The following is a 57,671-nucleotide window of genomic DNA, read 5'->3' on the forward strand; positions in this document are numbered from 1 at the left end:
TGGTCAGTCGACCCAGGTTGATCTCTTCAACCATCTGACGCATCTTGAGCTCATGCGCCTGAGTACGAAGCAAAAATAAGTGGTCCATCTGCTTAAAGTGATGGTAAACTTATTTTAGGACAAGACAGGCATCATCGTCCTGTTCTTAGTGGTCAGTTCGGCGTTGATCTTTTCGAAATACCAGCAAAACAGGCGGAACAGTCAGGCCATCGAACAAAAGAATGCCATCATCACGGAGAAAAACCAGATGCTGGAACACTTACTCGATGAGAAGGAATGGTTACTGAAAGAAGTCCATCACCGGGTAAAAAATAATCTGCATACGATATTCTGCCTGCTCGAAAGTCAGGGTTCGTTCCTGGGTAGTGATGCACTGAAGGCCCTAGAAACGAGCCAGCATCGGATTTACGCCATGTCATTGATCCACCAGAAGCTTTATCAATCCGACGACATTACCACCGTCGATATGAAGAACTATTTAGCGGAGTTCCTGCTCTTTCTGGCTGAGAGTTTTGACCACTCCGATCGAATCAGGATTGTACAGGAAATAGATTCGGTAAAGATGCCCAGTACGCAGGCAGTTCCTTTGGCCCTAATCATCAATGAAAGTGTAACGAATGCCTTTAAACATGCGTTTCCGGGAAACCTTAAGGGAGTTATACAGGTAAAACTTCACCAGTTGGGCAATAATCTGGTGCTTACGGTCGAGGACAATGGCATCGGCTGGAACGAGGGTGTCTATAACCCTCAAAACTCATTGGGTATTCAACTGATGAAAGGGTTAAGCGACGATTTAGGGGCACAGATTCATTTTGATAATCACGAGGGAACCAGTGTTTCTCTTGTCATGAAGCATAAAATTACGGATGATAAGAAAAGTGAGAATGCCTTATTCGCTTAGCTAGCTCGACTAAATTTTTATGATAAATTTTAAAGTCTATGCGAAGGAAAATAATTAAAAATTAGTAAATGTATTCCCTCATTTTATCGACGTTAACCTCTTCAATCTGTTGCGTCAATAGCCAAGCAATTAACTGGGTTTAAGACGAAACTGATATTGGCTTATTTTATAATCCAGTTCATTAGTTTTCGTTCATAAAAAGGCCAATTATTCTTATTAATTGAACTAGTCGTCGTAAGATATCAAACCCGTTCAAAAAAAGGTCCGAATAAATTCAGGACAAGACAAAGAGGCGAATAATAATTACCAGTTGTCCAAATAGGCCAATTATAGACGCCACTCGCCTATTCCCCTATACGTATGCCAAAATGCACGTACTAGGCAGCGTAGGATTGCACACCAAACTTAAATTTGCTACCTTTTCAATGAACATGGATTAATAGGGGCCAATAAAAACGGGTAAGTCTAAGGAACAAAAAACTATCCTAACGTGCGAAAATTGTCTATTCACGCCAGGCTTTTAGGCGATCGACAAAAATCCACCGCCTGACATACAGGCTGCGCAAGTGATGAACACGGTGATTCTTTGAGAAACGTATACGTTCCAATCGCCCTGTATGCGATGATCACCAACTCTTTTTTAGCCCAATGTAACCCCCGACGGCATTGGTGTATAGCCCGCCGTTATCTACCGACAATTTGGCGACAAGCCCTAGGTTATTTCAGCGCGAGAGTGGAATCTGGGCTGAGATCAACCCGAAAGTTGAGTCGGGTATACTGTGTTTACCGGTGGGTCCCTGAAAGTTCCGTAATTTTTACTGTAGGAGGTACGGACGACAATCGTCGCTTTTCGGTAAGACGCCTGTATCCCTACATACCACATGTTCACGCGATTATTGGGGAAAAATTGCTGAATTGGCAAGGCGAATTTCTGGTCATAATCCTGACCGGGAGCAATAAATGGGGTGCCTATTGTTCGGCCCAGATAGGACCATCCTTCCGTATACTGACTGTGGTTGTAATAATTGTCACCCCCCTGAAAGTGGCTTCCTGGAATAATAAACGTAGGGGCTGTTTGATCTTTCGTCGTCAGAAACTCTAGCGTCAGCCGATTGACGCGAAAAGTTGCCCGGTGTTCTGGATTAGGTGTATAACTGAGCCCCCAAAGTCCATCCGGCATATTTAAGAAGACAAGACCCGATACGTCCTCGTAGGCATGCTGATAATAGGTCATCAATTGATGACCTTTTGTGGTGAACTCAGCTCCGAAATCAATACTGCCCACACTATTACCGACCCGATAAGAGTCAAAATACGAGTAGCCTGTTACGGTACTCCAGTCTTTGGGGGTGTAGGAGAACACCACATATTTATAAAAACGCCAGTCGGATGGAAAATAGCCATTCGCATCGGCGATGTCAGGTCGTTGTTTCAGATAATTCGCATGACCCGCCCATTGGACCTGATGATTGACGCCTGCATAGACTTTAAAGGAGGAAGCTGGTTTACCCAGGCGCAGGTAAAGATACTTCTGATGGAGACGAGCGCCTTGAATCTCAGGCATGTCGAACCAGCCGTGGGCAAAGCCCGCATTGACTGACAGGAAGTCATTTGTGAAATGAAGCGGTGCATAGCCAATGGTGCCAATCTGTAGTTTCGGAATGGGAAGCGAATTTCCCGAAACCGCATAGAAGCCCGACGATAGGGTTGTGTCGCCAAAACCAATTACCCGTCGCCGACGCCCAATAAAAAGTTCAATAGCTTTGAACCTGACTTTACCATAGGCTTCCGGTACCAATACATTTAATTTATTCTTCTTGTCATAAGTAAGTACCGGATTCACCTTAAGTCCCCAGCTAAATTTTCGTAGGTGGCTAGAGTCTGGCCTGGCATATGATTTCCAGACGGCAGCCTGAAAAAGACCAGTTGGTGCCTGATTGGGAACAATACCATATTGGTTGGTCCGTAGCCAGAAGGGAGTGGCCGATTCGGAAGAGAAAAAGTTACCGACTTCTACTTCGCCTTGTAAATCAGAACGATGCTGACTGAAAGAACCGGTGTGAACGCCTAGCGTGAATAGGGCAGCGATAACAGAATGGCGTAATCCTGGCATGTGGTGAGAGGAGGAAATTGGCAAATAGGGGCAATTAACCGATTAATGAGTTGTGGCATAGAGCCAAAAACAAAAGATTTTTATGTGAACGGGTTGAACAAGTTTAAGCCTAGCACAAGTAGGAGCTGCATTCGCTGTATAGTATCTAGGGCTTATTTTAATAACTACACATAGAATTGCGCAAAAGAAATTTGATCTGGGCCGCCGAACGGTCCACTTTTGCTGATTGTCGGTAGTTTGCCAAAACGAAGGATTTGCATCCGATTTCCGCCTGTGCAAATAGAAATGTCGTACAAGCTGACATCCCGAAGCAGTTTAAAATCGTGGGAGTGAGTAAAATAGACCGTAACGGACTTATGTCGCGTTAATATTGTTCACAGGCGAGCACCAGACGTATGTGTTTTCAGACTTATTCAAAGCGCTTTTCGATCAGCCGGCAATAAACACCGTTGGGGGAAACTATAGTCTGTATCAGGATCTTTAAGCCAGTCAATGGGTTTCAGGATACCGACCACATTTAAAAATAATCCTAAGAGGATACCAAGCAGATAATCGCTCATGGTAGCCAAGTGATGGCGGTTGATGAGCGTAAAAAAAGAATAACTAATGGGGACAAACAATAGCCAGCTCGTGGCCATGCCTGCATTGTAAAAGGTTCTGCCTTTGATATTGAACACGAAGGTATGCGCCACCGTATTGCCTAGGGAGACCAGGATCGTGGCCATGCCTAACCAGACGGCTTTTTCGGCCAACCAGGCCGCCAGGAAATACGTCCCCCAGCCAACGAACGCATTGATGTATAGCGCCGTATTGGTATTTAATGGATACCGATCCGGCATTGGGCTTCGGTACATGACCTTATTGACCATGCCCGGAAACGTACCCACTAATCGATACTCCTCCACCTGATGCGCGAACAGACTCAGCAAACTAACCCACATAACCACCTGATACGTCGTCAGATGGACAAACTCTCTACAGACCCAAAGACTAGTCAGTAGACCAATACCAGCACCCAAATCAAACCAATGTTTCCGTAAAAAGTCCATGCTATTGTTTCCGACGAATGGTAAACGCTTTCGATTGACTTGCAGGTACTTGATCGCGTTGATTGTCTGCTGGTGCTGGGTTGAGAGGGGCGGGCAAGTAATAAACGGCGCCGAAAGCATCCGGGCAAGCTACTATCGTTCTGGCCGATCTGTCTGGGGACAAATCGTGTTGGGGGAGCAGAGATTTCAGAACCTCTACTCCCCCAGCATATTATCGACTTCGTTGGGTACGGGCCGCCCGGCTGTAACAGCCCGTTAATTGTGCAAGGCTAGGATAAAGGGCTGTGATGGTTACCATCTCCATTACGACGTTGCAATACCTTTATTTGTTTATGTAGCCTTTAAAGTCAAAGTTCCAGTCGTATGGCAAAAATGAATCATCTTTGTAGTGGAAGCCATGGACTTTTGGATCAGCCATATCATAATATGTGTACTGTATACCACCACTATTCACAAAAAATTCAGGTTTTTTCGCGTGAAGTTGTTTGTGAACTTCGTCGCGAAAGAAAAAAGCATCCTGGTTAATGATGTGGCCCACCGCATCGTCTTTAAATAATATTGCTGCAACTTCATCCGATATCTCCTTACCGTCGAATTCAAATACCCATCGATAATAATGGTAAAGGTCCGCCGTACCATAATAACCTCTTATGTAACTATTTCTGGACTCATTAATACTATAAAGCTTCGCTAGCGCTGTAGCATAAGCGGTACCATCATCTCCATAAGTACGAGCCTCCCAGGCGCCAAGACCATAACCAACCATTTGGCCCGCTTCTTTTATAATAGATTCCCAGAAAGATTTTTTAAACTTAATTTCTGCAGCAGTTAGAGCTTTTGAGTAATCACCAGGGAAGGCATCTTTTTTCCCCAGGTCATTGAGGCTGTAAGGCACCTGTTTGAAATGAATGACTTTTCCATCCTTGAATAATTCTCTTATTGCTTTGTAGTCATTGTCTGGGTTCGGCGTCAGATCAATTAGCTTATTATCAACTCTTTCAAATTGATCTTTCATATTTTCCAAAAAAGTACCAATTGTAGTTTCTACATTATGATCTACACCGCGCTTATCATTTTCCCACTTGTCTATTTCCTCATACGCGATTCCAATTGCCGCCCCAGCAAAGGGTATTTCTTCCAACGCTATCTCTAAGAGAGCCACCCCTATTTTAACAAAGACATCGATGAGAATATTCTGCCAATCAGTAGGAGGCTCTTTGCCACCTTTTATTTGGAGATACATATCAATTGCGTATTGCCTATTCCGACTGTAGAGTGTCTCATAAAAACTCTTCATATTAATTAGATTCTGTTTCGCATTTTTATACAGATCTAAGTCCTCCGAGCTACCCAGCCCTCCATCGGGCGGGATGCGGTGGTCAGTACAACTGGTCAGCATTGAGGGCGCTACAGCAATACTGGTGGCGGCAAGGGCGGCATCACGCAGCCATTTTCTTCTACTTAATTGGTTGAGGGTGTCTTGTAATTCCATGGCACTCTTTGGCTTAAACGAGGTGATAATTAATTTAAGAAGTGGTTAATCCATTGTTGTTAGCGAGGGCCTGCCGGGTAGCCTAAGGCCGCTCTGGCCGCCCAGGCTGCGTAGTACACCGCCTTAAAGCACTTTAGGTACGATTCATGGCCGTCCACGTGCCCTGTCTTGGGATCCACGCCCTGCGTCTTATCAATCACGCTGATGTAGGCAACGACCGATACATCCGTCAACGGATCATACGCCATAAGCGAGAGATAACCCGTTCGCTCCCCGTTGTGTCCGTAGCCCATGTTGGGAATCAGAATGCAGCCCAGCCGGTATTGATCATGAGACGAGTCGCCAATGTCGCTTTGCATCAATTTCACGGTCGATTCGGTCAGCACGTTCCGGCCTTTCATTAGCGAACGGACAAAGGCGTTGAGTGAAGCTGGCGATCCGTAGCCATTGCCCTCGGCCACCTGCGCACTCATGTTATAATCGCCATATAGTATCGTCTGTCCCGGAAGCCGTTCCATCCCTTCTATTCTGGGGAAGGGCAGCACCGTGTCGCTGGCTTTGACCGGAAAATGCAGGTCCAGGGGAACGCGGGTACCCGGGCCAACGATGTGATCGGTCAGGTAGTCCTGGTAGGTTTTGTTACTGTTGCTTTTGATGGAGTACACCCGAGCAATGATGTAGCCCAGCATAGTGTAGCCCGTGTTGCTATAGTGGAATTGGTTGTTGGGTGGATGATAAGCCAGTTGGTGGATAGTTAGCTGGCTTATCAATTCTTCCGCCGTAAACTGGTGCGTTGGGTCAGCCGCCTGCGTGTAGGCCGTGTAGGACTGCCCGCCGTAGCCCGGCACAGGGTCATTATCGACATCGTAAATGCCCGCCACGTGTTGCAGCAGTTTCTCAATGGTAATATTATTCTTGTAGGGAATATTCCAGGCTGGCGTATTAGGTACGTACGGTAGCTGCGTGCCTGGAATCAGGTCGGTTATTTTTGCCTTGTAGTCCAGCCAGCCGTCCTGGTCCATCTTCAGAATGGCCGTAGACGTGAAGGTTTTGGTGTTGCTGGCAAACCGGAAGTTGACGATCTGTGGTAAAGGCGTGTTACCCGGTGGCACCGACGAGGCAAAGAACGTTTCGGTGGGTGTTTGAATAAACACGTTCAGCGAAGGAATCAAGTTTTGCAGACTGTCTTCCATCGCCACGCGAACGCTGTCTACCGCCCGTTGAACCCGGCTTTGGTTATTGGAATCCGGCAATCGGTGATCGTCCAGGAGGGCCGTACAGGCAGACAGAGAAGCGGTGAGCAGCACGCTCAGGCCATACCGTAGCATAGTCCGGCAGCCGGTACCAATCGGTAACCGGCTAAACCGGGCCATGGTATTATTTAAGTAAAAAAGAGGAAAGGTTTTCATAGGGAGGAGGAAGAGGTACCACGAAAATTACCAGCGGCAGGTTCATGCCCGGCACTACTGATTGGCAAGCTGGCTGGCCTTTAGGGCGGTCTGCTGCACACCCAGGGCCACCTTCAGAAAATCGTCTCGGGTACCGTTTCTGAAGAACGTGGCCAGTCCCAGGACGGTCGTCTTTGTGGCTGGATTGTAGCGGGCCGTGGAGGCATAGCTGGCCTGGAATCCATCGTGGCCAAAACCCATGCCCTCATTGTAGGTTAGCCCTAGCCCGTACACCCCGTGGTCGGTATCCGCTACCAGCATTTCTTTCATCTTTTCGACGTATTCCTTCGAAATGCCCGCCTGGCCTGTCAGGAGCTTTTCAATCCATGTTGAAACGTCGGCGGGTGTGGATACGATATTTCCGTCAGCCACGAAGGGCGACATATTGGCATCCCAGGTGTCCAGGGGTTTCTGACCATCTTCATACATGTAAGAATACAGGAAGGGATCTTTCATCCGTTGGTCAGTTCCCAGGTAGACACCATAGGTATTGGTCAGGCCGAGGGGCTGAAAAAAAGTTTTCGTAATGTACTCCGTAAAAGGCATCTGCTTTTTCAGTTCCACAATTTTAGCCAATATGTGGTAGCCCGTATTCGAGTAGTGGAACGTCGCATCCGGCGCATTATGGGACAGCTTGTTTATGGCCGCCACACTAATCATTTCATCGAGCGTGAAGGTGTGAGTGGACTGATTGGGGAGATCCATTACGTACTGATGGTAGCGCATACCCGCGTAAGGCTGTTTGACGCTCTTGGGTATGTCGTTATTAGTTACATCGAATACACCCGCCCGGTGTTGGAGCAATTGCCGGATGGTGATCTGCTTTTTGTTGGGCACATCGTAGGCGGGTACATCCGGCAGATAGTTCGAAATCGGCGTGTCTAGATCGATAAGGCCTTCCTGATACAGGCGCATGGTGGCAGCCGCCGTGAAGGTTTTGGAAATGCTGGCAATGCGAAAATGGGAGTTTTCCTGGGCAGCCGGGTCAATGTTGCTGGAAACGACGTGCGTTCCGGCCGCGTTTGATGTCCGCAGTAAAAAGCCCCCTTTCTCGATTCCCCATTCTGTATTCCGCGCCTGATAAAAGCTGTCGGCGAGCTGTTGTAGTTTCGCCTGAGTATTAATCGGTGCCAGATGGTCCTGAACAGAACAGGTCTGTAGCGTGAAGCTAGCCAGGGCAAAGACCAACAAGCGACAAATAAGCGTAGTGAAATTCATAGTACGCATGAGTAAATAAGACTTAAAAAGGAGAGTAATAAACGGGCAGTATATCGTCTGTACGACGTTTCTACGGGAGCCGCATGCGGCCCCATATACGTCTACAAACGTACCGCCGGGCCGACAGACCGGGGTGGACTATTGTTCCGAAAAGGTGGATTCCCGTTCTGAAAAGGTGGATTCCCGTTCTGAAAAGGTGGACTATTGTTCAGCCCGGGCCGATTGGCGGTAAGTAGTGGGCGACTTACCGTATTTTTCCTGAAAAACACGGCTAAAGTACTTCGGGTCATTGAAGCCAACGGCGTAAGCTACCTCGGCAATGGTCAGGCTGCTAGTCGTTAGCAATGCCTGTGCCTTATTGAGCCGAAGTAGCCGGACATACAGGGAAATGGGCATTCCCGTCAGGGCGGTCAATTTCAGGTGGAGCGTTGTCCTGCTCATGCCCATCAACTGACAGATCTGGTCGATGGACAAGTCAGGATTCTCCAGTTGCTCCTCAATGCACGCCCGCAGTTTTTGAAGAAATTGGTCTTCGAGCGGCTCACCCGCTAAGTCGGCTGGTGAGCCGCTCGGGGTAATGCCAAGGGCCAGCTGTTTGTAGTAGTGCTGCAGGGTACGCCGGGACTGGAGCAGGTTTGCCAGTACCACCAGGAGTTCCTGCCGCTGAAACGGCTTCACCAGATAGGCATCCGCTCCGTACTGCAGGCCCGTAATGCGGTCGCCTGTGGCGGCCCGGGCCGTGAGCAGCACAATGGGGATGTGGCTGGTCCGTTCTTCCTGCTTCAGGGTGCGGCACAGGGTAAACCCGTCTTTCAGCGGCATCATTACATCGCTTAGAATCAGATCCGGCGTTTCGGCCAGGGCCCTATCAATACCTGTCTGTCCGTTCTCGGCCCGTATGAGGTCGTAAGTGGTACCAACGCAGTGGCGAATGTAGTTCACTACATCATCACTGTCTTCTACCAGCAGTAGTCTCGGTCGGTCTGGGGTGATCACCTGCTCCGTCTGATCGGGCTCTATCGGCTTAATGAGTTGGCCTTGGTTCATCTTAGCCGGCGAATAAGGGAGGGCCGCTTCGGTCAGCGTTGCCTGTCTTAGTAGGGGCAGGCTGACAATAAACTCGGTTCCCTGGCCCGGCTCACTCCGAACGGAAAGTCCTCCCTGCATCAGCACCACTAACTCCCGAACCAGCGCTAGGCCGATGCCGGTACTGCCGTAGCCATCGGGCTGATTGTCTAATTGGTAAAAGCGGTCAAAAATTCGGGGTAAGCTGGCCGGATCAATACCGGGGCCGGTATCACTGATGCTAATATGCACCCAAGGGTCGTTTTGTCCGGCCGGGGGCACTACCTCCTCATGGTACCCCCGAGACCCGAACGATTGCCAGCCATCACGCTCGGTCAACTGCACCCGGACACGCCCCCCGGCTGTTGTAAACTTCAGGGCATTCGCGAGCAGGTTGACCAGGATGTCCTGAAGTTTATCCTGATCAACGTCCACTGCACAGCTCTCTTCTTGCGTAAGAAAATGCAGCTGAATCTGATTCGCGCTGGCCAGCGAGTGGAACGACTCACATACGTACCGGGTAAAGGCGACCAAATTAACCTGGACAGGATGCAGATTCATTTGGCCGGCTCCGATTTTGGCCAGATCCAGAATTTGATTGATGAGCTTCAGCAGCCGTGTCCCATTGCGTTCAATCATACTACCCGACTGCTGTACCCACTGCGGGTCCATCTGATCATAGTTTTTCAGTTCGGTCGCCATGCCCAGGATAACCGTGAGCGGGGTGCGAAATTCGTGGGAGATGTTGGCAAAAAAATGGGTTTTAAGTTCATCCAGTTGGCGCAGGGCAGCCGCTTCTTGCTGTTCACGTTCCAGTTGTTGCCGCAGTTGCCGCCGACGCACCCGCGTCCGGATTATGTAGTAACTTAACCCGCCGACCAGGGAGAGGATGAATAGCCGAAAGGGATTTGTTTTCCAGAACGGTGGGATCACCACGACCGGCAGCGTTAATATATCGGAACTCCAGCTACCGTTGCTTAGCGTTCGGTTGACAAGCAACGTATACTGGTCTGCCGGTAACTGATAGCTGGCGGCCCCTTCGGCATTCTCGGTGACTCGCCACGATTTTTCGTAGCCGTCCAGTCGCCAGCGGTTGTAAATCGGCTGGCGACTGGCTAATGGGGCGAAGATGATGTTAAATCGGTCGTTTTCGGCCAGGGTGAGGGTCGGGTGGCCCAGGGAATCATACCGTAAGTTGCGGGTAGCCGACGCATTATTTTCCAACCGGATTCCGTTGATGTCCACGCTCAGAATAATCAACGAAGCGTCTATCTGCGCCTTCCGTAGATCATACTCGTAGAGCTTCCCGTTCGCGCTGACCCATAGTCGGTTGGCAGGGCTTACGTACACACTTTCAACATATTCAGTAGGCTCGGCCAGCACCACCCGCCGAATGGAATCAGTAGCGGTGTAACAAAACGTGCCGGTTCCCACCGTAAAATACAGATTATCCTGCTGATCGGGGAACATTTCAGGCGCATGAGCATGATTCAGCAGGTTGGTTGATCGTACGGCACTCAACCGAAGTCGCTGAACCGTGTTGGCGGTGGGCTTAAACAGGTTTACCTCATTGGTCATCCCAATCAGGATATGGCCATTTTTTTGGACGTGTACACCGTGTGTCGAATCGGTGCTCAGCGAGTTTTTATCCTGCGGGTTGGACCGCAGGTTGCGGAGCCGTGCCGTTAGCGGATTATAGATGAACAACCCGGATGCGGTGGTTGTAAAATACAGGATGCCCTGCCTGTCCTGGGTGATGCCCCGCACATCCAGCTGCCGATCAACCACGTGGGTAATGGCGCCCGTTTGGGGGTTATATTTCAGCAGACCATGATGTCTCAACCCGATCCATAGATTGGCCTGCTCGTCGGCGAACAGGTAATGGCTGCCGTACTTGACTAAATATTTCCGGACCAGTTTGCTCGTGTCGGGCAACCGAACGATGCACTGCCGGGCCACGTCAACGTAAGACAGGGAGGTGCCCGATTCCATTTTGAGCCACATTCGACCCTTGGAAACCGGCGTAATTTGGTAATAATAGTCTCCCTCTTTTCGAACAGGATCATGAAAAGATTGAAATTGCTGCCCATCGAAGCGGGCTACGCCATCTTCAGTAGCCAGCCACAGCCCACCCCGCCCATCCGCCTGCATCCCGTTTACGTTCAGGTTAACACCGGCTATATTACTGAACTGACGCACCAGGTGTGGTACTACCTGTTGACCATATCCTAAGTTTAGGCTTGCCAGCTTTACTAGATAGACGAGCAGGACGTACTTGTAAGCCGACATAAATTAGTAAGCAGATGTAATCAATAATAGGTTTAACAGTAATCAGCGGGTACTGACAACTTGGTAAAGGTAACGGAATCAAACGAATCGCTTTTTGTCGAACTGCTGGTTATGGGACAAAGTAATTAATTGCCCGACCTCAGCGGCCATCAGGTCAACTACTTTTTTTGTGTCGGTCTGATTGGGGAAGCTCTTTCGACACGACGAAATACGGGTGTCTAGTAAAAAAACGACACGTTATTTTTACTACTTTTCGTAGCTCATGGTCTACTTGGGTTAGTAATCGATCTTGGGTAAAATCCTTGGGGATAGTTTAACTGGCCATGCTCCTGAGTTGTAGCAAAATACAATACACTCGCTACTTACTGTGACGGATCAAATTCGTCTACGTTGGCGATCACTAACTTAGCCGGTGGGTGCCCCAACGATGATGTAATAGGACAAGTCGTCTATGCCGTGGGTTTTGAGGACCATACATATTTTAGTCGGGTATTTTCCGAAGAATACGGCGTTTCACCCGCTAAATTCCGTCTTTCGGTTCAATCCGAACAATAGTCCACCTTTTTGGAACAATTCTCCACCTGACTCCACCGCTCTTCCTGTAGACTTGCAAAGCCGTGTTTAGCCCCCTTTTTGTCCGCAATCAATCGGAGGTGTGATCGGTTTTTAACCAGTTGAAAACTGGTCAATTAAAAATTTAGTGATATGTTTCCCTCCTTTAAAGAACAGATTACCATTGGCGGTTTACAGTTGAATTTCTTAGTGGATGGCCAGGATACCGAGGGTAGTCTGGTTATGTTTGAAATGCTTATCCCGCCAAACGCTAAAGTACCAGCGCCACACTTTCATGTAGAAGTCGATGAAACGCTCTACGTCCTGGAAGGAAAGTTGACTATGCTGTACAATACAGAAACCCGCCAGTTAAATCCGGGTGATACGTTATTTATTAAGCGCGGCCTTACTCATGGATTTACCAATGCGCATACCCAAACGGCGCGCGTTCTATGTGCGTTATCTCCGGCCAGCATCGGCCCGGCTTACTTTCGCGAACTAGCAGCCGTGATTAATGCCGGCGGCCAGCCTGATCGGCATCAGATTTTGTCCATCATGAAGCAGTATGGTCTGGAGCCGATACAAGTTAACTGATCAATCCAGTTGATGGGATGACTATCCATTGATGGGTAAAGAGCGATAAGCGATTCGGGTTATACGATCCTGATTGTTTGCCCTGTATTTCGACCTATCAAAAGCAATTAACAATATCATTATCATGAGTCTGGAAGAAAACAAACAGTTTATGACTTCCTTTATTGAGGAAGTCATCAATCAGAAAAATTTGGCGGCAGCGGATAAACTGGTCGCCGAAGATTTTATTGAACAGCTGCCCTTTCCTGGTCAGGGGCCTGGCCGGGAAGGGTTGAAATTTGCCCTCAATTCCATGTTTATCGGATTTCCCGACATGAACTGGACGGTGCACGAGCAAATTGCCGAAGGGGATACGGTGGTTACTCGGTTTACCTGGACGGGCACCCACCAGGGTGAATTTATGGGCATACCGGCAACCCATAAACGAGTTGAGGTTTGGGGCGTGGTAATTGATGTGGTTAAAAACAACTTATTTTCCGAAAGCCGGATCATTATGGATACGATTGGCCTTTTGCAACAAGTGGGTGTGATGGGTTAGGCTGGGTTTTTCTTCGTAACCAATTGCCGCTACCAAAGCGGGCCACCGTAGCGCGACTATTTGCTAGCTGCACGGTGGCCCGCTTTGGTCGCGGCAATACTAGTGGAAATAAAGTGCAAAATAAGGCCTATCCTGTTTCGAGCTACACAATGAACCGCTTAGACAGACGTTTTGTATATGTTACGTTATTTCAGCCCCATCGGTCTTACCTATGGGGCTTTTTCGTAGTCTCTACTACTGACTGTTTCCAGTATGGAAGGCGTATCTGATCAACTCCTCCCTCAACCAGCTCCAGAAAAGCTGAGGTTTGATGCCGCTAATGACTTCCTGACGACCTGTGATCGGTTGTCGACTGGCTACGACAGCGGTTATTATGCGGAAAGGGACCAGATCGCCGGGCGGATAATTCACGGTCCCGCGACGGTGTACCGTGCCGTCGCCGTCATTTTCCTAAAGCAGTATAGATAGCCATCGCACGAATAGAGCGTTTGTTTAAGACGAGAATTTTCAAGTCGTGAAGGTTTATGTACCATTTTTTTAACGCACCATAGTTCAGGTTGAGTAGCGTTTCCCTTACTTCACGTGTATGTTTATTTGCGTACAGCCCTCCCCTACTCAACTGGCAGTTTTCGTCCAATAATATGGTAGCGAATGCTATTTAATGAATTCGTTATTTTGCTATCAATGAATGAGTTGTGTTACTATCAACTTCAGCTGGAAATTGTTCATTTATACCTCCGATTTAGATCGTGACCCGGTGCGCTGATTTTACTCTCTGGCAAACGTAATCAGTCGCAAAGGGCCCTACCTTTGTCCCTGTGAACAACGTGAGCAGGTAAGCTTAGTCAATTATGTTGGAGGATCGTAAGTGGGTGGTAATTGGTCTCTTTTGTAGCGTGGGCCTGCTGTATCTGGCTCGCTTGTTTTATATCCAGGTTTGGGATGATACCTATTCCCTGGGCGCTGCCAAGAACTCCATCAATCGAGTTTATGAGATTCCCTACCGGGGGAAAATCGTTGATCGGAACCAGAAACTACTGGTCGATAACGAAACGGTTTATGATCTCTACGTGACACCCAATAAAGTGACCATCGCCGATACCACGGCCTTCTGCCAGCTGATGAAGCTGACCAGACCCACCTTTGACAGCTTGATGGGCGCCGCTAAGCAGTACTCCAGGGTGAAACCCTCGCTTTTTCTGCGACGACTAGCCAAAAAGGACTTTGCCCATCTGCAGGACGCCCTGGTCGACTATGGGGGCTTTCAGGCCCAGATCAGTTCCGTTCGAACCTACCCGGGCCACACCCTGGCCAATGTGCTGGGCTATGTCAGCGAGATTACCCGGCAGAAGCTCGATGAGCAACCCAACCCCTACTATCGGCCGGGAAACGCTATTGGCCAGACCGGATTAGAGGCTTATTACGAAGAACAACTGCGGGGGCACCGGGGCGTTAAGTTTGTGATGCAGGATGTGCACGGGGTGCCCAAAGGCGCCTGGAAAAATGGCGCCTACGATACCCTGGCCGTAACGGGCCACAACCTGATCACCACCATTGATTCGGACTTGCAGCGATTTGCCGATAGCCTGATGAGCCATAAAGTGGGCGCCATTGTGGCCATCCAACCGGCGACCGGTGAGATACTCGTCTCCGTTTCGGCGCCTTCCTTCGATCCGGATTGGTTGGCGGCCCCCAACCTGGCGGCTCACTATGGGGCGTTGGCCAAGAACCCCTACAAACCCCTCTTTAACCGACCCATCATGGCTAGTTACCGACCGGGCTCCACTTTTAAACTGATCCAGGCCCTGGTGGCCCAACAGGACGGGAGCCTGTTGCCGGGTACCGTGTACGGTCATGCCGGTTCGCCCATGCGCTGTCACTGCCGGGGCGGCAACAGCTTGCGGGGCGCCATCGGGAATTCGTGTAACCCTTACTTCTATCAGGTGTTTCGCCGAATGCTTTATAACAACGCCGAAACCAATACCTTTAAAGCCTCGGCCGTCGGGCTGGCTAAATGGCACGAGCGGGTTGAAAAATTTGGCATTGGGCAAAGGCTGGGCGTTGATCTGCCCAGCGAGCGGCGGGGCAATCTGCCCGACGTGTCGTATTATGATAAGATGTATAAGGGAGCCAATCGCTGGAAGTTTTCGTACGTAGCCTCGTTAAGTATTGGGGAGGGGGAACTGCTGATCACGCCCTTGAAGCTGGCTAATCTCGCCGCTGCGATTGCCAATCGGGGCTGGTTTATCACCCCTCACTACCTCCGAGGTGTTGACCAGGTAGGTCACCAGCTGCCTGGCCAGTACCGGGTGCATCAGGCTACCGGCATTGATCGTCCCTACTACCTACCCGTTATTGACGGGATGCGTCGGGCCGTGGTGAGCGGCAGTGCCAAATCGGCCAATCTGGGGGGACTCGATATTTGTGGCAAAACGGGTACCTCCCAGAACGCCCGACACGGGGCCAAGTTCGACCACTCTATCTTTTTAGGCTTTGCGCCGATGAACCAGCCCACGATTGCCGTCGCGGTGTTTGTGGAAAACGCCGGTTGGGGGGGTGATGTGGCCTCGCCCATCGCCGCTTTGGTGATGGAGCGATATATCAAGGGGCATACGGCGTCAAAACGCTTAGCGGCCCGGCTCCAGGCCGCCCGGTATTTACCGCCTCTGGGCGGGGTGACGGCCTACAAAAAGCCGTTAGGGCTGCGCCAAGGCCCGGCTGCTGGTCAGCGAGGCGTAAGCGGTCGTTTCTGGCTTTCCCAAGGGATCATGTCTACTCCCCTCCTGCGCGATATTCCGTCTTGGGCGGGCACGGCACCGGCTGCGCCGCAGTAGTGATCTGCTGTCGTTTGGTTGTGCCTGGCTAAACCTCGCTGAACACTCCCTTTTAGGCCATCTTTTGCTGACGGGCCTACCGTTCAGAAAAGGTCGACTGTATGAAGGTGACGGGGTAGGACGGGCTTGACGAGTACGCCCCATACTGCCCCACGCCGAATCGTTCACGAGAACCTCCGATTTGGATCGTGACCCGATGCGCTGAGTTTACCCTCGGTCAACTGTAATCCGTATTATACGGTAAGTAGTTTAGTCGCCATCGATCACGAAGCGCCTGATGCGTTCGTTGTAGGTATCCAGGAGCGGGTCATCGACCTGCTCGGCCTGTTGCAAGTCGAGTAAGAGAAAGTCAGCCCGGTCCACTTCGTTGAGCATGCCTTCAAACTTCAGCTCCTGCTCGACCCAGGCCGAGGTCTTATCCAAGTTGACGGCCTGTTTGAGGACGGCTTTCACAATGGTTACGGTGCGCGGTTGACTTTGCGTAGTCAGTAGCAATCTTCTCAGGCTGGTGATGTAATCCTGGTCGGTCAATCCAGCCGCTGGTCGGTCAGCCCAGCTCCATTGGTGGGCTAGTTGCTGAATCAGCTCTTTGTAGGGGGCGGCCTCCAAGTCCTGGAGGCGAATACGGGGGTTCATGGCCTAAATTTACAGATTAGGGCCATATAACCGACGTTGACCGGACGCCTTTACCCCAGGAAAAACCCTTTATCAATCTCTACCCCTTCCCTTGACGCCGAAGGCTGGGTAGACCAATGGTCCCCCTGCCGGTCGTGAAGTCCTAAAAAAAGACTAAGTTCGCGGCCAATTCATCCCGAGTATACCGTCTGTTTGCGAGCTCAACGTCCCTTGATAACCCGCCCCCTGCGCATCGCTCTGCTCTGGCTGCTGACCTTCAGTCAGTGTCAGTCACCCGACGGCCCCGATGCGCCATCGACGATCCCGACCCGGGACGATAACCTGGCCCTGGGCCATCCCGATGGGGCCAGGCCAAGCCAGACCAGTCCCCAGGCCTACCTGATCCGTCGGTCAACCTACAGCTTGTCCTACAACCAAGCCACCGGTATTGCCAACTGGTGCAGCTGGCACTTGAGCAACACCTGGAAAGGATCGGCTACGCGCTACAGTGGCAACTTCATACCCGATCCGGACTTGCCCGCCAGCTGGTTTCAGGCGCGCCATACCGATTATACCAACTCGGGTTTTGACCGGGGGCACCTGTGCCCTTCGGATGATCGGGATGCGACCGCCGAGGAGAACCAGACGACGTTTCTGCTGACCAACATTGTTCCCCAGGCTCCGCAGCATAACCGTCTGTCGTGGAAAAATCTGGAAGACTACAGCCGGGGTTTGCTGGCCACGGGCCATGAACTCTACATCGTGGCCGGCACCTGGGGCCAGGGGGGCGAAGGGGATAAGGGGAAAACGACCAGCCTGGCCAATGGTCAGTTAACCGTGCCGGCGGCTCTGTGGAAAGTGATTGTTGTCTTGCCAGCGGGATCGGATGATGTGAACCGCATCAGTGCCCCGACCCGGGTGATTGCGGTGTGGATGCCCAACACCAATGCGGTCGGCGAGCAGGCCTGGTCAGCTTACCGGGTGAGTGTCGATGCGATCGAGCAGCAGACGGGCTATGACCTCTTATCGAAGGTGGGGGTCCGCGTGCAGGAGGTTATTGAATCTCGGGTTGATGGGGTGCCCCTGTAGGGCGGCCCTCGTTGACTGCTTCCGTACACGATCGCTAAGGAAGACCTGGCGGGTGGTAGCGCCTGCGTGCAGGCTAGCTTGGTAGAAGCCGCTCCGTGAAACGAGTACAAAGGAAAAATACAGGCTACGGAGTGGATTGAACCATCCATAAACCTGAGCGATCACGAAAAGGGTGATTTAACTTATTAAATTATTTGTGTAATCTCCCTACTCAGATCAGGTTATATAATGTGTGAAATTTATAAAAATCTTCCAATTAAACCTCCCTTGATTCTCGGATAAGACACGCGACTACCAAGATATTCCTAAAATAACAAACCGGAGTGGATGTAGAATCGCGCTCCGGTTTTCCGACTTCTTAGGGACTAATACTTTAAGCTCATGCCACCATCCATAACTAGTTCGGCGCCAGTGATAAACCGGGCGGAATCGCTGCTGAAATAAGCCACCAGTTTACCCACATCCTCCGCTTGGCCAAGTTTCTTAAGCGGGACGCGATCAATCATCCAATCATTCAACTGGAGTAATTGCTCATCACTGTAGCCGGCTTTTTTCATAATCTCGGTTTGGGTTGGTCCAGGACTGATGCTGTTTACCCGGATATGACGGGGAGCCAGTTCGACCGCAGCGATCCGCATGATAGAATTTAAAGCCGCCTTGCTGGAGGAATAAACCGATGAGTTGGCCCCATCCATGCTGGCCGTATTCGAGGCTAAAAAGACGACCGATGCTCCCTCATGGAGCAAGGGAATAAATTTGCTCAACGTGAAATAAGCCCCCTTAAAATTGACGCTCATGACCGTGTCAAACGCTTCTTCAGTTGCCTGTTCAATGCTGGCTCCCCCCACAATCCCGGCGTTGATAAACAGAATATCGAGTTTTCCGTAGGTACCCTTTACAAAAGCGGCCAGCTCGTCTATCGCGGCCAACTGACCTTGATCCGCTACATGACCCGTTACGCCTAATTCATTAGCAGCTAGCTCAACGGCCTCTTTTCGTCTGCCTGTAATAAGTACCTCGGCTCCCTGAGCCTTTAATTCCTTAGCTGCCGCATAGCCAATGCCACTATTGCCCCCCGTTACCAGCGCTATTTTTCCTGTTAGCGTATTCATACTCTTACCATTTAAGTTGATCGGAACAAAAGTATAGCGGAATTGGTATAACTTTGTTACCAGTATAACCAAGTATACCAGCGATGCAGGTTGATAAGCCAGTAAAAATAGTGAATGAGGGGCTAGCCAATCCCCGCAATCAGCGCCAGGAAGTACAGGCCTTACAGGATACGATTTATGTGATTGGGGGCAAATGGAAGCTGCCCATTATCAATTCGATTTGTAACGGCAACAGACGTTTCCGCGAAATCGAACGAAGTATTCCCGGCATTACCACCCGGATGCTGTCCCGGGAATTGAAAGAGATGGAAGCCAATGGGTTAATTCGCCGAACGGTGATTCCGACAACGCCGGTTGGGGTGGAATATACCTCGACAGACTATTGTCAATCATTTGGTAGTATTATTCTGGAGATGATCAACTGGGGTAAACAGCACCGGGAGCGGATGATGCATCAAGGGGCGTAAGCGGGCGAATTGTTAATTGCCCCTGTTTCGGCGAAGCGTCCTGCCGATTGGCCTCTAAAAATGGCCGCTTCTGGGGTAACAATGACTGAAGGCCAGGTTGATTCTGATACGGAGGCATGGGGGTAACTTTTTGAGCCACTGGGGAGAGGGACTCGTTTTTTAACTCTTTCCAGCAACCGCTCAGCATGGAAATGAAACCTTAACTGAATCGCCGAAAATTTTTAGGATTAACCACCGCCTTGATCGCTGTCAGCCACCTAGTTTCGCTACCGTTGGTCGAGGCACAACCCGCAGCCCCTATGGACAACCAAGCCCAAGTAGGCTCTGACGGAATTGATCCCATCAAACAGATTGACGCCGGAGCGCTGACTATTGGCTATGCGGACGTCGGCCCCGCCCAGGGTCAACCCGTTATTTTACTCCTGGCTGGCCCTATAGCCTGTATAGTTTTGCCGCTGTCGCCCCATTACTGATATCAAAAGGCAACCGAGTCATTATGTCTCACCTGCGCGATCACGGACCAACGCGTTTTCTGTCCGAAAAAACCCCTAGAAATGGCTAGCAGTCAGCTCAAGCCCAGGATATTATTGCGCTGATGGATGCACTGGGCATTCAAAAAGCCATCCTAGGTGGATTCGACTGGGGTGCCCGAACAGCCAATATCATGGCGGCTTTGTGGTTTGAACGCTGTAGCGCGCTGGTATCCGTAAAAGGATTAGCCCGCCTAGTATGATTCACCGTATTTTGTTCATGTATAGCTTATGAGCTAAGCAATCGAAATTTGTGTAGCTTGAAGCGGCTGGATGTGCTTCGCGAAATGCGGTGGAAAGGGCCGCTTTATATTCCTGTTAACCTCTTTAAGTTGATGCGTCAATAGCTAGCTAACGAATCTATTTTAAATTGTAACTTATGTTAGGTCATTTATATATACTAGTTCATTGGTGGTCGTTCACAAAAAGGGCAGTTATCAGTAGTAACTGAATTTTTTGTCACTAGCGATTAAAACCGTTAAGAAAAACGTCCGACATGAATCAGGACAAGACGCTCACTTTGGAATACGTATGCAATCATGATTCGTCACATGAGTTCTAAATAGATGTACGCTAAGACACCAAACGTTTCGATTCAAAAGCCTACAACACGAGGGGGCTATATATGATCAACCACTTTACGATTCATATCCCTACTACACATTATGTTTGAGCGGGAAACGGATTGGCTACCGGTAAAACTTACAATCACTGATGAGGCATAATTATAGTTGCTGCTATCACATACCTGTAACGTCTCGCTTGTCGGTTTATATTCAGTCCTTTTAGCGACCTGTGACCCTGCCTTTAAAGTTTATCCATTAGCCGATTCGCTACGGTCTCATCTGCCCATCCATTTCTTGAAGTCGGTGGCCCGTTCTCGACTCACTAATACTTCGCTCGATGGTACGGGGTGAAGCGTTAATTTGAGTTTATGATTGAAGTACGAATGAATCTGCTGAATCGCATTAACGCTCGTCAAAAATTGCCGGTTAGCCCGGAAAAACAGATCGGGATTAAGCATACCCTCTAACTCGTCGAGCTTGTAATCAATCGTAAACTTTTGGCCCTTAAACGTGCGAAACAAGGTAACCCCCTCTTCGGCTTGAAAATAAGCAATGTCGCTTACTTCGATTGGCAACCATTGCGTTAAGTACTTAACCAGAAACCGACGCCGGTATGCTGATGATTGGGTTTGCTGTCGCAACTGATGTACCAACGCATCGATGGCTACCACCTGAACAGGCGCTTGTGCTGACTGGCGGTTAAGCTGGTTATACTTTTGCAGACTGGCTGCCAGTTCAGGTTGTTTAATGGGTTTCAGCAAGTAATCTACACTGTTGACCTTAAAGGCTTTTATGGCGTATTCGTCGTAGGACGTAATGAAGATAACAGGAGCAGAAACACTCGTTTGCTCAAATATTTCAAAGCTCTGCCCATCGGCCAGCTCAATATCCATGAAGATAAGGTCAAGCTCGGGGTTGGTTTGCAGATAAGCCACTGCCGTTCCTACACTGGGAAGCGTATCAATCACCCGTAGTTGGGGGTCAATTTCGGCTAATAGCTTGGATAGTCGGAGGGCCGCTAACTCCTCATCTTCAACAATCAGGACGTTCATAGTATTTGGAAGCATACGAGCTCCTTAATTGAATCCTAAGGTAAATACCACCTATGCACCGTACCAAGCGAGTTTCCACTCAAACCGGAAAAACACGTCCTGAATTGACTATTTTAAACGATGATCTGATATGTAGCAACGTCTTTAGCTTAGGCCGGAATTAAAGGGAGGGCTACAACAAATTGTCCAGCTTCTTCGCGCACCGAAGGGTCAGGTTGGCCCAGCATTTTATACTTGGCCATGATATTGCCTAATCCCACCCCATTTGACAGTACGCCCTGTTTTTTCTGTTGAAGGTTATTCTGCACGTGCAGATTGGCCAATCCATCGGTACGAATCTCGACTGTCAAAGGTTTACTAGCCATGACGACGTTATGTTTAACCGCGTTTTCAACCAGTAGTTGAAGTGTTAGTGAGGGGAGTTGATAGCGCCTGAACTGCGGATCTATCTGGGTAACAAGCCGAAATCCGTTGCCATATCTGGTTTTGAGTAGGTGAGTATACGAATGAATGAACGCTAACTCCGTATCCAGATCGGTTAAGTCGTGTTCATTGGCCCGAAGTACGTAACGGTACACCGAACTTAGCTCCTCAGCAAAGGTTTCGGCCTGCTTAGGGTTTTCACCGATTAAGGCAATCAACGAGTTTAGGCTGTTGAACAAAAAATGCGGATTGACCTGCTGTTTCAACACATCCATTTGTTGCTGCATATGGAGCCGTTTTAGCTCAAATTCACGCTCTGTGCTTCTGCGGAGCTGGTTATAGGTAAAGATGGACTCGTGACACCCCGCCGAGGTAACATTAGTGACAAAGCCAATCATCAGCACCCAGGGGATTGTTTCAGGCTTATAGGGGTAGCCCAACTGGTCATACATCCAGTAAATGGTCAATAGCGTAGCCATCATAACCACGACATAGCCTAACATCGAATATAACAGCCGCTGGCCAAACTGGTCAGGCGCTCCGTAACAAAACCGCATGTATTTCATCCATAGGGTCAATGTCACAAAAACAAATACCCCACAAATATTACCGATCAATGTTGTGGGCACGAAAAGCGACTTTTCCTGGAAATATAGAGACCCGAATATGACATAGTTGGCGATATAGACAGCCGGGTAATTAAGTAAGTAAATCAGGATATCGTACCTGTCAAATCTAGCCCACTGTTTCATGGATCACAGAAAAATAAATGCCCTGTTGAAGTATGCGTTTGCTAAACTAGCCAGCACAGCCAAAGAAACTAAGCCGGAATTAGCGGCAAAGCAACCCTAAAGAGCCCGGCTTCTTCCCGTATCGTTGGCGGCGGCTGCCCCAGCATCTGGTATTTGGTCACGATATTGGTTAACCCCACGCCGTTAGAAAGGATACCCTGTTTTTTGCGCTGAAGATTATTGATCACATGCAGATTGGCCCCTTCATCCGTTCGGATCTCAACCGTTAACGGTTTTTTGCTCATCACCACATTGTGTTTAACCGCATTCTCGACCAGCAGCTGCAACGTCAGCGAGGGAATTTTATACGTATTATACTGAGGATTAATTTGGGTGACCAATCGAAAGGCGCTGCCATAACGAGTGTTAAGCAGGTGCGCGTAGGCGTGGATGAAATCTAGTTCCGAGTCAAGCTGGGTCAAATCCTGCTCATTAGCCCGAAGAATATACCGGTATACTACACTCAGTTCTTCCGCAAATCGCTCGGCCTGTTGTGGGTTTTCGCCAATCAGTGCAATCAGTGAGTTGAGACTGTTGAAGAGGAAGTGAGGATTAACCTGCGTTTTTAAGACGTTAAGCTGGTTTAATAGGGCCTGCTGCTTATACGTTTCGGTGGCTATGCTGTTTTCCCGCCATTTGGTGAGGGTATAGTAAAGCTCGTATATGCATAGGGAAATAATATTTGACCCCGCCCCAATCCAGAATATAATGATCTGACTGGTGGAAGAAGCCTCAAAATCGAAAAAGGGGATGAAGCGGTAAACAACATAAGAGGCAACCGAGGTAGCTATCGTCAGGACGAAGAAAACCGGAAACTCGAGCACCATTCGTAAAGGGGTTTGTGATAACTCGGGATACTGCTTCGTGATACGCTGAATGATAGCCGTTTGTAGCGCCAATAAGATCGTACAGACGGTGTAGGAATTCGCAGAAGCGATGAGGAATATCCGCCAATCGGAAAAGTATCGGTCGCCGAGCCAAACGTAGTTGCCTAGTGGAACCGTCCAGGATACCAGCCCCACCAGTATCCAAATACTCTGCGTCGGTAATCTAAAGAAGGATAGGAACCGACGGAAAACTAGTGACATACGATTGATCAGGGCTAACGGTAAGTGCTTTTATGATTGATGACGGCTACGAATATCTACAATTATTTAAAGCAACTTAATCAGGCCAATCATTTTAATAGAATGGTTAATTACGTGCGGTACGTACTTGAATTGTCTTATTGCTACGGTACGCTCCGGCTCCCAACGTGTAACGTATTCAACTCAATCGGTAGCGCCCTAAACAATTGGGACAAGCCGCTTTTTGCAAAATAGACTTGTTCTGCAAAAAGCGGCTTGTCCCAATCGTTTTTACTGTTTGCTACCCGATAATTTCAAGTGAATATCAATGTTGGGCTGAATATATCCTTCGTCGGGCAAGCTTGGATCACTGGCGTAATTTACACCCCACTTGGTACGGTCGACCTGAAGCATTGCGTCAACGGTTAGTTGGTTATTGGCCACCTGTATCTTAGCGGGAAAGTTCACCGCATTGGTTTTGCCCAGTATTGTCAGGCTGCCGTTCACCTGGTAGTTTGTCCCGTCGGCTCCTTCCTCACCTGAATACGGGGTAACACTCGTAATGGTATAGGTCATGTTCGGATGCAGGGCCATGTTAAAGAAATCAGCACTTTGCAGGTGGTGTACCAACTGCTCTTTGACCGCTTCGGTCGGCAGATTGAAGTTAACAATGGACGAGACGGGGATAGTAAACGAACCACTCGTTACTTTACCGTCCTGCACCATGAGCTGATCACTTTTTACCGTGATTGCTCCGTTGTTGAAATAACCGGTACGCAAACTGCCTTTCCATTCGGCGACTGACTTTGTCTCGTCCAGCTTGTAGGCATCAACCTCAGGATCGATTAGATCGTGTTTGCAGTTCCAAAGTAAGATTGATAGCGTAACGATACTGAATAGGGTTACTTTTTTCATATTGATGTAGGCAACTTTGCCGTTGATTAATAGTTATTAATAGTGAAAGTTTAATGCGTAAGCCCCTTATGGAGCTAGTGGGGTGTTGAATGGCACAACGTTGTTCACCGGTTGGCGTGATTTCAGACAGGCGAAAATAGCCTTCATATTGACCTCGTCCTGTTCGTATAGTTGGTCTAAGGCCTGGGCGGCACCAGCGGTAAGCTGGTGCCTAATCCTTTACGTCCTGACAAAAGTAGCGTGCACCAAATGCCCGGTATTGAAAAAAGGCGACAAGCGAAAAAAGGTCCGCAGATTTCTCTCTTTGCTTACCAGATGTTTAAGTAATGGCGCTGCAAATCAGCGGCAATTCCCTTTTTAATCGCCTGGCGTCCCAACCAATTCAGAAGCGGCTGTAGTAAAGACATCGTTCCAGTCAGACAGGTCCCGCTAATCATAACCGTGTATCCCAGCGCATAAAGGCTCTTGGGCATTCCCTGTCCGTTGGATTGTCCATCGCGGGCTAATCCATACGTAATCTGAAGCGTTTGCTCAAAACCGGGGCAACCCGGGGCGATCCGGCACTGAAAGCGGCACGATTGTTTACTTTGATTGAAGAACCGGTGTTTGCTAAGCGCTGGTGCGGTGGCCGACTCGCCGGGCTTAAGCCGGATGATCTGGTCCTCCAGCTGAATACTCAGTTCACCTTCCAGACAGATGAACTCCTCGGAGAAACTCTCGTGGTAATGCAGGGGATTTCCCCCTCCTGCCGATAAGCTTACTTCCACCAGCGTATGGCGGCCGTTGCTTTCGTGACTAGTCTCCAGAAAAACAACTTCGTCTTTCAGGATCGGATTAATGATGGTGCGAGATGCCGATCGCGCAGCAGCGGATTCCCTTTGAGGTTGCCTAATCATGTGTTAATAAAAATGTTGGTTTATGGCGCCAGAATTTGTGTGAGCTGATGCGAGAAGTAAGACACCTCAGTTTCAGAATTGGCGTTGGTGCCCCAAAGGTGCACCAGCTTAGGGGTTCTTCCCGAGCGCAATACAACTGAAGCGGTACTTAATCACTCTGAAGCAATCACAGTGGCACCTTAGATGCTATTTCCCTACTATACACTTGCGCATAAGCCTAAGTAGTACCAAGGTGGAGAAGCAAAAAGCCACTTGTATTAAGACAAATGCGCCTATTCAGGACGTCTGTGGGTTTCTTTATCTGGTTCGTGTCGGCTCAAATTCAGACAGGCCCGACTTCAGATTAAGGTCTAATTCGTACCACTTCAATGAGTCACAATCCCGCTTCAGATGGTAACGGCTTCGTCGCACGAACGAGCCCGCCCAACTTTGTGGCCATCCAGGGCAGAAAGCCGCTTCACGAAGCCAGCCCTCTCTCTGCCCGTTTGAAATGAAGTGTTATCAAGTCGATTTTTATTAAGTCAAGTGTACTCTCCTAAGACATGGGCTTTAGTCGCCTACACCACGCTGTCCTTACTGACCAGCACGATAAGCAGTTGTAAACATACGCCTACGCCAGGGGATGAGGTAGTTGAACTACCAACTCAAACGCCATCAACGGCCATCCCTGACGAATTTGTGGGCACCTGGTTTGCCAGCCACAATGAGGGGCCGCTCACCATCAATTGGGAGAAAGGCACCTTCCAGGGTGAGCAGGGTTTTCGCGAGTTCCGCACGATGGTCTTCACCCAAGCTGGCACGAACGCCTTGGAGTACACGAGCGAAGTAGTCAATCTCACTAATGGGGTACCTAACACATTTGGGGTATATCCGCCACGTAGAGGTTGTTAACTTCTGAATATTAAATCATTGTATAAAATTACCCCTTCTTGGGGCATGCGTTATCTGTCATTGAGATAGCCACTTATAAAAGGAGTTAAAATCGCCGTTGATGGCTGGTCTCAGCCGTATTTTTGCTCTTAAGGCTCAAAACAGCTTTAAAAGCATCAAAATTGTATGCTTTTCCACGCACCTAAACAGCAAAATTATTATCTGCTCTAAACGAACGTTAGAAGCATACACTTTTCAACAAGCTCCTAGTGTACAGCCTGTTAACTGCCTTTGGTGGCGGATACACCCTGAATGTGTCAGCTACCCCAGGAATGCCATTGTTCGAGTAAGAAATCGGCTAAGTCGGCACCAGCTACTCGTTCCTCCTCTGTGGCATTCTCTTCCAGATACGTCGAAACCGTGATCTGAAACCCTTGGGCCAGCAGGTCATTGGCCACCCGATTCCAGCGAGCAAAGGCGCTGCCATCTTTGGACAAATCAGGGAATAACTCAATGCGTCGGCCACGCAAGGGGGCCAAGCGGTCCGCATTCAAATACGACAAGGCCCCGACGGCCATCCAGAGAAAGCCGGGAAAATAAGGCGTACTGATGACGGCCGTTTTGGGCGCTTCCACAATCGCCACCGGCTGATCGGCATCGGCGGTTAAGAGTTGGGGCAAGCCGAACAGGCAAGGGGATTTTTGCACCTCATTCCGCTTATCCAGATAGGCCCGCAGCCAGTCGGGATAGGGCTGCTTCAACGCATCACAGCGTCGGGCATAGGAGGAATGGACCCAGGTGGTTCGACTGCGTTTTTCGCCCGCTTTGATGACATATTTGACGGTGTGAAACGTCTCGTCAAAGAGTTTGATCTGCCCGCCTCTGATGCGTTGCTGCTCATCAATATACCAGAACACACAGGCTCCGGGCCAACGTCCGGAGGTGCCAATGTGGAATCGCTTTAACAGGTCATGGGCCAGGGTAGGCCCAAAATGACGACTCAATAGGCGGGCAAACTGGTTGCGTTCATAGTGTCCCAGCGACTGGTTAAACACCTCCCGGGGAATCGTGCAAAGCTCACCCAGTTGACGGATTGGGGTACCATTGACGGGTTCACCGGGTCGCTGGGACGTCGCTGATTGGTCAAACAGAAAGTGAGCCACCCGTTCGGCCTGCTCGAGTCTGGCTCCTTCCTCCTGCATCAGCTGGGCTATGATGTCCTGTTTCAAGACGCCCGCGTGTTTCTGGCGGGCCGCTAGGGTAAACCAGGCTTTGGGGATCGGGCCAACACTGGTCTGGGCCTTCAGCTGCTCATGATACGACAAACCGGATGGGCCTTTGTGGTAGGGGTTCAGATGATAGCCACAATTACTTTCCCGATCGCAGCGGCCATAGATGTCGGGCAGAGGTTGGCCCGTTTGGGTGTCGACATAGCGACTCAACGTTTTGCGGTGTTTAGGCCCACAACTCGGACAGTCGGATTTGATGGCTTTTTTGGGCAGTTGATAACGAAACGTCTTGATCGGCATGCAGGTAAAATTAAAGCGTTGTGTTCAACTAAGTTTTCGATCGTCTTGGCCTTTTTGGCCCCTTAACCTGGCAGCGGCTCCTACCAGAAGGCCTGCCTATCCGCTACCATACCGTAGTCGGACCACTCAGGGGTTCCTTGGCTAAATGGGCCGCTTCGGCACTGAACCTTGGAGGAAATGCCAGGGCTAGGAAAGTGACACTAGGTAAACAGCCTGTCGTTGAACGGCGCACCCAGTCAGGAGTAGACAGCCGATGAGCATTACTAGTATCCAGTAGGATCTCCCTAATTTCTTCTCCATTGCTTTATCTTCAACAGGTACGCTTCGAATCCTACAAAGGACCAAATCTTAAGGCCGAAGCGACAACAAAATTGCTTGCTCGCTAAAATGGTGCGTAAAAGCATGAATTTATCGGCAACTTTCTACATTATAGGCGGTAAACCTCCTTTTATGGCGGCTAAACTGTAACCGTGCGATTTAGCTTCTAGAAGGCAGAGTAGCCACCAATCTATTCCTTCTTCCAATGGGTCTATCGGATAATGTGGTAACTTTTACCACATTATCCGATAATTAACTATATATCTGATTCACAATGGGTTATTAGGTGCTGAACTTGATTTAGAAGCTGCTGGCTAATCAATTTTATATCCGCATTCGGCATACCAAGGGCAGTGGCTAAGTGGATTACTTTTGTAATCTGACGATTAAGTTTGTCAGGTTTCTCCCCTTTATTGACCGACCTGAGCTGATTAGGAGATGAATTAGTTTTTACTGACTGTTGATTTAATACTGCCTGAAGTTGAATAGGTGTTTCAATTAGTGAGTCGAGTTGTAAGGCATCGCCTAACTGGATGATATCCTTTTTAGAAACCTTCGTATTGCGGGAGAGCACTTCCCGGCGCAAGGGCTCGGCCAATTTAGCTATTCCTTTAGCATAAGATGCATCCATTCGAATAGTCTTGGGACTCACATTGTACTGGTGGGCTAACTGATCTTCTGTACGCGTTGCCGACGGGATAAACTGATCAATATCATCATTTTCACTCAATGTTGATATTGAGCTAGACTGCCCTCCCTTTTTTGTTGCTGTTGTGGGACGTCCCGAAGTACGCTTGGTATTGAGATACTTTAATCCCCGCAGATAAGCCATTTGTTCAGGAGTCAGGTTTCGACGGCCCAATTGATTGTCAATCATCGATTCCCGGACGGCCTCCAACCCTGAAAACTCGCGGACTAGGAGTTTGAAGTCCACCGCATGCTGGCGGCAGATGCGAAGACGATTATGTCCATCGACTAAAACAAAAACAGGTTGATTACTGGCTGAACCATCAATTTGAGACTGAATCGTTTGCCAGATTTGAAGGGGTTCGCGGCATCCTTCCCGGACAATATTGGCTTCTAACTGAGTGAATTCCTCTGATGATAGGGGGGGGATAAGTGCTTCAAGTTCGGGTATAATTGTAATTGATCGCTTGATATCCTCTTGAAACACCAGCGACCCACTCTCTTTTCGAATCAAAGGTCGAGCCGCTGAATCGTTGAATTGTTTTTTCATGTGTTGGCGGTCTTAAAGCGATTGGCTAGCTAAGAATTCAATGGCCAGCTGATTATAATCTTGTGCACCGGTGGATCCCCCCTGGTACTGAAAGATATCCTGCTGGGCATACTGGGATTCTTTAAGGGCTGCATTTAATCGAATCTCCGTATTAAACACTCCAAAGGTGGCCAGATCCTGACGAACCGTTTTAATTAAGTCTTTGTGTAGGATTAGGCGTCGGTCAACTCGGGTTAGCAATATGCCATCAATGACCAGCTTTTCATTAAAAAATTGACGGATTTCTTCAATTAATTCGAAGAGATTATTAACTCCTTTCACCGATGATGTTTCAGGTTCGAGCACTACTAGCGCTGATGACGAAGCAATCAGTGCCGAATTGGTGAAGATGTTGAGCGCGGGTGGGCAGTCGATAAATATAAAATCATATTGGTCCAGAATCGGGGCCAGTGCCGTTCTGAGACGCATGGAGCCGCTTGGTGAGTGGGTAAGATCCCTTTCGTATTTGGCTAAGTCAAGATTGCTAGGTATTAGATCAAAGGTCTCCGCAATGGTCACTATCGGCAAGGCATGATGATGTACTAGTGATTCATAAAGTTGCTGTTCAGGATTATCAATGCCCAAACTCTGCGAGAGATTACCTTGTGAGTCAATGTCAATTACTAAAACCCGATGCCCTAGTAGCGAAAGTGCCCGACCCAAGTTGATGGTGGTGGTCGTTTTACCGACACCTCCTTTATGATTGACTACAGAGACAACCCGTGCTTTTTTGGTTCGTTGCGGATGTAGCTTTAGTCCATAGGCCATTAGCACAGGCTCCAGCAAAGATAAATGTCGGTCATTAAGTCGTCTTGTTCCGGCAATCGCTTTAGCCAATGTACTGGCAGGTAACCCTGCTTCCTTTTCAATTGTAGAAAGAGAAAGAGCAGCTTTTTTATTTAAAAACTCTATCACATGCTCGTTTGTGATCATAAGAGACACGTTTTTTTTGCCCTAAAAATAAGACAAAATGTTCTTCCTGCTTCCAATATGCCCTAAAATTTAGGCAAATAAGTAATATTCATGACTCCATACAAGATTACTCCAGGTCAATGTATATTCATCAACACGTTTGAGCCTATTACTTTTTCCGAAATCCTGGTTTCTCCTTTAATATATTAATGGGGTCTTATACCCCGGATAAGCTATTTTCTCGTAAGTACAAGGTAGTAATGCCTTGTCTTAGTTGAATGGGAAAGGTCTTCAACTCCCGGTCAATTAATTTATGATCATGGGGGACGGACTCATTAATATAGTCGGGATCAATAAAAATGATGTTGAGCCGTTCATGCACCTGATGGCCTACTCGCTCGGTGTGCTTGAGTAAGTGTTCGCTGGAGGTGGTGGTTTTCAGGGTGGCCAGGTCATCGAAATAGCGGTAGGTGCAGTACCAGTAATAATATTTATGGTGGTAGTTGGAGAAGCATGCCTGGTAAGCATCGGGTTGCTCCCGGATGGTACGCAGCAGTTCATCGGTTTGTTTAAGCTCTTTGAGTTGGCCCACGCTAAGCTGCTCCATTAAAGATCTATTCAATAGCTCGTCCCGGTAGTTTTTGATGTGCTGGATGACATCGCCGTGAGTGACCGATCGTTCAATAGAATATTTGTGTTTGAAAAAGAAGGAAAGGGAAATGGCGGGCTTGTCATAGTTGACCAATTTAAGGTTCTTCAGGGGTTTACCGGGTCGATGGTAAGCTTGGTATTGTTTCATAAATTGCATGGGGATGAAGTAGTATTCCAGGTGAGGATCGGCAGGTGGTGGATTACTAATCTGATTGATACCCGGGGTCAGGGTAACGGCCTGGGTTCTAAGTACGGTACGCAGGGCAGCCAGGGGCGCTTCGTCGTCGCGTTTGAGGGGTTTGCGGGGCATAAATTAGAGATGGTTTATTTACTTTTATAGTAAATATATGACAATAATTCATCCTGTTTCTTTTGTTTAGATCTTTGTTGCTTTTGTTTTTTCTGTCAGATGCTGATCTGAATAGCATACTACTTGCCGGGGCTCAGTTAAACCGAGCAAAGCTCTCTTGTCGGAGCTGATTTTAGGGGTGCCCAGCTTAAAAATGCTTCATTTGCCTATGCCGATCTGACTAATTTTACGTTTACCAACTCATCCCTTGTTTTATTGACTGATTTTATCGGTGCTATCATGAAAAATAGCCTTTAGGCCATAGCCACGTACTTGATCGATTATTTTTGCACTGCAACCCGGCAAAATGATGTCCAAAATTTTTGGCACCAAATACCCGATTCATAATACGCCAAACACTTTTGCGGTGTAGGCCCCTATATTTGAAATCTTCTTACTGGCATTCTGAACCTGGATCTCGTAGAGCTTTCTATTAATTAGCTCAGGCTCATAATTACTCAGTATGTACTCAATTTGATCAGTCCGCAATTTAAAATGAGTCAATAATTTCTCATGCAGTTCCGACACTGTCGGACTTACCTCAATAGGAACTGTAGTTTTTACTTTGATGAGCCAACGTAACTGGGCAATTCGTTTACCCTCTCGTTGCGGAAAAAATTCAACATATAAATCGGACTCCTGATTTATGTCCTTGACAGCCGGTACTAACACTCGTTTGTTGAAATCGCGCCAGTCTTCATACTGCTCGATTTCGGTCACCGGATCATAAAGTCGAAGCCGGGTTTTCAATTCCAAAATGGTGATTTTCATAATCCCCGCCTTTTTCCAGGACGAGAGCATTTCATAGATACGTTTAGAATATTTACCCGGTAGATTCATGGCAGGCTCCTTACCAAACGTGGTGAACCGTCCTTTCTCAAGATTGAACAGAAAAGGACGCAGATCGGGATCGATCTTAAAGCTCATTGTTCCTTTTCCATAGTCATACAGTACCGATGAAAAGGGTGCAACCTGGAGTAGCTTACCCCCTACTGGGATATTCATAATCTTCTGCATCATGCCCTCTGTGGCCAGCTGTAAACTTTTATATGGGTTAACAGTATCGGTAATTGTCATAATTTCCTTAACTCGTACAACATACCGTTGGTCGTCTGGGTCATCCTTTTTAATTTGCGACTGAACCATATACAGAATGTTCTTTTGCAACGCGCTCATATCGTAATACGCGTTTGTCAACGCATTAGCCTGAAACAGAATTTCTGTTTTAGCATCTAGCTTAAGTAGCGAAAGTTGATTACTAGGCATCTGTTTCTTCATAGCGGTCCTGCTAAGTTTATCCACAAATATAAACAAATGTGGTCACGTCCACAAATCACTAGTAATTTGTCCACTCTTTAAAGTACTTCACGAATAATATGTCCACTTGAAAGGTCAAATGTGAATAACTTCTGTCCACAGTTTACGAGTTTTCTGTCCACAAATGACGAGTTTTCTGTCCACATGGAGCCACAAAAGCATTAGTCAGCTAATTGACAATGAGTGAATTATAAACACCCGTAAATATCAAAGAATAAAATATAAAATGATTCACAAGTTATTTTGAAGGTACGGTTTTAGAAAGCTGTAAAGTTAAAATTAGTCCAAAAATTAGATAAAACGAAGAAAGAACTGGAGAAAAACAATTTCATAGAAAATGACGGTACAGTCGGCACTAGTTTTTTGTCCACATTAACAGGGTAATCGTCTGAATTATAGAGGCTTATAAGATTATAAATAAACAATCCATTAGTTTTTCGATCTAATTCCAGATCGTGTAAGTTGCTAATTGACAGACTAATTAACATACCCTGCTATTAAATTAAAATACTTGATTGATAACTACGTGGACATACACTAGTTTTTTGTCCACATCAAATAACATAACTAATTGATTACTAATTTATTTGATTAAGACATATGGGGCTTACGACTATATCGTTATCAGAAAAGTTGCCAACCTACCACATTGACCTCTTTAAAATCTATAGGCGGCCATGTTCCTATTGCTTATTGCCCTTATGATCGGTTGAAAGGCAGATTTCTGAGTAAACATTCCCAATATCCCATCCCATTATAACAACCTGACCTTAAGAGAACTGTAAACAATAAACTTGGTAGGGACATATATGCCCTAGCAACGATAGAAATAACATCAACTTTGGAAACCAAACTACCTTCATTTTATCGAATGTAGTACCGCAAGCACCCTTACTAAACAATAAAAGCTGGTGGCTTTTATGAGGGGTGGACTCCGTACTATCAATAGGAAATGAGTGTTCATCTTAAGTGGAAGCTATAAAAAAATCAGATCAGGCGATAAATAAGATATAACCGCACAAATTGATGATCCCCTAAGCATTCCTAGGACCTTACGGAAGGTAATCTAAATACTTCCTGCACATCCAGACAATGTAAGTAAGATCAGCGCTCAGACACGAGTTATTACAATTTGAATACCCATCCGTCACTTTGCAATCTACGATGTATCACTAACTCATGCTTTGGTTGAAAATGATACCTTGATTTGCGAGATGGCAATTTGAGACTAAGCCTGGACTGCATTAACGTAACTGGCTGAAGTTTGGCAATGGTCGCTAAAAATGGGCGTTTGAAGAGATGGTTTCTTAATAGTTATTCTGAGCCTAATATTGGCATAACCAAACAAAGAGGTGTCTGGCCTCTGTCGGTAAATTTCCGACCACTTCGGCGGCTGAGGCCCGGCCGGGGACGGTCACCACGGACGATATGATGCAGCGCGACCGTATGTGTCCGAAAAATTAATTGGGTGTCTTAATGGAGGTAAGGTGTATCGAAATAATCATCTCACAGAAAAGCCTTGTCCGTTGAATATGGAGTGACTCAAACTCGCTGAGAAGCGAACTGCTGTAATCGCCTGATTTAAAATACCGACGTTTTCGCGAACGATTTCTAGGGTTAGATAATAGTAACACAACTTAGTCATTGATAGTAAGTTAACGAGTTCATTAAAAGCATTCGTTATCCGCAACGGTACGGTCCGCCGCAGGCCCGGCATTTGTTGGGAGAAAATGGCCGGTTGAGTAGGAGGGGAGCCAGTCCGAATATCATTATGGGTAGCGTAAAATAGGATCAGGCAACCCATTCAGAAGCCATACGAGTGGGTTTCGAGCTATTTAATCTCTACATGAAATAAATCGTTAATGTGCTTCGATAGTCACTTGATTTCAACTACTTGAAGAGGTGTCGTGGTAACATTCCATTATATATCAGGCTAGAATCGCTTTATCATATTCGTAAATTCATTTGCTTGTTCCTCTCTGTTATGCGCAATCTATTATTTTTTCTATTGCAGCTATGGGTTCTCTCCGCAACTTGTCAGCCCTCAACTCCTCAAAAAGTCGCGTCTGGCCATCTACCCGTTATTATAGCTGATACAAAAGGGGCAATGCATCTGGTGTACGGCCAAGACTCAACCATCTTTTACGCTATGGCCAAAAGCCAAACGGCATCCTTTAACGCGCCAAGTAAGGTAGCGACCCTTCCCAATTTAGTGGCCGGGGCCAAGCGTGGCCCACAACTGGCTATCACGGATCAGTTTATTGTGATAACCGCCGTTAACCGGCAAGGTGATATTTATGCGTACTCACTCAACCGAGCTACAAATCAGTGGTCTCCAGCCATACAGGTTAATGATGTACCCGAGATCGCCAAAGAAGGCTTTCAAGCCATCGCTGGTAGTGGCAATGGCTTGTTCCATGCCGCCTGGCTTGACCTGCGTGACGATAAGAAGAATAAAATTGTCGGAGCCTCTTCCCGGGATGGGGGGCGCACCTGGTCCAAAAATCAGGTTATCTATAGATCGCCTGATGGCACCGTTTGCGAGTGCTGTAAGGTTTCACTTGCCGCTAAAAATAATGATGTATATGTACAGTTCCGCAATTGGCTGGGCGGTTCACGTGACTTACATCTGATTCACTCGACGGATGGTGGCAAGACCTACGCTCCTGCCCAAAAACTGGGTACGGGCACCTGGAAATTAACGGCTTGTCCGATGGATGGGGGCGCGGTCGTTCTTTCAGCAGCAGGTCAGCCCATTACTGCCTGGCGACGTGAAGATAACTTATATACATGTTTACCCGGTGAGCCAGAGCAATCAATTACCACGGGTCGTAACATAACCTTAGCTGCTGGAACAGCACAACCCGTATTAGCTTGGGATGAGGGAGGCATCATTTGGGTCAAATCAGCGGCTAATCCAACACTCCAGGTTGGTAAAGGTCAGATGCCCAGTATTGCCGTTGCGGGTCAAACCGTAATGTGCGTCTGGGAGTCAGAGGGGCAGGTGATGATGGCTACAACTACTTTACACGCTAAGCCGTAAGCATGAACTGGCAAGCTCCACTAGGTTTTAACCCGATGGAGCTTGTTCGCTTTACGATTTATTAAGCCGCCATTGCGTGGGCACCCTGAGCCATTTTACGGCATTGCTCAGCGCATTTCCGACAAGCTTCGGCGCACTGTCGGCAATGATCCATGTGGTCAGCATGTTTTCCGCACTCGGTAGCACAGGCTTCACAAAGGTGGGCGCAAAGCTGACAGACATCAGCTGCATGGGGACTACCACTGGCCATGAAGGTGACGGCCATATAACAAATCCTGGCGCAATCGCGATCGAGTCGAATGCAGTTGACCATCATTTTTACATCCACTTCGCCTAAACAGGCGTCGGCGCAGGCATCACAGCTTACGGCGCAGTCCTGGCAGGCGTCGATACATTCCTGAAAATGTTGGGGGGCTAAGGCAGTTTCCATACAAACAGACGTTTTGGTTATCAGTTAGAGTAACTGATTCAACGTCGATAGGTTGAGTGGATTAATCCCGTTCGCTAAGGATACGGTTCACTTCTATAAATTTTGTAAAGGCTACACGGAATCCTGTAAATCATCTGTTTAGAAAAGCAATTACCTTTGTTTCGGTAATCGTGTATTCAATGCCAAAATCCCTACATACCCGTCTATTTTGCTGCTGGCTGGCCCTTCTGGTTTTGGTAAGCAGCATGGGCTTTGGTATGGTGGAACACTGGTGTCAGATGCGCGGCCACTCGAAGACCCTGCTGGCAGTTCAGAGAAATTGTCCCAAACACTGTCTGGCTGACGAACCATCAGTTCCGGCAACGGGCGAACCGGTCGTTAAAAGGGTACCCTGCTGTAAGACAACGCTCAGCTATGAACACCTCGATGTGAGCAGCTTCGTGGCCGACTATCACCCGCATCAGGCTCCCCAGCCAGCAGATTTTCTACCCAATCCCCAATTTCAGCTTCTGCTGGCGGCTCTGCTGCCCTTCTCTTCGGCTGAACCCATTTCTTCGTTTGCCGACACCCCACTCCATCGAACGGGTCGGTTTCGTCTGACCTCCCTCTGTACCTGGCTTATTTGAGCCAACGATTCATGTCGCTACTCGCTGGCGGACGGATTTGAACGTCCCGGTCAGCGGTTTTTTTGTGCGACTCTGTTAAGCGGGGTTCCCTGCTCATGCGACCAGCGGCTATACCGGCCGAGGTGCTCCTTATGTTTTGATCCTGTCTAAGCTGAGCGGTTTCTATGCTAAGGAACCTAGCCTTCGGTCAGCTGTCAGACATCATTTTCACAACCTATCTTTTCCAATGAACAACCAAACTCCCGGACGGGCGCTGGCTATAGCGGCCTTATTGATGCTGGGCTTATCAGCCTGCAACATGCACGACATGTCGTCCATGCAACCCGAACTAAACATTAATTACCCCGCTGCCTACGTCGTCAATGCTGAGGGGAACAGCCTGTCAGTTATTGATCTGGCTGGTCAGCAGGTGAAAGAAACGATCTCCTTTGGCGAAGCCTCAGGCGGCCACAGTACGATGTCAATGACCGACATGATCATGTGGCCACATCACATCTACCTATCCCCCGATGGCAGCAAACTCGGCGTTGGGGTACCGGGTATGGACCTCAGCGCCGGTCATGCGGGTGGCACATCAGGCATGACCGGTCGGGTGCTGGTGGTAGACCCTAAAACGGGCGCGACGACGGTCAACCAGCAAACACCGGTGATGAACCATAACGCCGTGTTTTCGCCCGACGGCTCCGAAATATGGACCTCCCAGATGGATGATGCCGGCAAGGTATTGGTGTATAATGCAGCTACGATGGCATTGAAGAATACCCTCGCGGTAGGCATGGAACCAGCCGAAGTAACGATGTCGGCAAACGGTCAATACGCATTCGTGGCCAATGGCATGAGCAATACGGTCACGGTCATCAAGGTCGCCGACAAGTCGGTTACCAAGACGATTCCGGTTGGCGATGACCCGGTTGGCGCGTGGCCCGGAGCCGATGGCAGGATGTATGTAGATAATGAAAAAGGCCAAAGCATCAGCGTGATCGACGTAGCGACCTTAACCGTTGTGGAAACGATTAAGCTGGGTTTCACGCCTGGCTACGCAGCGTACCATGCCACCCGTAACGAACTCTGGGTCAGCCAGGCCGGAACAGGTAATAAGGTCTCTATTTTCGAGCGTATGAATGGTAGCTGGATGAAGATGAGTGAAGTTCAGACGGGCCTCGACGCGCACGCCATTGCCTTCACCAAAGATGGCGCAACCGCTTACGTCACCAATCAGGGGGCGGCTACGGTATCCGTGGTGGACGTTGCTAAACGCAGCAAAATCAAAGACATCTCGGTGGGTAAAAAGCCCAACGGCATTGTCCTCAAATACTAAACCCATTCGCGCCATGATCGCACTGACCAAAACAATTGCTACGCTTATCCTATTGACAGGTATGTTTACGCAAGCGACCCTTGCACAACTGAGCTTACCAGAACCCTCCCCATCAGCAACGGTCAAACAAAAGGTTGGCTTTACAGACCTGACCATCGACTATTCGCGCCCGGCAGTGAAGGGCCGAACCGTTTTTGGCAAGCTGGTCCCCTATGGCGAGTTGTGGCGCACCGGCGCGTCGGATGCCACCATCCTGACCATTACCGATCCGATGACCGTAGCCGGTAAACTCCTACCTGCTGGCAAATATTCGCTCTTCACCATCCCAACCCGCACCGAATGGACGGTAATCCTGAACTCGTATACGGAAGGGCATGGCACGGCGGGGTACGAAGCGAAGAACGATGTGCTGCGGTTTACGGTCAAACCTGATTCATCCGTGCGGTTTTATGAGTCGTTCACCATCGAGGTGCAGGATTTGGTAAAGAATCAGGCCAATCTGTACCTGACATGGGCCAATACGTCGGTGCATTTTCCGCTCGTGAGCAACGCTGACGAGCGCATTACGGCGGACATCCTAAAACGCACGGCAGCCGCTACCGATGAGGAGTCGGGCGTATTTTACCAGTCGGCCCTGTATTATTTCGACACAAACAAGGATGCCAAACAGGCCTTGACGTGGGCCACCAAAGCGGCTACCGGCAAACCGGCGTTCAATTACCTGCATCTGCAAGCCAAGTTGCTGGCGAAAACAGGCGATTACAAAGCGGCCATTGCTGCTGCCCGGAAGTCAGCAGAATTATCCGCCGAGAAGAAGTTTACCGAGTACGTTACACTCAATAATCAGCTCATTGCTGAGTGGGAAAAGAAATTGTAAACCATGAAACCGGCTACTGCTTCGTACAAACCCGCCTTGCGCTGGAACGGCTTAACCCGGTATTATGACCGGCTAATGGCGCTAACCATGCAGGAAGAACACTTTCGGACGCTACTGCTTGAACCAATTCAGGACAGCAAGCCCAGGTACATCCTTGACGTGGGGTGTGGCACGGGTACACAGGCCATGTTATTGCATCGGCAGTTTCCTAGAGCTAGTGTGTTTGGGTTGGATGGTGATGAAACGGTTCTGGCTATTGCCCGGCAAAAACAGGCGGTGATGGGCTGGCCTCTCACGCTGGATCGAGGCCTGTCAACAGCAATGCCCTATCCCGACGGTAGCATGGACATCGTTACCTGTAGTCTTCTGCTGCACCATCTGTCTGATGCGGATAAACGGCAATCGATTTTGGAGATGCATCGGGTATTGTCACCGGGAGGTGTATTAATGCTGGCGGATTGGGGCAAGCCGGCCAATGAATTTATGAGGTTGTTGTTTTACGGTCTTCAGTTCTTTGACGGGTTCGATACAACCAGAGCTAACGTAGAGGGACGACTACCGAATAGGCTCTACAGTGGGGGTTTTCGTCAGATTACTCAGACCAGTCAAGTCAACACGCTTTTTGGAACACTGGCTTTGCACTACGCAGTAAAGCCAGCCTAATTGCTTAAACAACGAATAGTATGAAAACCAAACAAACCGTAATGCTGATGCTGGCCTTGTTCATGGCCCTGCCTTCACTCTTGTTCGCCCAATCGGCCAACTACAAACAGCCAATGACTATTTCTGCCACTGGACAGATTAAAGATGGGGCGGGCAAAGCCGTTGGCACCATTTCAAAAGACCGGATGATTATGGATGCTACCGGTAAAAAAATTGCCTTCGTAGATGGTCAAGGCAACCTTGTGGATGCGAAAACGGGCAAGAAAATGGGAAGAATAGGCAAAGATGGCAAAACATACATGGATGCCAACGGCGATTTGATGTTCACCATTAAGGACAATGCCGACAATACATGCGACATTTTCGACGCCAAAGGTACTAAAATCGGCAATGTGCACGACAGCTATAAAGGGTCGGCCTGTGCGCTGCATTGCTTTCAGGCCGGGCATACGCACATGAAGTAAGCCAGGCAAGTTCCTCCGGTTGGCATCCCAATACCCGTTGATGTAGGCTACCCATTTATCACCTGAAACAATGAAGCAAATTCGGACACTATGGTTGATTTCCGCTCTTCTGTTACTGATTCAACCCGGTTTTGGACATGGTGGAAAACACAAGAAGAAAGCCGCAACCGACTCAACCCGTCGCGATTCGAGCATGAGCCATCATCAGTCGATGAATCATGCAGGTATGGTTGCCGATAGTATGCACATGGATGAGGTTCAGGCGATGGCACCTATGCCTGCTCCACTGGACGCTTATCCGACGTATCACCCGATGATCGTCCACGTGCCTATCAGTATGCTACTGCTGGCCGCGTTGTTACAGCTGGTAGTTTTACTAAAACCATCGGGGCCGCTCAATTGGATAACGCTGCTGGTCGCTGCCGTTGGAACGGTGGGGGCGTATGTAGCGGGCACGTATGTGCACCCGCATACGGACGGCTTGAGCGATGCGGCACAACTAGCTTTAGAAACCCACGAAACCTACGCAGATTATACGATCTGGCTGGGGCTGGCGGGAACGTTACTTAAAGGCATAACGCTCTGGCGACCCCTGAAGTGGCTGGAAGGCGTAGCGGCCCTTGCTTTGGTCGGGGCGGGCATTGCTGTCGGATTGGCCGGCCATCAGGGGGGCGCGTTGACGTACCTCTACGGTATTGGCCCACGGGGGGCATACCTCGAACAGCATGAGGGGGAACCCGCCGATGGCAACCGGCACGAACATAAACAGTCACAGAAAGTCGAATAAGCTGGTATGAATCGAACCTGGCATCTGCGCATTCGTAAAACCCACCGGTATCTGGGGCTGTTCATCGGCATTCAGTTCCTGCTGTGGACACTGGGCGGACTGTATTTCAGTTGGTCAAACCTCGACGATATTCACGGTGACCATCTGAAACGGGCCACGACGGGATTTCCCGTCTCCCAATCGCTGGTTTCGCCTTCCGTTCCCATGAACGCGTTACAGCAGATGGGCATGACTTCCGTTCTGACGGTGACCCTGATCGAGGTACTCAACCGGCCTTTCTACCAGCTAAGCTATCTGATGCAGCATGGAAACGGTCATGTCATGACTCACACCCAACTGGCAGACGCGAAGACCGGTCAATTGCGGGGTGAGCTAACGCAAACCGAGGCTACTGCCCTGGCCCGGCAACGATTTAGTGGCCCCTCCGACGTTGAGCGGGTTGAGTACCTGACAACGACCAGCGGGCACCACGAGTACCGTGAAAAGCCGCTGCCCGCCTATGCCATTACGTTCCGGCAACCGGCTCACGCGACGGTATATGTTGCGGCACAACTGGGTACGGTGCAAACCGTGCGAACCGACCCCTGGCGCATTTTTGATATGCTCTGGATGCTCCACACGATGGATTACGAAGGGCGTGACGACATTAATAATGGTCTGCTTCGGGCCTTCTCTATACTCGGATTGCTGACAATCTCGTCGGGGTTTGCGCTGTATTTCGTTTCGTCTCCCCAGTTAAGGCGGAAGCCGAAACAAGGACGAAAATCGTTACCAACCACCTTGTAATCAATCAAATACTTTACCAAGTAAATTCTAGATAACCAATGAAAACGATTCGATTAACCATGGCCGTCCTGGGCCTGTCATTAGTCTCACTGGCTGCTTCTGCCCAAACGACGACACCGGCACTCACCGCTTATTACAGGGTGAAAGATGCCCTCGTCGCGACCGATGCCGGGAAAGCCAAAACGGGTGCAACCACGTTGGTCGATGCGCTGGGGAAGGTCGATGCTGCCAAGCTATCCGTTACCGATAAGAAAGCCTTGGTGACGGCGAAAAGTAAAGCCGCTGCCATTAGCAAGTCGACGGATGTAAACGCACAACGGGAGCAGTTCGAGGCCCTCTCAATGAGCATGATTGCCCTGGCAAAAGCCACTAAGCCCGCTAAAACATACGTCCAGTTTTGCCCGATGGCCGCTGAGGGTAAGGGCGCCTCATGGCTCAGTTCTACCCGTGAGGTACGAAATCCATACTACGGTGACAAGATGCTGAAGTGTGGGTCAGTAAAAGAAGAAATATAGTGTTACACCACCCGGAGACGATCTAACGGATTGTCTCCGGGGAACTTACTGCTGATGGCTCTACAGGAACTCTATATTAAAAACATGGTATGCGACCGCTGTATCTGGGTCGTGCGCACCGAATTGGAACGATTGGGCTATTCGGTCACGCAGGTCGAGTTGGGGCGGGTTCTACTGGAGGAGTCTTCTGCTGATCTGACGACAATTACCGCCATGCTGGAGCGGCATGGGTTTGCTTTATTAACCGATAAAACGACCCGCGTGGTTAACCAGGTCAAAACCCTGATTATCGAACTGATCCAAAGCGGGCACATCGCTGGGTTACGAACGACGTTGTCTGATTATTTAGCCGACCATGTTGGTTTGGACTACGCGCACCTGAGCCATCTGTTTTCCACAACGGAGAATTTAACTATCGAAAAGTTCTGGATACTTCAGCGGGTCGAGCGGGCCAAAGAACTGTTGAGCTACAACGAAATTTCCATCAGCGACATCGCCAAACAGTTAGGGTACAGTAGTGTGGCTTATCTGACGAATCAGTTCAAGCAGGTAACCGGCCTGACACCCGCTGCCTACCGGAATCAGCATACGACCGACCGAAACCCATTGGACTGGATATAAAGCGATCGGATCGACTACACACGTTAAACGCACTGAACTGTCGGCTAATACACTATGATGCGCATCGGAAAGCAAAGCAGACTTTGACGGGGGCCCAGGTAAACCAGTAAAACCTGCTTCAAGGGCACACGAACTAAAATCTTGCAAGCGCGTGCGGGAATTGTATAACGGCTCCGTACCGCTTCATGACGACCTTTGCCGGGTAATTTAGACAAACCTGGAAATGGTCATGGAAACGATAAAACTGAAAACAAATATTAAGTGTGGGGGCTGCGTGGCCACGGTAACGCCTTTTTTAAACGAATCCGTTGGCGCAGGCAACTGGCAGGTCGATACGCAGAATCCCGATAAAGTGCTGACGGTGCAGACGGAAGCGGTCCAACGTCTCGGCGTTACGGCCGATACCGTCAAAGCAGCCGTACAGCAGGCAGGCTACAAAGCCGAAGTGTTACCCCAATAAGCTGGGAAACCCTTCGACCTTGAAAGCCGCCACGAACAGGCGGCTTTTTTTATAAGCTGCCCACGGATGAAACACTAAAACGCGCCGGGTCGTACAGACCGACAAACCGGCCAATCGGTATGATTGAAGGATTGATAAAATTTTCGCTCCGTAACCGCTTCATGGTACTGCTGCTGGCATCGGGCCTGTTTGGTTGGGGCGTGTACTCGGTAAAGACGGGAAAGATTGACGCGATTCCTGACCTGTCGGAGAATCAGGTGATTGTTTTTACCGAGTGGATGGGCCGCTCTCCGCAGCTCATCGAAGACCAGATTACGTATCCGCTCGTGACGAACCTACAGGGTTTGCCGCAGGTGAAATACGTGCGGGGTACGTCCATGTTCGGCATGAGCTTCGTCTACGTGATCTTTAACGATGATACAGAGGTGTATTGGGCCAGAGAACGGGTGCTAGAACGGCTCAACTATGCCGCCCGGCTGCTGCCCGGAGGTGTTTCGCCAACCCTTGGCCCCGATGGCACCGGCGTGGGACATATTCTCTGGTACACGTTAGAAGCACCCGGCCTGGACCTCGGCGAACAGCGGGCCGTGCAGGACTGGTACGTCAAGTTTGGCCTGCAAAACGTACCGGGTGTCGCTGAAATTGCCTCATTCGGCGGTTTTCAGAAGCAGTACCAGGTTACACTGGATCCCAACAAGCTGACCTATTATGGCCTGTCCGTACCGCAGGTCATCGGGGCTATCCGGGCCAACAATAACGAAGCCGGGGGCCGTAAATTTGAATTGAGCGGTATCGGCTACATCATCAAGACGACAGGCTATTTGCAATCCGTTGAGCAGATTCAGAACATTCCACTGAAGACCGTCAGCACCGTCCCTGTGCGTGTGGCCGACGTGGCAACGGTCCAGATGACGGGGGAGACCCGATTAGGCATTTTTGACCTCAACGGGCAGGGCGAAGCGGTGGGCGGGATCGTGGTGATGCGCTACGGCGAGAATGCTGATGAGGTCATTGGCAACGTCAAGCAGAAAATGGAAGAAGTCGCGAAGGGCCTGCCCGAAGGGGTCAAGTTCAATATCGTCTATGACCGAAGCGGGCTGATTCAGGAGTCGGTCGCCTCCATTCAGCATACATTGATTGAGGAAATGATTGTGGTCTCGCTGGTGGTGATTCTATTTCTGCTGCACTGGCGGTCAGCCGTCAGTATCATCATTCAAATTCCGATTACCATTGCCACGAGCTTTATTCTGCTCAACGCCTTCGACATTTCCTCAAACATCATGTCCCTAACAGGCATTGCCCTGGCGATTGGCGTGATCGTCGATAACGGTATTATCATGGCCGAAAATGCGTACAAGAATTTAGCCGTTCGGCAGGCTGAGTTAACGGCAACACGTAACGGGGAGCCTGCTGTTCCGCCATCCGGCACGGTCAACGACACACCATCGGCCACCAATGGCCATGGGAAAGGTGACTACATCAATGGACAACCGGTCCCTGAACCCACCCCACAAACGCGCTAACATCATGTGGAAAAAGATAAAAAGTTGGTTCGGTTACGGCCCTAAAAACTATGTAGAGATCCCTGACGAAGAACGGCTGGCAATTATTGAACGGTCGAGTATTCAGGTGTCAAGGGGCGTATTTTATTCGACCATCATCATCATTACCTCATTTTTACCAGTATTTCTGCTGACCGGCCAGGAAGGCAAGTTGTTTCACCCGCTGGCCTGGACGAAGACATTTATCCTGCTGGTAGATGCGTTTTTAGTCGTTACGCTGGCTCCCGTAATGCTTTCGCTGTTCATGAAAGGCCGTTTCAAAGATGACCATGCCAACCCCATCAACCGCTTTCTGGAACGGATTTATGAACCCATTATCCGCTGGGTAATGCGCTGGCGCAAGACGACCATCGGTATTAACCTGCTGGCACTGGCCATCAGCGTACCCATGCTGATGAGCCTCGGCTCGGAGTTCATGCCGCCCCTGGATGAGCAGTCAATTCTATTTATGCCCGTGACCCTGCCCGACGTATCGAACGCCGAAGCCAAGCGGATTTTGCAGGTGCAGGACAAACTCATCAAATCGGTCCCGGAAGTGGCTAAAGTGCTGGGCAAGGCGGGGCGGGCCTCGACAGCGACCGATAACTCGCCCATCAGCATGATTGAAACCATTATCATGCTCAAGCCCAAGGCCCAATGGCGGGAAGGCATTACCAAGAAAGACCTCATTAACGAACTGGACGCCAAACTTCAGATTCCGGGTGTGGTCAACGGCTGGACACAGCCCATCATCAACCGCATCAATATGCTATCCACAGGTATCCGTACCGACGTAGGCATTAAGGTACACGGGCAGTCACTCGACAGTATTTACGCGGTTTCGGAACAGGTTAAAGCGGCGTTAAACGGAGTGCCCGGCATAAAAGATCTGTATGTAGAGCCCGTGACAGGCGGTAAGTACCTGACCGTCGATGTGAACCGGGAGGCGCTGGGCCGCTACGGACTGAATGTGGATGACGTCAACAACGTGGTCGAATCGGCCATTGGCGGTTCTCCCATCGGGCAGACGATCGAAGGTCGCCGCCGTTTTTCCATCAATGTACGGCTGGCGCAGGATTACCGCAACAGCGTCGAGCGAATCCGGCGCATTCCGATTGCCACGGCTGCTTTTGGTACGGTTCCGCTTTCGGCGATAGCCACGGTCAAGTTTGAGAACGGCCCACCGATGATAACGTCGGATAACGCGCTTCTCAGGGGTGCGGTGATGTTCAACGTGCGGGACCGCGATCTGGGCGGTACCGTTGAAGAAGCCATTGCCAAAGTGAATCGGGATCTGAAGTTACCCAATGGTTATTTTCTGGAGTGGAGCGGGCAATATGAAAACCTCATCCGAGGCCGTCAAACCCTGCTGCTCATTGCGCCCATCGTCCTGGTAGTCATATTCCTTTCCCTGTACTTAGCCTTTGGCTCAGCGCGGGAAGCGTTTCTGAGTCTCATTACCATTCCCTTCGCCTTGATCGGCGGGGCCTACATGGTGTACTTCTACGGCGTAAATCTATCGGTGGCCGTAGCGGTGGGTTTCATTGCCCTGTTTGGCATTGCGGTTGAAACGGGCGTAGTGATGGTTATTTACCTCAACGACGCCATGAAACAACTCGTGGCCAAGCGGGGAAACTCCCGCGAAACCATCAGCCGGGAGGAGCTTCGGGAGTACGTGATCAACGGAGCAGCCAAGCGGCTGAGACCCAAAATCATGACCGTATCGGTAGCGCTGTTTGGTCTGGTGCCGGTGCTATGGGCAGGTGGTGTAGGCAGCGACGTAATGTTACCGATTGTCCTGCCGATGATTGGAGGTGTGCTGACCTCTTCTACACATATACTGCTCGTCACCCCCCTCATCTTCCTGATGACCAAGGAGTATGAATTACGCAAATTTGGTAAACTCGACGTATTAGATGCATCGCATTAATCCCATACCGATTCTTTGTCTATTGCTGGCGGGTCAGGGCTACACTCAGACAGTCGGGCAACCAATACCGGCTCCCCGAACGGGCCAGAATGAGACCGACCCCGCCGTGCGACGGACCGTGCCGGTGCTGCCGCTGGATACTGTGCTGATCCGCATTGACCAGCGTAACCCGCTGCTGAAACCGTACGGAAGCCGGGCTGCTGCGGCCCGTGCCTACGCCGAGGGAGCCCGTAGCTGGATGGCCCCGATGGTGGGCGTGGGTACGTTCATGGCTCCTTATCCGGCGCAGATGATTATGGACGAGCGCGACAAAGGCTTTGGCATGGTCTCCCTCGAGCAGGATATTCCCAACCGGGCCAAGCAGCGGGCCACTCAAGTCTTTCAGCAGTCGAAAGCCGCCGTTGAGGAGGCCGGACGGGGCGTAACGCTCAACCGGCTGCGCTCGGATGCCAAACAACTCTACTTCGATTGGCTCGTGCTGGAAAAACGGCTGACGGTACTGGCCGAAAACCGGCGTATTCTGCAACTGATGAAAAAGCTGGCTGACATCCGCTACCCCTACCAGCAGGGCAGCTTAGGTAACGTCTATAAAGCGGAAGGACGGCTCTACGAGCTGGATAACATGGTGACGATGACCGAGGCCGATATTGAGCGCAAACGCATTGGGTTGAACACGTTGATGAACCGGCCCACAGTTGAGGCATTCCGACCGGATACTACCCTACGGCCGACCGAACCGCAACAGGCTCTGCCTACCACGGAAGATATTGGCCAGGTACGTTCAGACATCCGTCGCATGGACCGGCAGATACTGAGTATGCAGGCAGGTATCGAAGCGCAGAAAGCGCAGGCCCGCCCCGACTTTCGCATCCGCTTCGATCACATGCAGCCCTTCTCCGGGGTCAAGAGCATGATGCCCACCCAGTTTACGCTCATGGGTATGATTTCGATTCCGGTTGTGCCTTGGGCCTCACGAATGTACAAAGCCGAAATTAAAGGCATGCAGCAGGATATCGAAGCTATGCGCTATGAGCGGGAAGGCATGCTCATCGAAACGCAAGGCATGGTCGCCCAGATGCTGACTGACATACGGAACATGCGAACGCAGGTAGACAACTACGAACGACGGGTAATTCCAACCCTGCGCAAAAATTACGACACCCAGCTGATTGCCTACGAACAGAACAAAGGAGAATTACCCGTCGTCATTGATGCCTGGGAAACACTAAATATGACGCAGATGGATTACCTGACGCGCCTACAGGACTATTACCGCATGATTCTGAGCTATGAACGGGAACTGGAGAAATAACAGGCATTTAGGGTTAACAGCCCGGTTATTGGTGCTGGCCTTGATAGTCTTTGCAGGCTGCAAAAGCGGCAATGAGACGAACGAATCCAATCAATCCGGCGGACCGGCGACCGGTGTTCATGCGGAACACGACCGGGCTGCTGACGAAGTAGCGTACACCTGTCCGATGCACCCGCAAATTGTGCGGAACAAACCCGGTACCTGCCCGATTTGCGGCATGGATTTGGTCAAAAAAGTGAGCGCGGGGGGGGATAGCCTCGTGGTTAATGCCGACCTAGAAGCGTTGCTGCAATCAACCAACTCGGTCGTTGTCGCCAACATTACCACGGTTCATCCCGAACGGCGTGATGAAGCCGTAGTGGTGCAGGCCAATGGAGTTGTGACATATGACACGCGTCGGCTCTACACCATTCCTGCCCGGTTTGGTGGGCGGGTGGAGAAGCTGTACGTACGTTTCAATTACCAGCCGATTCGCAAAGGGCAAAAACTGCTCGAACTCTATAGTCCCGATATTGTGACGGCCCAGCGCGAACTGCTCTACCTGCTCGATGCCGACGCGGGTAACGCGCCATTGATTGCGTCAGCGAAGCAAAAACTTCGGCTGCTGGGTGTCACAGACGGGCAAATTGCCGACCTCGTCCGCACGCGCAAGCCCAGTTACTCACTGGCTGTGTTTAGCCCTTACGACGGCTACGTCGTAGAAGAGTCAACCGGTTCACCATCGGCAGCCACGCCTGCATCAGGCGGCATGGCAACAGGCGGGTCGAGTACAGGCATGGGCAGCGGTGGGGGCATGAACGGCGTAGGAGCTACGGCGGGAACGGATGAAGTCACGTTCTCTGCCCCAACTCCGGCACCGGATGGTGGCGCTGTCGGTGGGTCGCTGTTACTTCGGGAAGGACAGTACGTCCAAACCGGTCAAACTCTGTTCCGGGTGGTCAATGCCAGCCGCCTGTGGGCTGAGTTCCGTCTGTACGCCCGCGATGCGGCCGGTATCAAGCCCGGTGATGCGTTGACCATCTCGTTTGATCAAACGGGCCAGCCAGCACGTCCGGCGCAGGTAAGTTTCGTGGTTCCGTTCGTGGAAAACGGGAATCCTTTTGTTACGGTACGAGCCTACCTGCCGGGTAGTAATTCGGTGAGGGTGGGCCAATTAGCCCGGGCAAACATTCGTCGGGGTGCTACCGGCCAGCATGCCAACGATGAGCTTTGGTTGCCCGCAACGGCCGTGCTGGATCTGGGCAATGAGCAGGTTGCGTTCGTGCAGCAGGAAAGGCCGGGAGTTTTTAGACCCATCCGTGTCCAGACAGGGGCTCAGGTAGGTGGGTTCGTGGTCATCAGGAGTGGCGTGACGAAACAACAGGCCGTGGCCCGGAATGCCCAGTTTTTAATTGATAGTGAAAGCTTCGTTAACGTAGCCCAGGCTACCCAATAATATGATACGACGATGGCTATACGGATCGGCGGGTCTGTTAATACTGTTTACTGCTTCCTGCCAACCGGGAGGTACGTCCTCGACTACAGCGGATGATTCGACGCAAATTGCCGCCAGCGACCATGACCACTCAGGACATAATCACGGCCCTGACGCGGAGGGAGGTACAACCTATACCTGCCCAATGCACCCACAGATTGTACAATCGGCACCGGGTACGTGTCCTATTTGTAGCATGGATCTGGTCGCTGTTGTAAAAACGGGTGCCAAAGCCGCAGAAATCATGCTTAGCGCCAGTCAGATGCAGTTGGCCAATGTAACGGTGCAACCCGTATCGTCGGGCATCATTGGTAACAGTACCGTCTTAAACGCCCGGTTAGCGGCCGATCAGCAGCAAACGGATGTCATCAGTAGCCGGGTGGCTGGCCGAATTGAGCGGCTGTACGTAAAGGAAACTGGCCAGACCATCCGTAAGGGTCAGGTACTGTACGAAATCTACAGCGAACTCCTGCTTACCCAGCAACAGGAATACTTAATTGCGCTGCAACAGGAGCAGGAAATGGGTAACGGCGAAGCGTCAAACGCATCCGGGCGGTATAGTCAGTTTCGCCAGGCCGCCGAGCAGAAGCTCCGGCTTTACGGCATGACCGCCGGGCAGATTGCCGCTTTAGGCAAAACGAAGAAGGTACTGCCCCGTATTCCGTTCGTAGCTTCGGCAGGGGGTACGGTTACCGAGATTGCCGCCAGTGAAGGGCAGTACGTCGGTGAAGGGGCGTTACTCTACCGGCTGGTTAATCTCGGCCAGCTGTGGGTCGAGGCTGAGTTATACGCCGGTGAAGCGAAGTACGTGAAAGTCGGCGACCGGGTATCTGTGCGAGTAATCGGGTACGAAGGGGACGTAACGGCGCGGGTTGCCTTCATCAGCCCCGAATACCAGGCGGGCAGTCAGGTACTCATTATGCGCGCCGTCTTGGCCAACCCGGGTGGGCGGTATCAACCCGGTCAACAGGCTCAGGTGCTGCTCCGGCATGGGGTACAGCGCGGGCTGACGCTGCCCGTTGATGCAGTCGTTCGGGGGGGAGAGGGCGCTGTCGTGTTTGTGCAAACAGGGCCGGGTACGTTCCAGCCGCGCCGGGTGCAAACCGGTACTGAAACCGATCAGCGGGTGGTCATCACCAACGGACTCAACGGCGACGAGACCATAGCCATGTCAGGAGCCTACCTGCTATACAGTGAGTTGATTCTTAAAAAAGGGGTGAACCCGTTTACTAAACAGCCAGACGACGATGGCGTTAAATCGACCCCAAACGCCGAGACAAACCCAGCACCGGTTGCCAATCGCCAAGCGGAAGCAACCCCAGTCAGCCAATCCGGGAAGCCGGTAGCAGATCTCTCATCTGGCAAACCAACGGGTAGTGGTGCACCGGACACCTTCAAAAAGCAGTTAACGGGTGTGTATGAAGCCTCGTTAAAATTGACTGAAGCGTTGATAGGCTCTAATAGTGTAAGCACAAAAGTTGCGGCAACTGGGGTCGAAAAGGCCCTTTCAGGGGTGGATATGAAGCAGCTGTCCGGTCAGGCCCATACCGACTGGATGACATACCTGAATGCCATGAACGCGGCTCTGAAAACGATTCGTGGTTCGGGCGATCTAGGCAAGCAACGCGCGGCCTACGCTCAGTTTGAGGACGGTTTGTACCGAAGCGTGAAGACGTTTGGCATTACGGATAAACCGGTGTACCGCCAATACTGCCCGATGGCCCTGAATAACAAGGGCAGTTACTGGCTCAGCGACAAAAAGCCCATCCGCAACCCCTTTTTCGGCGATCAGATGCTGACCTGCGGAGAAACGAAGGAAGAACTCAATTAATCAGTTACGTCAGACTACTTGCTTAAACGCAATTTCTATGGCTCTACCGCTATCCATCCGTGCATCCCGGTTTCAGTCCATAAATAGAAAACTCAGACACTTTCCCGCCAAACTGGTCAAGCTGGTAATAGGCAAAGGGTCCCGTTGGTATTATCACCGATTGGGGTGTCAGTTTTTAGATAAACCACAAACAGCCTATCAGCTTGAACCGTATCAGCGCCTTACTTACCCCGCTAACGCACTGTCCCTCTCTGAGATCGCCGACCTGAACAATCCTGTGAAGGTGTATTTCACCGCAAATCAGTCAGAAACTGAACCTGTTTCAGTATGGCTTTTAGGACAGTTCAACGGAGCGCTTCGGCAACTTCCGTATGGGGGTATCCGCAGTCGGAAGTATGTTTTTTGTACGGATATCAACACGGATGACTTCTTTCGAAACGTCCTTCACCGAAAAAAGCGCCAACAAGTCAGCACTACGACCTTAATTGCCCCCTGGAGTCATTACCTGGATGGCATTGTCTGGGGCGGCTATTTTGACTTCGTGATGTTAGTAGCGGGAAAGTTATGCCGGATTAAAGAAGCCATTCCTGAAACTACGTTCAACGAAGCCATCGTTGCTTACCCCTTATTTAACACCGCCTACGAGCGTGAGTATCTTTCCTTACTGGATATAGATCCGGGTCGTATCGTGGACACCCGCACGACGCAGGTACGTTTCGAGCAATGTGTGCTGGCGAATACCGGCCATTGGTTTTATCCAAACAAGGCAGACATCGACGCGCTCCGCAAACACATCTTATCTAAACTTCCTCCACCAACTGGAAAACGCAGTCGGGTATACATTGGCCGCGCGGGGCGGCGGCGAGTGCTCAACGAGCCTGATTTGATCGACTTGCTGCGACGCTATAACATTGAGGTGATTGAAGACAAGCCGCGTTCAGTAACTGAACAGGTGGCTATCTACCAAAACGCCGAGTTTATAATTGGCCCACATGGGGCCTCGTTTGTCAACATCCTCTGGTGCCAACCTGGTACACATTTGTTCGAGTTGTTTGCCCCGACCTATTTCCCCGATTTCTATCGAAACATATCTGAGCAACTGGGCCTACGCTATTCGGCCTACTTTCACGGCTCGGCAGCAACAGGGGGGTGGGCTGAAGGACTAGAAGACGATGTATATGTGTCGGTGGATGAGCTGGAGCGGTGCCTGAAAAAGATTTTTAACTATGGCATAGCGTACAACTGATCTTATCAGGCGATTGTCTGGCAGATAGTACGGATCACATTGCTTGGCTAAACTTTTCAGAATGCTCGAAAGTGCAGCTTTTTTCGATTTTGTCTAGTACGCCACTTAGTTCTCATTGCCACAATTCGTGTAGTTACCACCAATGCCTGGCTTAACAGTCTTCTCTGACTGAGCGTCTAGTTCATAGGTCAGTAGAAGGTTATCAGTTGTCTTAAGGCAAAGCTAAGTAGTTCATATTCCTGCCTGCCGTTTTCCACCCCCGGGTAGTTCTGCGGAAAGGGAGATAATTCGTCATTTGGAAGAAAAATCAGTCTGCTCCGGCAGCCCGGTCACAAACTCAGCTAAAATGTGAGATTTTGATTTTGATTAGTGGTACTGTCTTTGGAAGCAAGAAAAGCTGTATAATTTTTTTAAGATTCCACTAAAATCCTCACATTCGTATTCTCAAGCACGACTCCTTGGAGTTGATGCAGCGTAGCTCCTATCATGGGATCTACTATTTTTTGTCCCTCGCTCGTGTAATCTGACTGGTAGGACTGGTCTTTTTTCCACAGACTATAATTAATGGTGAGCAGCTTGCGTTGGACAGCTACATACCCTTTCATTTTAATGTGGGTCCGTTCATAGACTCGTTCAAATAAGCCTCTAAAAGGGCGTTGCTCGTAGCGCACTACCGATAGGGACGGCATATACAAGGCCCGTCGGATCCGAGCATTACCTCGTTTACTAATATGAGTTTTACCCACCCGTTTACCGCTATGGTTCTCGACCACATCATAGCCCGCATAGCTGACTAATTGACGATGGTTCTCGAACAAAGCGAATTCATTGGTTTCGGTAAGGAGGTTGGCAACAGTCAACATACCCATCCCTTTAATCTGACAAATTTGATCCACCTTACGCTGCCAATCGGGATTCTGGGCAATAGCTTTTTCAATCAGTTTGATGCACTCGCTTAACTGCTGATCAAGTTGATCCCGAAATTTTTTCAACTGTTTTTTGACTTCGCTGGCTTGATACATGCCTGTCTCCAAGGCAATCAATTGATTATTCAACTGCACCTTAAGCTCTTATAATTGAGTGTGTTGTCGAGTTATTTGCCGTAGTTTATACATGGCTTCGCTGATCGGAGTCCAGGCTTCCAATAGCTGTTGACAAGCCATAGTGGCTAATCCTTGGGCATCCACTCCATCAGTCTTGGTTTTGATGCCTAACGCTTTGAGATAATGAGCTGCTTTTTGGGGTAAGATCACACTTACCTGGGCTTGTTGATGATGCAAAGCCAGGGCCACTTGTTCATGATATACCCCAGTGGCTTCCATCAAATACTGAACAAGTAGCTGACGGTCTTTACAATGATGAGTAGCCCATTGCAGGAAACTGGTGATCCCTTTGGGTGAATTGCTAAACGAATGAGTCGCTTTGATTTTGATGCGTTGTGCTTGATCAACTGTGCTAACACAGGCATAAAAGGTTTCTTTACCCATGTCCAAGCCGACTCCATATTTGAGGGCATTGAAAGAAGCATCCATAACAGGCTTCGATTAGGTGAAAAATATCAATAAGCCACTGACCTTTCCGAATTGCTCACATGATTGATGATCGTAGTCAGGCTACGTCATGGGTACTGTCCAAGTTAACAGAAAGAAGGTGAGTAGGGCAAACCCACGAATGCTATGTCGTCCAACAAGGACGCATTTGAGATGACAAATCGCTTCTTCTACTCACCAATGGCATACACTGAAATTGCACTTTTATTTATTATCCTGCTTGGTGTCAAAGATATGTGAGATGACAATTTGAGACTGAAGCTTATAGCGAATGAATTTGCTAGGACAACTCTGTAACCATCTCTTTAAATGGGCGTTTCACGAAATGAATAAGATAACCCTTACTATGCTTTGCTGATTTTGCTTTAACGCGGTTGGTAGATCTGAGTACGTGCATACCGGTCAGTAGCTTTGATGTCGATACCAGGAGTGGGATAGTCAATTCCTATGTGAAGCTGAATGGGGTCATGTTCAGCTACAGGTATCATCCAAGGTTCATGGATTTAGCTCGTAGGACAAGCGGCCAGTTCGGCATGGATGAGTTTATGCGACTGAATTTGAGCGACGAGGAGTATGCCTACAACAAGTGGTCAATCGAACCGCTGTAGCACTTCTAGCCAACCAGTAAATAAACTACTCACTGGTTGGCTAGAAGTTTCAGTTCAATATCAAAATCATCGTAGATCGCTTTGTCGCCAAGGGCGTCAAAGAAAGATGTTGAGCCGTACTTTATGTCGTATTTGGTTCGGTCCAGCGTTACCTTGCCCTCGGCTTCCACCGTGGCTCCATTTTGCTTCACCCGAATGGGAAACGTTACAAAATTGGTAATTCCTTTAATGCGCATATTACCCATCACCTGATAAGTAGTGGCCCCCTTGGGCGTCACCTTCGTGATCGTAAAGGAGGAGGTCGGATGCTTACCTGTCGAAAAGAAATCGTCGGACTTCAGGTGGTTGATCAGTTTGGCATTGTAGGTCGGATCAGTTAAGTCGGAGCAGACGATGCTATTCATATCGAACGTAAATTGGCCACCCGTCAGCTTGCCACCATCAAATGTCAGCACACCCTCGTTGAATTTCAACGTACCAGTATGTTCACCTGTCACCTTCCTGGCCTTCCAGTTCAGGCTGCTTTTCGATACATCCACTTTGTAGGTGTCCGCGTATATTGTTTGTTTACTACGCGCGGACATTGTGCCGACGATGAAGAGTAGAATCGCGGCCAGTTGGTAAGGAATTTTCATGTCAGAAAAGATAAAGGCATCCTGATTGGGGAGTGTAGGTTAACGTAGAAACGGAACCGAAATTGTACTTATCCGTATTTTCCGTAGATTGCACCCAAAGGCCTCAAACGCAACTTGTTAGCACGTGCGCCCATACAGCAACGAATTGCTCGGCTCCTGCTGGGACTACTCATGTTGATGCAAATCAACTCAGTAGTGTTTCGTCATGCCCACCGTCTGGCCAACGGACAGATTGTTACGCACGCGCATCCATACAACCTATTTGCTAAGTCGTGTCCGCTATCGGCTAACCCGCACACGACCCACGAATTGCTTCTGCTGGATGCGGTTAGCAATGCGGCTTTCGTACCCACATTTGCGCTACTGGTCGCCTTTCTACTGCTGCCCCTGCGTTTTATCATCCATTCCATTCCTGTCGTGCCTACATCTAAGGTACGAACAATATATCTGGCCAGGCCCACGCTACGCGGCCCGCCCTCCCTGCTCTCTTTCCGGTATTAAAAGACCCCGCTGGTCTGGTTCTGGCAATGAGTAGCCACTGGTTCATGACGACCGGGGTGTACTATGCCACTGTATTCACCTTTTCCCTGCTTTTTAATGAAGAAGATAACACTACTGTATCTGGTGCTGTCGGTAATTGTGTTCGTGGCAGTAGCCTGCGAGGCCCTATTGCCAGCAGCTCCCGCTGACGATGCCCTGCTCGACGGGCCAATTGCCGAGCTAACCCCGGAACAGAATGCCCTGTTTGCGCTGGGCGATGCCGCGTTCAACCGCGACATTTTCACCCCGGCCACTGGCCTAGGGCCTATTTTCGTTGCCAGTTCCTGCGGCTCCTGCCATGCCGGTGATGGGAAGGGAACGCCCTTCACCACCCTCACCCGCTTCGGGCAGCACGACGATACGGGTAATCGGTTTATGGGGCAGGGTGGCCCCCAACTGCAAAACCGGGCCATTCCGGGCCATGCCGCCGAATTACTACCTGCGGGTGCGCCCTTCTCTAAGTTTACCCCACCCGCCAATACCGGACTGGGCCTGCTGGCCGCCCTTTCCGACGAGCAGATTCTGGCAAATGCCGACCCGACCGACCGGGACGGGGACGGTATTTCGGGCGTACCCAACTGGATTCATGCTCCCCATTACTTCAAACCGCAGTGGTTCCATAAAGAACAAAATGACAGGTACGTTGGACGATTCGGCAAGAAGGCGGCAGCGATTGACCTGTTGCATCAGACCGTCAACGCATACAAACAGGACATGGGCATTACCTCCGAGTTTGATTCCGACGATCCGATTAATTACAATGTATCCGGGCAGGCTGGCGACGGCGTAGATGACCCCGAGGTATCGTCGGCAAAGGTCAATGCGGTGGTATTTTACCTGCGAACATTAAAAGTGCCCCTGCAACGTACCCCCGCCGACCCGATGGTAGTGGCGGGTAAGCAACTGTTTATAAGCTTGGATTGCGGCAAATGCCACACGCCCAACTGGAAAACAGGGCAATCGGATGTAGCCGCGCTGGCCAACCGGACTTTCTCACCCTACACCGACCTGCTGCTGCACGATATGGGCGCGGGCCTTGACGACGGCTACACCGAAGGGATAGCTAAAACTGCCGAATGGAAGACACCCGCCCTGTGGGGCCTAGGCCTGTCGCAAAATTCCCAGGGGGGGCGGGTATTCCTGCTCCACGATGGTCGCGCTCACTCCGTAGACGAGGCCATCCGGCTGCACGGCGGGGAAGCCAGCCGGAGCGTGGAAAAGTACGCCAAACTGGCTGAAGCCGAACGCGGTAAGCTGCTTCGTTTCTTAGACACTCTCTAACCTCACCTGGCTCGCCAGTCCGAGCCTTTCTCTTATGAAAAAAGAAGTAACATTAAACCGACAGGACTTCCTGCGGCAGGCGGTCCTGAAAACCTGCGGTATGGCCTGCCTGAGTACATCAGTGCTGACGGCCGCCCTGACGAGCTGTGCGAGCGTCTATTACGCGCAGGCCCCCCGCATCAAAGGCTGGGCAATTCAGATCAGCAAGAAAGAATTTGACCTTGATCCCAACGGCAAACGGCAACGCCCGTTTATGGTGGTCGAGATGAAGAATCAGACCCATCCGATTTACCTG

At 49.8% G+C, this 57,671-nt stretch carries 54 protein-coding genes and 1 pseudogene (1 of these 55 running past the window's edge); 33 read left to right on the forward strand and 22 right to left on the reverse strand.

The window, feature by feature from the left end; genetic code table 11:
- Positions 1-148: 148 nt before the first annotated feature.
- Positions 149-901: a sensor histidine kinase gene (locus tag ACYVJM_RS27790; protein ID WP_461151491.1), complete on the forward strand. Its 753-nt coding sequence runs from the start codon at positions 149-151 to the stop codon at positions 899-901.
- A 751-nt stretch (positions 902-1,652) separates the two neighbouring features.
- On the opposite strand, the gene ACYVJM_RS27795 is transcribed toward ACYVJM_RS27790, so the two are convergent.
- The 6 genes from ACYVJM_RS27795 to ACYVJM_RS27820 all read right to left on the reverse strand — a co-directional run bounded on the left by ACYVJM_RS27795 (position 1,653) and on the right by ACYVJM_RS27820 (position 11,575).
- Positions 1,653-3,014 carry a capsule assembly Wzi family protein gene (locus tag ACYVJM_RS27795; protein WP_461151492.1) on the reverse strand — a complete coding sequence of 454 codons (1,362 nt, stop codon included), beginning with the start codon at positions 3,012-3,014 and terminating at the stop codon, positions 1,653-1,655.
- A 413-nt stretch (positions 3,015-3,427) separates the two neighbouring features.
- Positions 3,428-4,063, reverse strand: a complete 636-nt coding sequence (locus ACYVJM_RS27800; RefSeq protein ID WP_461151493.1) for an HXXEE domain-containing protein — start codon at positions 4,061-4,063, stop codon at positions 3,428-3,430.
- 322 nt (positions 4,064-4,385) lie between these two features.
- A complete protein-coding gene (locus tag ACYVJM_RS27805) occupies positions 4,386-5,555 on the reverse strand; it encodes a hypothetical protein (RefSeq protein WP_461151494.1) in 1,170 nt (389 codons plus the stop codon).
- 59 nt (positions 5,556-5,614) lie between these two features.
- On the reverse strand, positions 5,615-6,964 hold the full coding sequence (locus tag ACYVJM_RS27810) for a serine hydrolase domain-containing protein (RefSeq protein ID WP_461151495.1): 1,350 nt from the start codon (positions 6,962-6,964) through the stop codon (positions 5,615-5,617).
- Between the two features lie 54 nt (positions 6,965-7,018).
- Positions 7,019-8,230 carry a serine hydrolase domain-containing protein gene (locus ACYVJM_RS27815; protein ID WP_461151496.1) on the reverse strand — a complete coding sequence of 404 codons (1,212 nt, stop codon included), beginning with the start codon at positions 8,228-8,230 and terminating at the stop codon, positions 7,019-7,021.
- Between the two features lie 192 nt (positions 8,231-8,422).
- On the reverse strand, positions 8,423-11,575 hold the full coding sequence (locus ACYVJM_RS27820) for a hybrid sensor histidine kinase/response regulator transcription factor (RefSeq protein WP_461151497.1): 3,153 nt from the start codon (positions 11,573-11,575) through the stop codon (positions 8,423-8,425).
- A 390-nt stretch (positions 11,576-11,965) separates the two neighbouring features.
- Between ACYVJM_RS27820 and ACYVJM_RS27825 the strand changes: the two genes are divergently transcribed.
- The 4 genes from ACYVJM_RS27825 (at position 11,966) to ACYVJM_RS27840 (ending at position 16,093) form a co-directional block, all read left to right on the forward strand.
- Positions 11,966-12,130 (forward strand): helix-turn-helix domain-containing protein, encoded by a 165-nt coding sequence (locus tag ACYVJM_RS27825; RefSeq protein WP_461151498.1) that lies wholly within the window; start codon positions 11,966-11,968, stop codon positions 12,128-12,130.
- 150 nt (positions 12,131-12,280) lie between these two features.
- Complete coding sequence (locus tag ACYVJM_RS27830) at positions 12,281-12,721, forward strand: cupin domain-containing protein (RefSeq protein WP_461151499.1); 441 nt, start codon at positions 12,281-12,283, stop codon at positions 12,719-12,721.
- A 124-nt stretch (positions 12,722-12,845) separates the two neighbouring features.
- A complete protein-coding gene (locus ACYVJM_RS27835) occupies positions 12,846-13,259 on the forward strand; it encodes an ester cyclase (protein WP_461151500.1) in 414 nt (137 codons plus the stop codon).
- An 851-nt stretch (positions 13,260-14,110) separates the two neighbouring features.
- Positions 14,111-16,093 carry a penicillin-binding transpeptidase domain-containing protein gene (locus ACYVJM_RS27840; RefSeq protein WP_461151501.1) on the forward strand — a complete coding sequence of 661 codons (1,983 nt, stop codon included), beginning with the start codon at positions 14,111-14,113 and terminating at the stop codon, positions 16,091-16,093.
- Positions 16,094-16,342: 249 nt separating this feature from the next.
- On the opposite strand, the gene ACYVJM_RS27845 is transcribed toward ACYVJM_RS27840, so the two are convergent.
- A complete protein-coding gene (locus tag ACYVJM_RS27845) occupies positions 16,343-16,729 on the reverse strand; it encodes a hypothetical protein (protein WP_461151502.1) in 387 nt (128 codons plus the stop codon).
- Between the two features lie 192 nt (positions 16,730-16,921).
- On the opposite strand from ACYVJM_RS27845, the gene ACYVJM_RS27850 reads away from it, so the two are divergent.
- Entirely contained in the window at positions 16,922-17,797 is an 876-nt protein-coding gene (locus ACYVJM_RS27850; RefSeq protein WP_461151503.1) for a DNA/RNA non-specific endonuclease, read from the forward strand.
- 365 nt (positions 17,798-18,162) lie between these two features.
- On the opposite strand, the gene ACYVJM_RS27855 is transcribed toward ACYVJM_RS27850, so the two are convergent.
- Positions 18,163-18,909: an SDR family oxidoreductase gene (locus tag ACYVJM_RS27855; RefSeq protein WP_461151504.1), complete on the reverse strand. Its 747-nt coding sequence runs from the start codon at positions 18,907-18,909 to the stop codon at positions 18,163-18,165.
- A gap of 83 nt (positions 18,910-18,992) precedes the next feature.
- On the opposite strand from ACYVJM_RS27855, the gene ACYVJM_RS27860 reads away from it, so the two are divergent.
- The 3 genes from ACYVJM_RS27860 (at position 18,993) to ACYVJM_RS27870 (ending at position 20,109) form a co-directional block, all read left to right on the forward strand.
- A complete protein-coding gene (locus ACYVJM_RS27860) occupies positions 18,993-19,376 on the forward strand; it encodes a winged helix-turn-helix transcriptional regulator (protein WP_461151505.1) in 384 nt (127 codons plus the stop codon).
- 299 nt (positions 19,377-19,675) lie between these two features.
- A complete protein-coding gene (locus tag ACYVJM_RS27865) occupies positions 19,676-19,849 on the forward strand; it encodes a hypothetical protein (RefSeq protein WP_461151506.1) in 174 nt (57 codons plus the stop codon).
- Positions 19,850-19,971: 122 nt separating this feature from the next.
- Positions 19,972-20,109, forward strand: coding sequence for an alpha/beta fold hydrolase (locus ACYVJM_RS27870; RefSeq protein ID WP_461151507.1), 138 nt, complete (start codon positions 19,972-19,974; stop codon positions 20,107-20,109).
- A gap of 638 nt (positions 20,110-20,747) precedes the next feature.
- Here the strand turns inward: ACYVJM_RS27870 and ACYVJM_RS27875 are convergent.
- The 5 genes from ACYVJM_RS27875 to ACYVJM_RS27895 all read right to left on the reverse strand — a co-directional run bounded on the left by ACYVJM_RS27875 (position 20,748) and on the right by ACYVJM_RS27895 (position 25,616).
- Positions 20,748-21,539, reverse strand: coding sequence for a LytR/AlgR family response regulator transcription factor (locus ACYVJM_RS27875; RefSeq protein ID WP_461151508.1), 792 nt, complete (start codon positions 21,537-21,539; stop codon positions 20,748-20,750).
- A 134-nt stretch (positions 21,540-21,673) separates the two neighbouring features.
- A complete protein-coding gene (locus tag ACYVJM_RS27880) occupies positions 21,674-22,531 on the reverse strand; it encodes a sensor histidine kinase (protein WP_461151509.1) in 858 nt (285 codons plus the stop codon).
- Between the two features lie 236 nt (positions 22,532-22,767).
- Positions 22,768-23,826, reverse strand: a complete 1,059-nt coding sequence (locus ACYVJM_RS27885; protein ID WP_461151510.1) for a sensor histidine kinase — start codon at positions 23,824-23,826, stop codon at positions 22,768-22,770.
- A 270-nt stretch (positions 23,827-24,096) separates the two neighbouring features.
- A complete protein-coding gene (locus ACYVJM_RS27890) occupies positions 24,097-24,720 on the reverse strand; it encodes a YceI family protein (RefSeq protein ID WP_461151511.1) in 624 nt (207 codons plus the stop codon).
- A gap of 308 nt (positions 24,721-25,028) precedes the next feature.
- A complete protein-coding gene (locus ACYVJM_RS27895) occupies positions 25,029-25,616 on the reverse strand; it encodes a cupin domain-containing protein (protein WP_461151512.1) in 588 nt (195 codons plus the stop codon).
- 368 nt (positions 25,617-25,984) lie between these two features.
- On the opposite strand from ACYVJM_RS27895, the gene ACYVJM_RS27900 reads away from it, so the two are divergent.
- Both ACYVJM_RS27900 and ACYVJM_RS27905 read left to right on the forward strand, forming a co-directional pair.
- Positions 25,985-26,110 carry a hypothetical protein gene (locus tag ACYVJM_RS27900; protein ID WP_461151513.1) on the forward strand — a complete coding sequence of 42 codons (126 nt, stop codon included), beginning with the start codon at positions 25,985-25,987 and terminating at the stop codon, positions 26,108-26,110.
- 31 nt (positions 26,111-26,141) lie between these two features.
- Positions 26,142-26,507 carry a hypothetical protein gene (locus ACYVJM_RS27905; protein WP_461151514.1) on the forward strand — a complete coding sequence of 122 codons (366 nt, stop codon included), beginning with the start codon at positions 26,142-26,144 and terminating at the stop codon, positions 26,505-26,507.
- Positions 26,508-26,803: 296 nt separating this feature from the next.
- Here the strand turns inward: ACYVJM_RS27905 and ACYVJM_RS27910 are convergent, their stop codons facing one another.
- From ACYVJM_RS27910 to ACYVJM_RS27925, 4 genes are all read right to left on the reverse strand, one after another.
- Positions 26,804-28,015, reverse strand: coding sequence for a DUF6371 domain-containing protein (locus tag ACYVJM_RS27910; protein ID WP_461151515.1), 1,212 nt, complete (start codon positions 28,013-28,015; stop codon positions 26,804-26,806).
- Between the two features lie 574 nt (positions 28,016-28,589).
- Positions 28,590-29,570: a ParB N-terminal domain-containing protein gene (locus ACYVJM_RS27915; protein ID WP_461151516.1), complete on the reverse strand. Its 981-nt coding sequence runs from the start codon at positions 29,568-29,570 to the stop codon at positions 28,590-28,592.
- A 12-nt stretch (positions 29,571-29,582) separates the two neighbouring features.
- Positions 29,583-30,542 (reverse strand): ParA family protein, encoded by a 960-nt coding sequence (locus tag ACYVJM_RS27920; protein WP_461151517.1) that lies wholly within the window; start codon positions 30,540-30,542, stop codon positions 29,583-29,585.
- Between the two features lie 196 nt (positions 30,543-30,738).
- Positions 30,739-31,482 (reverse strand): hypothetical protein, encoded by a 744-nt coding sequence (locus tag ACYVJM_RS27925; protein ID WP_461151518.1) that lies wholly within the window; start codon positions 31,480-31,482, stop codon positions 30,739-30,741.
- 159 nt (positions 31,483-31,641) lie between these two features.
- Here ACYVJM_RS27925 and ACYVJM_RS27930 point away from each other — a divergent pair.
- Positions 31,642-31,779 (forward strand): annotated as a pseudogene (locus tag ACYVJM_RS27930) (pentapeptide repeat-containing protein); the annotation flags it as partial.
- 84 nt (positions 31,780-31,863) lie between these two features.
- Here the strand turns inward: ACYVJM_RS27930 and ACYVJM_RS27935 are convergent.
- Positions 31,864-32,799, reverse strand: a complete 936-nt coding sequence (locus ACYVJM_RS27935) for a replication initiation protein (protein WP_461151519.1) — start codon at positions 32,797-32,799, stop codon at positions 31,864-31,866.
- 846 nt (positions 32,800-33,645) lie between these two features.
- On the opposite strand from ACYVJM_RS27935, the gene ACYVJM_RS27940 reads away from it, so the two are divergent.
- Positions 33,646-33,762, forward strand: a complete 117-nt coding sequence (locus ACYVJM_RS27940) for a DNA/RNA non-specific endonuclease (RefSeq protein ID WP_461151554.1) — start codon at positions 33,646-33,648, stop codon at positions 33,760-33,762.
- Between the two features lie 1,225 nt (positions 33,763-34,987).
- On the forward strand, positions 34,988-35,881 hold the full coding sequence (locus ACYVJM_RS27945; RefSeq protein WP_461151520.1) for a sialidase family protein: 894 nt from the start codon (positions 34,988-34,990) through the stop codon (positions 35,879-35,881).
- A 61-nt stretch (positions 35,882-35,942) separates the two neighbouring features.
- Here the strand turns inward: ACYVJM_RS27945 and ACYVJM_RS27950 are convergent, their stop codons facing one another.
- The gene (locus ACYVJM_RS27950) at positions 35,943-36,311 is read right to left on the reverse strand and encodes a four-helix bundle copper-binding protein (protein WP_460963754.1); all 369 of its coding nucleotides are present in this window, start codon (positions 36,309-36,311) and stop codon (positions 35,943-35,945) included.
- Positions 36,312-36,490: 179 nt separating this feature from the next.
- Here ACYVJM_RS27950 and ACYVJM_RS27955 point away from each other — a divergent pair, with 179 nt between their 5' ends.
- From ACYVJM_RS27955 to ACYVJM_RS28030, 16 genes are all read left to right on the forward strand, one after another.
- Entirely contained in the window at positions 36,491-36,937 is a 447-nt protein-coding gene (locus tag ACYVJM_RS27955) for a hypothetical protein (RefSeq protein ID WP_460963753.1), read from the forward strand.
- Between the two features lie 226 nt (positions 36,938-37,163).
- Positions 37,164-38,255, forward strand: coding sequence for a YncE family protein (locus tag ACYVJM_RS27960; protein ID WP_460963752.1), 1,092 nt, complete (start codon positions 37,164-37,166; stop codon positions 38,253-38,255).
- Positions 38,256-38,268: 13 nt separating this feature from the next.
- Positions 38,269-39,132 carry a DUF2911 domain-containing protein gene (locus ACYVJM_RS27965; protein WP_460963751.1) on the forward strand — a complete coding sequence of 288 codons (864 nt, stop codon included), beginning with the start codon at positions 38,269-38,271 and terminating at the stop codon, positions 39,130-39,132.
- Positions 39,133-39,135: 3 nt separating this feature from the next.
- Positions 39,136-39,795: a class I SAM-dependent methyltransferase gene (locus ACYVJM_RS27970; protein ID WP_461151521.1), complete on the forward strand. Its 660-nt coding sequence runs from the start codon at positions 39,136-39,138 to the stop codon at positions 39,793-39,795.
- A 20-nt stretch (positions 39,796-39,815) separates the two neighbouring features.
- A complete protein-coding gene (locus ACYVJM_RS27975) occupies positions 39,816-40,259 on the forward strand; it encodes a 5-fold beta-flower protein (RefSeq protein WP_460963749.1) in 444 nt (147 codons plus the stop codon).
- 70 nt (positions 40,260-40,329) lie between these two features.
- Positions 40,330-41,046, forward strand: coding sequence for a DUF2231 domain-containing protein (locus ACYVJM_RS27980; RefSeq protein WP_460963748.1), 717 nt, complete (start codon positions 40,330-40,332; stop codon positions 41,044-41,046).
- 6 nt (positions 41,047-41,052) lie between these two features.
- The gene (locus ACYVJM_RS27985) at positions 41,053-41,832 is read left to right on the forward strand and encodes a hypothetical protein (protein WP_460963747.1); all 780 of its coding nucleotides are present in this window, start codon (positions 41,053-41,055) and stop codon (positions 41,830-41,832) included.
- A 38-nt stretch (positions 41,833-41,870) separates the two neighbouring features.
- Positions 41,871-42,347: a DUF3347 domain-containing protein gene (locus ACYVJM_RS27990; protein WP_460963746.1), complete on the forward strand. Its 477-nt coding sequence runs from the start codon at positions 41,871-41,873 to the stop codon at positions 42,345-42,347.
- 54 nt (positions 42,348-42,401) lie between these two features.
- Positions 42,402-42,968 (forward strand): helix-turn-helix domain-containing protein, encoded by a 567-nt coding sequence (locus ACYVJM_RS27995; RefSeq protein ID WP_297369287.1) that lies wholly within the window; start codon positions 42,402-42,404, stop codon positions 42,966-42,968.
- 229 nt (positions 42,969-43,197) lie between these two features.
- Positions 43,198-43,428: a heavy-metal-associated domain-containing protein gene (locus ACYVJM_RS28000; protein WP_012931250.1), complete on the forward strand. Its 231-nt coding sequence runs from the start codon at positions 43,198-43,200 to the stop codon at positions 43,426-43,428.
- A 119-nt stretch (positions 43,429-43,547) separates the two neighbouring features.
- A complete protein-coding gene (locus ACYVJM_RS28005) occupies positions 43,548-44,951 on the forward strand; it encodes an efflux RND transporter permease subunit (RefSeq protein ID WP_461151522.1) in 1,404 nt (467 codons plus the stop codon).
- A gap of 4 nt (positions 44,952-44,955) precedes the next feature.
- Entirely contained in the window at positions 44,956-46,899 is a 1,944-nt protein-coding gene (locus tag ACYVJM_RS28010; protein WP_297369311.1) for an efflux RND transporter permease subunit, read from the forward strand.
- Entirely contained in the window at positions 46,886-48,211 is a 1,326-nt protein-coding gene (locus ACYVJM_RS28015) for a TolC family protein (protein ID WP_461151523.1), read from the forward strand. Before ACYVJM_RS28010 ends, ACYVJM_RS28015 begins: the two co-directional genes overlap by 14 nt.
- The gene (locus tag ACYVJM_RS28020; RefSeq protein WP_297369294.1) at positions 48,189-49,646 is read left to right on the forward strand and encodes an efflux RND transporter periplasmic adaptor subunit; all 1,458 of its coding nucleotides are present in this window, start codon (positions 48,189-48,191) and stop codon (positions 49,644-49,646) included. The genes ACYVJM_RS28015 and ACYVJM_RS28020 overlap by 23 nt, the downstream gene beginning before the upstream one ends.
- Before the next feature lies 1 nt (position 49,647).
- Complete coding sequence (locus ACYVJM_RS28025) at positions 49,648-51,516, forward strand: efflux RND transporter periplasmic adaptor subunit (RefSeq protein ID WP_461151524.1); 1,869 nt, start codon at positions 49,648-49,650, stop codon at positions 51,514-51,516.
- A gap of 37 nt (positions 51,517-51,553) precedes the next feature.
- Positions 51,554-52,762 (forward strand): glycosyltransferase family 61 protein, encoded by a 1,209-nt coding sequence (locus ACYVJM_RS28030; RefSeq protein WP_461151525.1) that lies wholly within the window; start codon positions 51,554-51,556, stop codon positions 52,760-52,762.
- A 410-nt stretch (positions 52,763-53,172) separates the two neighbouring features.
- Here the strand turns inward: ACYVJM_RS28030 and ACYVJM_RS28035 are convergent, their stop codons facing one another.
- The 3 genes from ACYVJM_RS28035 to ACYVJM_RS28045 form a co-directional block, all read right to left on the reverse strand.
- Positions 53,173-53,823 (reverse strand): transposase, encoded by a 651-nt coding sequence (locus ACYVJM_RS28035; RefSeq protein WP_461151526.1) that lies wholly within the window; start codon positions 53,821-53,823, stop codon positions 53,173-53,175.
- A gap of 9 nt (positions 53,824-53,832) precedes the next feature.
- Positions 53,833-54,294, reverse strand: a complete 462-nt coding sequence (locus ACYVJM_RS28040; protein WP_460963740.1) for an IS110 family transposase — start codon at positions 54,292-54,294, stop codon at positions 53,833-53,835.
- A gap of 655 nt (positions 54,295-54,949) precedes the next feature.
- On the reverse strand, positions 54,950-55,555 hold the full coding sequence (locus tag ACYVJM_RS28045; RefSeq protein ID WP_460963739.1) for a YceI family protein: 606 nt from the start codon (positions 55,553-55,555) through the stop codon (positions 54,950-54,952).
- 177 nt (positions 55,556-55,732) lie between these two features.
- Between ACYVJM_RS28045 and ACYVJM_RS28050 the strand changes: the two genes are divergently transcribed.
- From ACYVJM_RS28050 to ACYVJM_RS28060, 3 genes are all read left to right on the forward strand, one after another.
- Complete coding sequence (locus tag ACYVJM_RS28050) at positions 55,733-56,056, forward strand: hypothetical protein (protein ID WP_461151527.1); 324 nt, start codon at positions 55,733-55,735, stop codon at positions 56,054-56,056.
- Positions 56,057-56,152: 96 nt separating this feature from the next.
- Positions 56,153-57,376 carry a di-heme oxidoredictase family protein gene (locus tag ACYVJM_RS28055; protein ID WP_460963737.1) on the forward strand — a complete coding sequence of 408 codons (1,224 nt, stop codon included), beginning with the start codon at positions 56,153-56,155 and terminating at the stop codon, positions 57,374-57,376.
- 34 nt (positions 57,377-57,410) lie between these two features.
- Positions 57,411-57,671, forward strand: the 5' portion of a protein-coding gene (locus ACYVJM_RS28060; RefSeq protein ID WP_460963736.1) for a QcrA and Rieske domain-containing protein. 213 nt of this gene lie beyond the right edge of the window; 261 of the gene's 474 nt are visible here — the first part of the coding sequence; it begins with the start codon at positions 57,411-57,413; its stop codon lies off the right edge, out of view.

It is taken from the genome of Spirosoma pulveris, assembly GCF_054781875.1.

What these genes read in the sequence shown, in the direction of transcription:
- ACYVJM_RS27795 (WP_461151492.1), bottom strand. Translation starts at nt 3,014, where the DNA reads ATGCCAGGATTACGCCATTCTGTTATCGCTGCCCTATTCACGCTAGGC.
- ACYVJM_RS27800 (WP_461151493.1), bottom strand. Translation starts at nt 4,063, where the DNA reads ATGGACTTTTTACGGAAACATTGGTTTGATTTGGGTGCTGGTATTGGT.
- ACYVJM_RS27805 (WP_461151494.1), bottom strand. Translation starts at nt 5,555, where the DNA reads ATGGAATTACAAGACACCCTCAACCAATTAAGTAGAAGAAAATGGCTG.
- ACYVJM_RS27810 (WP_461151495.1), bottom strand. Translation starts at nt 6,964, where the DNA reads ATGAAAACCTTTCCTCTTTTTTACTTAAATAATACCATGGCCCGGTTT.
- ACYVJM_RS27815 (WP_461151496.1), bottom strand. Translation starts at nt 8,230, where the DNA reads ATGCGTACTATGAATTTCACTACGCTTATTTGTCGCTTGTTGGTCTTT.
- ACYVJM_RS27820 (WP_461151497.1), bottom strand. Translation starts at nt 11,575, where the DNA reads ATGTCGGCTTACAAGTACGTCCTGCTCGTCTATCTAGTAAAGCTGGCA.
- ACYVJM_RS27830 (WP_461151499.1), top strand. Translation starts at nt 12,281, where the DNA reads ATGTTTCCCTCCTTTAAAGAACAGATTACCATTGGCGGTTTACAGTTG.
- ACYVJM_RS27835 (WP_461151500.1), top strand. Translation starts at nt 12,846, where the DNA reads ATGAGTCTGGAAGAAAACAAACAGTTTATGACTTCCTTTATTGAGGAA.
- ACYVJM_RS27840 (WP_461151501.1), top strand. Translation starts at nt 14,111, where the DNA reads ATGTTGGAGGATCGTAAGTGGGTGGTAATTGGTCTCTTTTGTAGCGTG.
- ACYVJM_RS27845 (WP_461151502.1), bottom strand. Translation starts at nt 16,729, where the DNA reads ATGAACCCCCGTATTCGCCTCCAGGACTTGGAGGCCGCCCCCTACAAA.
- ACYVJM_RS27855 (WP_461151504.1), bottom strand. Translation starts at nt 18,909, where the DNA reads ATGAATACGCTAACAGGAAAAATAGCGCTGGTAACGGGGGGCAATAGT.
- ACYVJM_RS27860 (WP_461151505.1), top strand. Translation starts at nt 18,993, where the DNA reads ATGCAGGTTGATAAGCCAGTAAAAATAGTGAATGAGGGGCTAGCCAAT.
- ACYVJM_RS27865 (WP_461151506.1), top strand. Translation starts at nt 19,676, where the DNA reads ATGGACAACCAAGCCCAAGTAGGCTCTGACGGAATTGATCCCATCAAA.
- ACYVJM_RS27870 (WP_461151507.1), top strand. Translation starts at nt 19,972, where the DNA reads ATGGATGCACTGGGCATTCAAAAAGCCATCCTAGGTGGATTCGACTGG.
- ACYVJM_RS27875 (WP_461151508.1), bottom strand. Translation starts at nt 21,539, where the DNA reads ATGCTTCCAAATACTATGAACGTCCTGATTGTTGAAGATGAGGAGTTA.
- ACYVJM_RS27885 (WP_461151510.1), bottom strand. Translation starts at nt 23,826, where the DNA reads ATGTCACTAGTTTTCCGTCGGTTCCTATCCTTCTTTAGATTACCGACG.
- ACYVJM_RS27890 (WP_461151511.1), bottom strand. Translation starts at nt 24,720, where the DNA reads ATGAAAAAAGTAACCCTATTCAGTATCGTTACGCTATCAATCTTACTT.
- ACYVJM_RS27895 (WP_461151512.1), bottom strand. Translation starts at nt 25,616, where the DNA reads ATGATTAGGCAACCTCAAAGGGAATCCGCTGCTGCGCGATCGGCATCT.
- ACYVJM_RS27900 (WP_461151513.1), top strand. Translation starts at nt 25,985, where the DNA reads ATGAGTCACAATCCCGCTTCAGATGGTAACGGCTTCGTCGCACGAACG.
- ACYVJM_RS27910 (WP_461151515.1), bottom strand. Translation starts at nt 28,015, where the DNA reads ATGCCGATCAAGACGTTTCGTTATCAACTGCCCAAAAAAGCCATCAAA.
- ACYVJM_RS27915 (WP_461151516.1), bottom strand. Translation starts at nt 29,570, where the DNA reads ATGAAAAAACAATTCAACGATTCAGCGGCTCGACCTTTGATTCGAAAA.
- ACYVJM_RS27920 (WP_461151517.1), bottom strand. Translation starts at nt 30,542, where the DNA reads ATGATCACAAACGAGCATGTGATAGAGTTTTTAAATAAAAAAGCTGCT.
- ACYVJM_RS27925 (WP_461151518.1), bottom strand. Translation starts at nt 31,482, where the DNA reads ATGCCCCGCAAACCCCTCAAACGCGACGACGAAGCGCCCCTGGCTGCC.
- ACYVJM_RS27935 (WP_461151519.1), bottom strand. Translation starts at nt 32,799, where the DNA reads ATGAAGAAACAGATGCCTAGTAATCAACTTTCGCTACTTAAGCTAGAT.
- ACYVJM_RS27945 (WP_461151520.1), top strand. Translation starts at nt 34,988, where the DNA reads ATGGCCAAAAGCCAAACGGCATCCTTTAACGCGCCAAGTAAGGTAGCG.
- ACYVJM_RS27950 (WP_460963754.1), bottom strand. Translation starts at nt 36,311, where the DNA reads ATGGAAACTGCCTTAGCCCCCCAACATTTTCAGGAATGTATCGACGCC.
- ACYVJM_RS27955 (WP_460963753.1), top strand. Translation starts at nt 36,491, where the DNA reads ATGCCAAAATCCCTACATACCCGTCTATTTTGCTGCTGGCTGGCCCTT.
- ACYVJM_RS27960 (WP_460963752.1), top strand. Translation starts at nt 37,164, where the DNA reads ATGAACAACCAAACTCCCGGACGGGCGCTGGCTATAGCGGCCTTATTG.
- ACYVJM_RS27965 (WP_460963751.1), top strand. Translation starts at nt 38,269, where the DNA reads ATGATCGCACTGACCAAAACAATTGCTACGCTTATCCTATTGACAGGT.
- ACYVJM_RS27970 (WP_461151521.1), top strand. Translation starts at nt 39,136, where the DNA reads ATGAAACCGGCTACTGCTTCGTACAAACCCGCCTTGCGCTGGAACGGC.
- ACYVJM_RS27975 (WP_460963749.1), top strand. Translation starts at nt 39,816, where the DNA reads ATGAAAACCAAACAAACCGTAATGCTGATGCTGGCCTTGTTCATGGCC.
- ACYVJM_RS27980 (WP_460963748.1), top strand. Translation starts at nt 40,330, where the DNA reads ATGAAGCAAATTCGGACACTATGGTTGATTTCCGCTCTTCTGTTACTG.
- ACYVJM_RS27985 (WP_460963747.1), top strand. Translation starts at nt 41,053, where the DNA reads ATGAATCGAACCTGGCATCTGCGCATTCGTAAAACCCACCGGTATCTG.
- ACYVJM_RS27990 (WP_460963746.1), top strand. Translation starts at nt 41,871, where the DNA reads ATGAAAACGATTCGATTAACCATGGCCGTCCTGGGCCTGTCATTAGTC.
- ACYVJM_RS27995 (WP_297369287.1), top strand. Translation starts at nt 42,402, where the DNA reads ATGGCTCTACAGGAACTCTATATTAAAAACATGGTATGCGACCGCTGT.
- ACYVJM_RS28000 (WP_012931250.1), top strand. Translation starts at nt 43,198, where the DNA reads ATGGAAACGATAAAACTGAAAACAAATATTAAGTGTGGGGGCTGCGTG.
- ACYVJM_RS28005 (WP_461151522.1), top strand. Translation starts at nt 43,548, where the DNA reads ATGATTGAAGGATTGATAAAATTTTCGCTCCGTAACCGCTTCATGGTA.
- ACYVJM_RS28010 (WP_297369311.1), top strand. Translation starts at nt 44,956, where the DNA reads ATGTGGAAAAAGATAAAAAGTTGGTTCGGTTACGGCCCTAAAAACTAT.
- ACYVJM_RS28015 (WP_461151523.1), top strand. Translation starts at nt 46,886, where the DNA reads ATGCATCGCATTAATCCCATACCGATTCTTTGTCTATTGCTGGCGGGT.
- ACYVJM_RS28020 (WP_297369294.1), top strand. Translation starts at nt 48,189, where the DNA reads ATGAACGGGAACTGGAGAAATAACAGGCATTTAGGGTTAACAGCCCGG.
- ACYVJM_RS28025 (WP_461151524.1), top strand. Translation starts at nt 49,648, where the DNA reads ATGATACGACGATGGCTATACGGATCGGCGGGTCTGTTAATACTGTTT.
- ACYVJM_RS28030 (WP_461151525.1), top strand. Translation starts at nt 51,554, where the DNA reads ATGGCTCTACCGCTATCCATCCGTGCATCCCGGTTTCAGTCCATAAAT.
- ACYVJM_RS28040 (WP_460963740.1), bottom strand. Translation starts at nt 54,294, where the DNA reads ATGGATGCTTCTTTCAATGCCCTCAAATATGGAGTCGGCTTGGACATG.
- ACYVJM_RS28045 (WP_460963739.1), bottom strand. Translation starts at nt 55,555, where the DNA reads ATGAAAATTCCTTACCAACTGGCCGCGATTCTACTCTTCATCGTCGGC.
- ACYVJM_RS28050 (WP_461151527.1), top strand. Translation starts at nt 55,733, where the DNA reads ATGCAAATCAACTCAGTAGTGTTTCGTCATGCCCACCGTCTGGCCAAC.
- ACYVJM_RS28055 (WP_460963737.1), top strand. Translation starts at nt 56,153, where the DNA reads ATGAAGAAGATAACACTACTGTATCTGGTGCTGTCGGTAATTGTGTTC.